The organism is Allobosea sp. (assembly GCF_036675845.1).
GTDB lineage: Bacteria > Pseudomonadota > Alphaproteobacteria > Rhizobiales > Beijerinckiaceae > Allobosea.
This window is the reverse complement of the sequence record NZ_JAKFED010000204.1, coordinates 1-46,186: the sequence shown is the minus strand read 5'-3', so window position 1 is coordinate 46,186 and position 46,186 is coordinate 1. Positions and strand designations below refer to the sequence as shown.

The 46,186-nt window shown below is 67.8% G+C and carries 48 protein-coding genes; 24 read left to right on the top strand and 24 right to left on the bottom strand.

Features of this window, described 5'->3' with window-relative positions:
* The first annotated feature begins 168 nt into the window (after positions 1 to 168).
* Positions 169 to 594, top strand: coding sequence for a LysR family transcriptional regulator (locus V6M56_RS21550; RefSeq protein ID WP_332686915.1), 426 nt, complete (start codon positions 169 to 171; stop codon positions 592 to 594).
* A complete protein-coding gene (locus tag V6M56_RS22665; protein ID WP_442881209.1) occupies positions 540 to 893 on the top strand; it encodes a LysR substrate-binding domain-containing protein in 354 nt (117 codons plus the stop codon). Before V6M56_RS21550 ends, V6M56_RS22665 begins: the two co-directional genes overlap by 55 nt.
* A 103-nt stretch (positions 894 to 996) precedes the next feature.
* Here the strand turns inward: V6M56_RS22665 and V6M56_RS21545 are convergent, their stop codons facing one another.
* The 4 genes from V6M56_RS21545 to V6M56_RS21530 all read right to left on the bottom strand — a co-directional run bounded on the left by V6M56_RS21545 (position 997) and on the right by V6M56_RS21530 (position 5,029).
* Positions 997 to 2,190: a PAS domain-containing sensor histidine kinase gene (locus V6M56_RS21545; RefSeq protein WP_332686913.1), complete on the bottom strand. Its 1,194-nt coding sequence runs from the start codon at positions 2,188 to 2,190 to the stop codon at positions 997 to 999.
* On the bottom strand, positions 2,183 to 2,971 hold the full coding sequence (locus V6M56_RS21540; protein ID WP_332686911.1) for an alpha/beta fold hydrolase: 789 nt from the start codon (positions 2,969 to 2,971) through the stop codon (positions 2,183 to 2,185). The genes V6M56_RS21545 and V6M56_RS21540 overlap by 8 nt, the downstream gene beginning before the upstream one ends.
* A 186-nt stretch (positions 2,972 to 3,157) precedes the next feature.
* Positions 3,158 to 3,799: a Vgb family protein gene (locus tag V6M56_RS21535; protein WP_332686909.1), complete on the bottom strand. Its 642-nt coding sequence runs from the start codon at positions 3,797 to 3,799 to the stop codon at positions 3,158 to 3,160.
* 9 nt (positions 3,800 to 3,808) lie between these two features.
* Positions 3,809 to 5,029, bottom strand: coding sequence for a helix-turn-helix domain-containing protein (locus V6M56_RS21530; RefSeq protein ID WP_332686907.1), 1,221 nt, complete (start codon positions 5,027 to 5,029; stop codon positions 3,809 to 3,811).
* Positions 5,030 to 5,149: 120 nt separating this feature from the next.
* Between V6M56_RS21530 and V6M56_RS21525 the strand changes: the two genes are divergently transcribed.
* From V6M56_RS21525 to V6M56_RS21495, 7 genes are all read left to right on the top strand, one after another.
* Positions 5,150 to 5,929, top strand: a complete 780-nt coding sequence (locus V6M56_RS21525; RefSeq protein ID WP_332686905.1) for a DUF899 domain-containing protein — start codon at positions 5,150 to 5,152, stop codon at positions 5,927 to 5,929.
* Entirely contained in the window at positions 5,907 to 6,200 is a 294-nt protein-coding gene (locus V6M56_RS21520; RefSeq protein WP_442881208.1) for a hypothetical protein, read from the top strand. Before V6M56_RS21525 ends, V6M56_RS21520 begins: the two co-directional genes overlap by 23 nt.
* A gap of 93 nt (positions 6,201 to 6,293) precedes the next feature.
* On the top strand, positions 6,294 to 6,710 hold the full coding sequence (locus V6M56_RS21515; RefSeq protein ID WP_332686901.1) for a GFA family protein: 417 nt from the start codon (positions 6,294 to 6,296) through the stop codon (positions 6,708 to 6,710).
* A gap of 93 nt (positions 6,711 to 6,803) precedes the next feature.
* The gene (locus V6M56_RS21510) at positions 6,804 to 7,403 is read left to right on the top strand and encodes a 2'-5' RNA ligase family protein (protein ID WP_332686899.1); all 600 of its coding nucleotides are present in this window, start codon (positions 6,804 to 6,806) and stop codon (positions 7,401 to 7,403) included.
* Positions 7,404 to 7,483: 80 nt separating this feature from the next.
* Entirely contained in the window at positions 7,484 to 7,837 is a 354-nt protein-coding gene (locus V6M56_RS21505) for an ArsC family reductase (protein WP_332686897.1), read from the top strand.
* Between the two features lie 87 nt (positions 7,838 to 7,924).
* Positions 7,925 to 9,049, top strand: a complete 1,125-nt coding sequence (gene tgt, locus V6M56_RS21500; protein WP_332686895.1) for a tRNA guanosine(34) transglycosylase Tgt — start codon at positions 7,925 to 7,927, stop codon at positions 9,047 to 9,049.
* The gene (locus V6M56_RS21495) at positions 9,046 to 9,837 is read left to right on the top strand and encodes a hypothetical protein (RefSeq protein ID WP_332686893.1); all 792 of its coding nucleotides are present in this window, start codon (positions 9,046 to 9,048) and stop codon (positions 9,835 to 9,837) included. Before tgt ends, V6M56_RS21495 begins: the two co-directional genes overlap by 4 nt.
* Here V6M56_RS21495 and V6M56_RS21490 read toward each other — a convergent pair.
* Positions 9,748 to 10,728 (bottom strand): DMT family transporter, encoded by a 981-nt coding sequence (locus V6M56_RS21490; protein ID WP_332686891.1) that lies wholly within the window; start codon positions 10,726 to 10,728, stop codon positions 9,748 to 9,750. The genes V6M56_RS21495 and V6M56_RS21490 overlap by 90 nt on opposite strands.
* Before the next feature lie 90 nt (positions 10,729 to 10,818).
* Complete coding sequence (eno, locus tag V6M56_RS21485; protein WP_332686889.1) at positions 10,819 to 12,102, bottom strand: phosphopyruvate hydratase; 1,284 nt, start codon at positions 12,100 to 12,102, stop codon at positions 10,819 to 10,821.
* A 278-nt stretch (positions 12,103 to 12,380) separates the two neighbouring features.
* Between eno and queF the strand changes: the two genes are divergently transcribed.
* Complete coding sequence (queF, locus tag V6M56_RS21480) at positions 12,381 to 12,836, top strand: preQ(1) synthase (RefSeq protein ID WP_332686887.1); 456 nt, start codon at positions 12,381 to 12,383, stop codon at positions 12,834 to 12,836.
* A 58-nt stretch (positions 12,837 to 12,894) separates the two neighbouring features.
* Here the strand turns inward: queF and V6M56_RS21475 are convergent, their stop codons facing one another.
* The 3 genes from V6M56_RS21475 to V6M56_RS21465 all read right to left on the bottom strand — a co-directional run bounded on the left by V6M56_RS21475 (position 12,895) and on the right by V6M56_RS21465 (position 15,727).
* Entirely contained in the window at positions 12,895 to 14,100 is a 1,206-nt protein-coding gene (locus V6M56_RS21475) for an MFS transporter (protein ID WP_332686885.1), read from the bottom strand.
* Entirely contained in the window at positions 14,093 to 14,965 is an 873-nt protein-coding gene (gene kdsA / locus V6M56_RS21470) for a 3-deoxy-8-phosphooctulonate synthase (protein WP_332686883.1), read from the bottom strand. The genes V6M56_RS21475 and kdsA overlap by 8 nt, the downstream gene beginning before the upstream one ends.
* A 153-nt stretch (positions 14,966 to 15,118) precedes the next feature.
* Positions 15,119 to 15,727, bottom strand: a complete 609-nt coding sequence (locus V6M56_RS21465) for a LysE family translocator (RefSeq protein WP_332686881.1) — start codon at positions 15,725 to 15,727, stop codon at positions 15,119 to 15,121.
* A gap of 109 nt (positions 15,728 to 15,836) precedes the next feature.
* On the opposite strand from V6M56_RS21465, the gene V6M56_RS21460 reads away from it, so the two are divergent.
* From V6M56_RS21460 to V6M56_RS21445, 4 genes are all read left to right on the top strand, one after another.
* Complete coding sequence (locus V6M56_RS21460; protein ID WP_332686879.1) at positions 15,837 to 16,742, top strand: transcriptional regulator GcvA; 906 nt, start codon at positions 15,837 to 15,839, stop codon at positions 16,740 to 16,742.
* A gap of 88 nt (positions 16,743 to 16,830) precedes the next feature.
* Entirely contained in the window at positions 16,831 to 17,493 is a 663-nt protein-coding gene (locus V6M56_RS21455; protein WP_332686877.1) for a tetratricopeptide repeat protein, read from the top strand.
* A 49-nt stretch (positions 17,494 to 17,542) separates the two neighbouring features.
* Positions 17,543 to 18,934 (top strand): ribosome biogenesis GTPase Der, encoded by a 1,392-nt coding sequence (gene der, locus V6M56_RS21450; RefSeq protein ID WP_442881207.1) that lies wholly within the window; start codon positions 17,543 to 17,545, stop codon positions 18,932 to 18,934.
* Complete coding sequence (locus tag V6M56_RS21445) at positions 18,934 to 19,350, top strand: NUDIX hydrolase (RefSeq protein WP_332686875.1); 417 nt, start codon at positions 18,934 to 18,936, stop codon at positions 19,348 to 19,350. The genes der and V6M56_RS21445 overlap by 1 nt, the downstream gene beginning before the upstream one ends.
* A gap of 90 nt (positions 19,351 to 19,440) precedes the next feature.
* Here V6M56_RS21445 and V6M56_RS21440 read toward each other — a convergent pair whose 3' ends face one another.
* The 10 genes from V6M56_RS21440 to rpsF form a co-directional block, all read right to left on the bottom strand.
* Positions 19,441 to 20,181, bottom strand: coding sequence for an SDR family NAD(P)-dependent oxidoreductase (locus tag V6M56_RS21440; RefSeq protein WP_332686872.1), 741 nt, complete (start codon positions 20,179 to 20,181; stop codon positions 19,441 to 19,443).
* 156 nt (positions 20,182 to 20,337) lie between these two features.
* A complete protein-coding gene (purF, locus tag V6M56_RS21435) occupies positions 20,338 to 21,810 on the bottom strand; it encodes an amidophosphoribosyltransferase (protein ID WP_332686870.1) in 1,473 nt (490 codons plus the stop codon).
* A 29-nt stretch (positions 21,811 to 21,839) separates the two neighbouring features.
* A complete protein-coding gene (locus tag V6M56_RS21430; protein WP_332686868.1) occupies positions 21,840 to 22,538 on the bottom strand; it encodes a CvpA family protein in 699 nt (232 codons plus the stop codon).
* Between the two features lie 193 nt (positions 22,539 to 22,731).
* The gene (gene radA / locus V6M56_RS21425; protein ID WP_332686866.1) at positions 22,732 to 24,153 is read right to left on the bottom strand and encodes a DNA repair protein RadA; all 1,422 of its coding nucleotides are present in this window, start codon (positions 24,151 to 24,153) and stop codon (positions 22,732 to 22,734) included.
* A gap of 169 nt (positions 24,154 to 24,322) precedes the next feature.
* Positions 24,323 to 25,453, bottom strand: coding sequence for an alanine racemase (alr, locus tag V6M56_RS21420; RefSeq protein WP_332686864.1), 1,131 nt, complete (start codon positions 25,451 to 25,453; stop codon positions 24,323 to 24,325).
* Positions 25,450 to 26,943: a replicative DNA helicase gene (locus V6M56_RS21415; RefSeq protein WP_332686862.1), complete on the bottom strand. Its 1,494-nt coding sequence runs from the start codon at positions 26,941 to 26,943 to the stop codon at positions 25,450 to 25,452. The genes alr and V6M56_RS21415 overlap by 4 nt, the downstream gene beginning before the upstream one ends.
* Before the next feature lie 169 nt (positions 26,944 to 27,112).
* Entirely contained in the window at positions 27,113 to 27,679 is a 567-nt protein-coding gene (gene rplI, locus V6M56_RS21410) for a 50S ribosomal protein L9 (RefSeq protein ID WP_332686860.1), read from the bottom strand.
* A 37-nt stretch (positions 27,680 to 27,716) separates the two neighbouring features.
* Positions 27,717 to 28,661: a DUF2232 domain-containing protein gene (locus V6M56_RS21405; RefSeq protein WP_332686858.1), complete on the bottom strand. Its 945-nt coding sequence runs from the start codon at positions 28,659 to 28,661 to the stop codon at positions 27,717 to 27,719.
* Positions 28,662 to 28,901: 240 nt separating this feature from the next.
* The gene (gene rpsR, locus V6M56_RS21400; RefSeq protein ID WP_038367644.1) at positions 28,902 to 29,147 is read right to left on the bottom strand and encodes a 30S ribosomal protein S18; all 246 of its coding nucleotides are present in this window, start codon (positions 29,145 to 29,147) and stop codon (positions 28,902 to 28,904) included.
* A 3-nt stretch (positions 29,148 to 29,150) separates the two neighbouring features.
* The gene (gene rpsF, locus V6M56_RS21395) at positions 29,151 to 29,597 is read right to left on the bottom strand and encodes a 30S ribosomal protein S6 (protein WP_332686805.1); all 447 of its coding nucleotides are present in this window, start codon (positions 29,595 to 29,597) and stop codon (positions 29,151 to 29,153) included.
* A 345-nt stretch (positions 29,598 to 29,942) separates the two neighbouring features.
* Between rpsF and fabD the strand changes: the two genes are divergently transcribed.
* The 7 genes from fabD to gmk all read left to right on the top strand — a co-directional run bounded on the left by fabD (position 29,943) and on the right by gmk (position 36,819).
* Positions 29,943 to 30,893, top strand: a complete 951-nt coding sequence (fabD, locus tag V6M56_RS21390; protein ID WP_332686803.1) for an ACP S-malonyltransferase — start codon at positions 29,943 to 29,945, stop codon at positions 30,891 to 30,893.
* 170 nt (positions 30,894 to 31,063) lie between these two features.
* A complete protein-coding gene (fabG, locus tag V6M56_RS21385; RefSeq protein WP_332686801.1) occupies positions 31,064 to 31,801 on the top strand; it encodes a 3-oxoacyl-[acyl-carrier-protein] reductase in 738 nt (245 codons plus the stop codon).
* 254 nt (positions 31,802 to 32,055) lie between these two features.
* Positions 32,056 to 32,289, top strand: coding sequence for an acyl carrier protein (locus V6M56_RS21380; RefSeq protein WP_066468900.1), 234 nt, complete (start codon positions 32,056 to 32,058; stop codon positions 32,287 to 32,289).
* Between the two features lie 53 nt (positions 32,290 to 32,342).
* Positions 32,343 to 33,608, top strand: coding sequence for a beta-ketoacyl-ACP synthase II (gene fabF / locus V6M56_RS21375; RefSeq protein WP_332686794.1), 1,266 nt, complete (start codon positions 32,343 to 32,345; stop codon positions 33,606 to 33,608).
* Between the two features lie 140 nt (positions 33,609 to 33,748).
* Positions 33,749 to 35,068: an endolytic transglycosylase MltG gene (mltG, locus tag V6M56_RS21370; protein ID WP_332686792.1), complete on the top strand. Its 1,320-nt coding sequence runs from the start codon at positions 33,749 to 33,751 to the stop codon at positions 35,066 to 35,068.
* A gap of 216 nt (positions 35,069 to 35,284) precedes the next feature.
* Positions 35,285 to 36,166 carry a YicC/YloC family endoribonuclease gene (locus tag V6M56_RS21365; protein WP_332686790.1) on the top strand — a complete coding sequence of 294 codons (882 nt, stop codon included), beginning with the start codon at positions 35,285 to 35,287 and terminating at the stop codon, positions 36,164 to 36,166.
* A 5-nt stretch (positions 36,167 to 36,171) separates the two neighbouring features.
* A complete protein-coding gene (gene gmk, locus V6M56_RS21360) occupies positions 36,172 to 36,819 on the top strand; it encodes a guanylate kinase (RefSeq protein ID WP_332686788.1) in 648 nt (215 codons plus the stop codon).
* Positions 36,820 to 36,847: 28 nt separating this feature from the next.
* On the opposite strand, the gene rsmA is transcribed toward gmk, so the two are convergent.
* Genes rsmA through lptF form a run of 5 tightly spaced genes read right to left on the bottom strand, consistent with a single transcriptional unit; the run spans position 36,848 to position 43,616 of the window.
* Positions 36,848 to 37,711, bottom strand: coding sequence for a 16S rRNA (adenine(1518)-N(6)/adenine(1519)-N(6))-dimethyltransferase RsmA (gene rsmA, locus V6M56_RS21355; protein WP_332686786.1), 864 nt, complete (start codon positions 37,709 to 37,711; stop codon positions 36,848 to 36,850).
* A complete protein-coding gene (pdxA, locus tag V6M56_RS21350) occupies positions 37,708 to 38,727 on the bottom strand; it encodes a 4-hydroxythreonine-4-phosphate dehydrogenase PdxA (RefSeq protein ID WP_332686784.1) in 1,020 nt (339 codons plus the stop codon). Before pdxA ends, rsmA begins: the two co-directional genes overlap by 4 nt.
* A gap of 45 nt (positions 38,728 to 38,772) precedes the next feature.
* A complete protein-coding gene (locus tag V6M56_RS21345; RefSeq protein ID WP_332686782.1) occupies positions 38,773 to 41,289 on the bottom strand; it encodes an LPS-assembly protein LptD in 2,517 nt (838 codons plus the stop codon).
* Between the two features lie 48 nt (positions 41,290 to 41,337).
* Positions 41,338 to 42,426 carry an LPS export ABC transporter permease LptG gene (gene lptG, locus V6M56_RS21340; RefSeq protein WP_332686780.1) on the bottom strand — a complete coding sequence of 363 codons (1,089 nt, stop codon included), beginning with the start codon at positions 42,424 to 42,426 and terminating at the stop codon, positions 41,338 to 41,340.
* Complete coding sequence (lptF, locus tag V6M56_RS21335) at positions 42,426 to 43,616, bottom strand: LPS export ABC transporter permease LptF (RefSeq protein WP_332686778.1); 1,191 nt, start codon at positions 43,614 to 43,616, stop codon at positions 42,426 to 42,428. The genes lptG and lptF overlap by 1 nt, the downstream gene beginning before the upstream one ends.
* 178 nt (positions 43,617 to 43,794) lie before the next feature.
* Between lptF and V6M56_RS21330 the strand changes: the two genes are divergently transcribed.
* Genes V6M56_RS21330 through V6M56_RS21320 form a run of 3 tightly spaced genes read left to right on the top strand, consistent with a single transcriptional unit; the run spans position 43,795 to position 46,183 of the window.
* The gene (locus V6M56_RS21330; RefSeq protein ID WP_332686776.1) at positions 43,795 to 45,288 is read left to right on the top strand and encodes a leucyl aminopeptidase; all 1,494 of its coding nucleotides are present in this window, start codon (positions 43,795 to 43,797) and stop codon (positions 45,286 to 45,288) included.
* A 47-nt stretch (positions 45,289 to 45,335) separates the two neighbouring features.
* The gene (locus V6M56_RS21325; protein ID WP_332686774.1) at positions 45,336 to 45,788 is read left to right on the top strand and encodes a DNA polymerase III subunit chi; all 453 of its coding nucleotides are present in this window, start codon (positions 45,336 to 45,338) and stop codon (positions 45,786 to 45,788) included.
* Between the two features lie 11 nt (positions 45,789 to 45,799).
* Positions 45,800 to 46,183: a hypothetical protein gene (locus V6M56_RS21320; protein ID WP_332686772.1), complete on the top strand. Its 384-nt coding sequence runs from the start codon at positions 45,800 to 45,802 to the stop codon at positions 46,181 to 46,183.
* The last annotated feature ends 3 nt before the right edge of the window (positions 46,184 to 46,186 follow it).

Sequence of the window (46,186 nt, the reverse complement as noted above, 5' to 3'; positions counted from 1 at the left end):
GAACTCATAGGCGGCGGACGACCACTCTTTCCCCCTACTGGAGTTTGCACGCGCCTACGCTTGCTTGAAACGAACGCGCTCGACCAAGGCTGCGTTCGCCTTCATTACGCCTTTGATCCTTCATCTCGCGAACGAGCCTTACCGCGTGACGGAACCTAACGGCGTGTTATGCCCGATCTGTCTCTCGATCTGCGTCACCTCAAGTATGCCATGCTCGCCGTGGAGCATGGCAGCTTTCGACGTGCAGCCGATGCACTCAATCTTTCGCAGTCTACAGTCAGTCGCCGCATCCAATTACTTGAACACCGGATAGGGATTGCACTTTTCGAGCGGACGCGATCCGGCGTGCGGCCGACTACGGCTGGCGAACGCTTCATACGCGAAGCAGCAATTGGTGCTGGTCAGCTTCGCCAGGCTGTTGATTCGATGGCAATGGCTCAACGGGGGCATTTTGGTGAGCTTCGTATCGGCCTTATGGCATCCTTGGCGACCGGCTTTTTCGCTGATCGCTTGGCTCATTCCGTGACCGGTTTTCATCGATCGAGATCAAGCTGGAGGAAGCAACGGCGCAGGCAAGTGCGGCCGCTGTTCTAAGCGGACGGTTCGATGCTGCATTCATTCCCGGACATCCCCGTCTTCCTGGATGCAGGACGGAGACGCTTTGGGATGAAAGAGTTTACGTTGCTATTCCTGACGGCCATCCCGCCGCAGCGCTACGCTCGGTCGAATGGGGCGATGTGCGTGATGAGACATTTCTGGTTACGGCTGAAGCGGCAGGCCCCGAGATCGAAGATTACCTCGTTCGCCAGCTTTCCAGTCCCGGTTTTCGCCCAATTATCTCTGTTCAGCATGTAGGCCGAGACAACCTACTCAACATGGTCGCGAGGGAATGATTCAGGCCACTCCGAACGTCGCCGAAATCATACCAGAGTTCGACGTAAGCTACTCTCGGCGTTCACCACCGCCGCCTTTTGCAGCGATACCAGCCGGAAGCGCTCATTTGCCATCGGTCTGAGTCACGGTCGGTTCCAAGGGCATCTGGAAAGTGAACCTCGTCTCCTCGGCGTCCGACTTGACGCCGAGCCGCCCACCGTGCGCTTCGGCAATCTGGCTGGCGATGTAGAGCCCAAGCCCCAGGCCCTGCATGCTTGGCCGCACGTCGCCCCGATAAAAGGGTTGAAACAGTTGATCCATCGCCAATTGCGGGATTGGCTCCCCGGCATTGGCGATCGCAAGCACGAAACGCCCGTCGTCCACCGCCGCCTCGACCACGATCGGTTGGTCTTCGGCACCGTGGGTGATGGCGTTGCCAAGCAGATTGGAGAACATCTGCGCGATGCGGGCGTGGTCGACGTCGATCGGCTGCGAGAGGCTGAAACGCATTTCGATGTGCCTATCGGGGTGGGCGGTCTGCAGCTCGTTGACGACCTGGGCGAGCGTCGGCTCGATCCGCTCGCCCGCTGTGCGCTGGATGCCGATGCCACCGCCAAGGCGACCGCGGGCGAAATCCATGAGGTTGTCGATGAGCCCGTTCATGCGCGTGACGCTCTCGCCCATAAGCCGCAGGACGCGGACCGACTTCAGGTCGTCGTGCGTCTGCGCCAAGATGGTCCTGCCGGCGGCGAGAGCCGCCAAAGGATTGCGAAGATCGTGTCCAAGCACGGCGATGAACTGCTCGCGCAGCACCGCAGTCTCCCTCTCGACAACCCGCTCCGCCATTTGCTCCGCCATGTCGGCAGAAAGAGCGGCATTGGCCTCCGCGAGACCCCGTTGAGCCTCCCGCGCGGCTTCCTGTGCGTCGACGAGGTCGCGTTCGTATCGCCGGCGCTCGGTGGCCCGAAGGATGGTCAGCCGCGTAAATAGCACGTTCCCGGCTTCATCTCGGCGCTCGGCAGCGTTGGCGAGCACGTGCAGCACCGTCCCGTCCCCTTTCACGAGGTCGAGCGCGACTTCGTCGAAAAAGCCCTGCATGCGGAGCAGGGGTGCGAAATGCGTTTCGTAGAAGATGCTGCCGGCGATGTTCAGCAAATCGCGCAGGCGCTTTCCGAGAACGTCCTCCGGAGATCGGCCGATCCACTTGCAAAGCGTCTGGTTGACCTTGGCTATGCGGCCATCCGGGCGCAGCGAGAGATAGCCGCACGGGGCATTCTCATACAGATCCTCAAGATCCTCGTTCTGATCGTCAAACAAAGGTGTTCATCGCAGAGATCACTTCCTGAGGTGCGCTCAGGTTCGGGCAATGCCCGCTGGCCTTGATGTAGACGATCTCGCTTCCGGATATCGCCTTGTGAACGTATTCGCCGACCTGCTCGGAGGCGATGATGTCGTCGCTGCATTGCAGGATTAGCGTGCGGGCAGCGATCTTGCCGAGGTCCGATCGGTTGTCGGACATGAAAGTTGCCCGCGCAAACTGCTTGGCGATCTCCGGATCCGTCCGGCAGAAGCTGTTGGTCAGCTCCTCCCCGAGCTCGGGGCGGTCCGGATTGCCCATGATGGCGGGAGCCATCGCCGCCGACCACCCCATGTGATTGTCGGCCAAAGACGCTAGCAGGCCCTCGATCTGCTCCTCGCTAAATCCGCCCACATAGCCGGTGTCGTCGATATAGCGCGGCGAAGGGCCGACCATCACCAGATCGCCGAACATCTCAGGCTGCTGAATGGACGCGAGCGCCCCGATCATGGCGCTGACGGAATGGCCGACGAAGATGGCGTCCTTCAATTCCAGCTCGCGCCCTATCTCCAATACGTCGGAGGCATAGCCATCGAGCGTGGCGTACTTCTTCGCGTCGTAGGCGGTCATATCGGAGCGACCCGCGCCGACATAGTCGAAGAGCACGGTGCGGAAGCGGCCGCGGAACGCAGCCTCGACGAAGCGCCACATGTTCTGGTCGCAGCCGAATCCGTGGGCGAATACCATCGTCCGCTCGCCGGCGCCATTGATCTGGACGTTGTTGCGCTCGAGAACTGTCATCGCACCTCGCGGTTGCTTTGTCGCCCGTTCTCCCGATCTTGGCAAATGGATGCAAGTGGATGTGATCGTTAGGCCCCCCTGGGAGCGCGGCTTGGCGCTCACATTGAACACGGAAAGCCCTCATCGAGCCCGCAGGCCTTCTCGATGCATTCCAAGGCCCGGCCCGGGCGACTCGCCTTCTGGCTGCTATCTGCGCCCGCGAGCCGGCCGGCGCACCGCTCTCAGCTTTCCGCTGCGGCCGCCGCCGCAGAAGAACCGGTCGCCGCCGTCGGATTCCAGCCCCGAGACCCCGGCGCCGGCCGGCATCTCGAGCCGCTCCAGCACTGCTCCGGTGTCAGGGTCGATCCGCCTCAGCTCGCTCTCGTCGTTCTCCCAGGTGCCGTGCCAGAGCTCGTCATGCGCCCAGGTCACGCCGGTGACGAAGCGGTTCGATTCGATGGTACGCAGGATCGCGCCGGTCTCAGGGTCGATCTGATGGATCTTGCGGTCGCGGTATTGCCCGACCCAGAGCGTGCCCTCGGCCCAGGCCAACCCCGAATTGCCGCCGCTGGGCGCCGGGATCGTCGCGAGCACGTCGCCGGTCTGCGGATCGATCTTTCGGATCTGGTCTTCGGCGATCTGGAACAGGTACCGGCCATCGAAGGCCGTTCCCGCATCGGCTGCGACGTCGAGCGAGCGCACCGTCTTGCCGCTCTCGGGATCGAGCGCGTTCAGCCGGTCGCCGGACGCAAACCAGACATGCTGGCCGTCATAGCTGACGCCGGCCACGCTCTCGACATCGGGGAAGGGGCCGTATTCGCGGATGATTTCGGCTGCTGATCGTTTCATGACGCGATCCTAGTCGCCCGGCAGCGGCGCCGGGAGTAACAAGACTGTCGGGAAACCCGGCACGGGCGGCGTCACCCAGCGTCGCGCGCGCCCGCGCCCGAACGCCCCCACCTTGCCTGCGGAAGCGAGTGAGTCGAGTGCCCGCTGCACGGTGCGCGTGCTGGCCCCGAGCGCCAGCGCAAGCGCCGAGCTCGACCACGACTCGCCATCGGCGAGGAAGGCGAGCACTGCCCCATGCCGCTCCTCGACCGGCGGAGCCAGCACCACGATCTCGGCCGCGCGGCGCGGCGCCAGCGCGAATCCGTCCGCCGTGGCGCTGATCTCGGCGAGCCCCCGCAGTTCGGCGCGCAACCGCCCGATCTCGACGCGCAGCCTGGCGCGATGCGATTCATCCGCATGCTTCGCCCGGAAGGCGCTCGCAATGAGCGCGGCTCTCGGCACATCTCCGGGCCAGGCTTCGGCCAGGGCGCGCGCGAGCGCAAACAGCACCGGCCGCCTCGCGAGCGAGACTGTGGCACCTCCCTCCCGCACGGCGTTTCGGCAGGCGTCGATGACGAGCGCGCCCGATTCCGGCAGGGCTTCGACCTCGTCGAGCAGGAGCAGCCGCTCCTCTCCGCGTGCGATCAGCCGCGCCGCGGGCGTGCTCAGCAACAACGCGGCACTTTCGACCTCGGCCAGCAAGGCGGGGATGCCGGCCCGGCGCGCGGCGCTATTGGCCCGCGCCAGCGCGCCGCGGGCCTCCTTGATCCGCAGCCGCCTTATCGCGATCCCCGCGACGACGAGCTCATGAGCAGCTCGCGACGCCGGCGGGAAGGGCGCCGGGTCGACCCCGGCGAGCGCGCGCTCGGCTTCGTCGAGGCGCCCGATCAGGACGAGGCGCCGGACCTCGAGATGCCGCGCATGTGCGGCGTTCATCCAGTCGCCGCGCCGTTCGAGCGTCGCCCTTGCCGCGTCGAGCGCCTTCGCCGGCCAGCCGAGATCGCGCGAGACCAGCGCGATCTCGGCCTCGGCGACGATGCAGCGCGCACGGGCAACAGCCTCCTTCGCGCCGAAGGCCCGGGCCGCCTTCTGCAGCAGGGTTTTGGCGCGGGCGAGATCGCCCAGCCGCGCCATCGCGATGCCGCGCAGGGCGAGCGCCGGCGGGTCCTCGCGCAGCGCCACCCGGTTCAGCGCGCCGAGCAGGTCGCCCGTCGCCAGCGCGCGGGCCGCGGCCGTGATCATCGAGTCCATTCAAATCCCGCCACACTTGTCACTCCCACCGTCTCACGCCCGGCGACTACCACCAACAGCGACGCCGCTTCGGGCACGGAACGGGCGGCTAAGGACATCAGACGACAGGAGTGAAGACCGATGACGACACATCTCACCGGCTCCCGCGACGAATGGCTCGCGGCGCGGATCGAGCTGCTCAAGGCCGAGAAGGAACTGACGCGGCTCAATGACGACCTGGCAAGGCGACGCCGGCAGCTGCCCTGGGTCCGCATCGACAAGGAGTTTCGCTTCGAAACCGACGAAGGCAGCGCATCGCTGGCGGACCTGTTCCGCGGGCGCTCGCAGCTCCTCGTCTACCACTTCATGTTCGGGCCGGACTACAAGGCGGGCTGCCCCTCCTGCTCGGCGATCGCCGACGGCTTCAATGGCATCGCCGTGCACCTGGCGAACCATGACGTCTCGCTCACGGCCGTGTCCCGGGCCCCGCTGGCGAAGCTGCAGGCCTACAGGCAGCGCATGGGCTGGACCTTCCCCTGGGCCTCGTCCTCCGACAGCTCGTTCAGCTTCGACTTCAACGTCTCGTTCACCGAGCAGCAGCAGCGCGAGGGCTCGATCGAGTACAATTTCGCGCGTGAGCCGGCGTTCGAATGGCGCTCGGGCAAGGAAGGCGACGGCGCCTCGGCGAGGGCCAGCTTCGCGGCCATGACCGGCACCGACATGCAGACCTATACGCGCGACAGGCCGGGGATGAGCGCCTTCGCCATCGAGGACGGCGTCGTCTACCACACCTACTCGACCTATTCGCGCGGCGTCGACGGGATCTGGAGCATGTATCCCTGGCTCGACCGCGCTCCCAAGGGGCGCAACGAGCCGAGCGGTCCCTGGTGGCGTCGTCATGACGAATACGGCAGGGGCTAGGCCGGCTATGGCGGATTGTCATGACAGCGGCGGTGCGGCGCCTCTCGGTGCGGCCGACTGGCTGGGCCTTGCCGCCGCGCCCACCTTTGCGACCATGGGCCTGCTCACGGCCGTGTTCGGTGGCGGTGAACCGGCCGTCCTCTGTTCGACCGCGCCGGGCGCCGCGCCGATGAGCGGCATGGTCGCGATGTACCTGCTGATGAGCGCCTTCCACGCGGGGCCCTGGCTCAGGCTGATCGCCGAACGAGGCGGCAGCGCTCGCAGGTCCTGAGGCCGGCGCTTCCTAAGCCGGCGTTTCCCGGAGTGGGCGCGGCCCGCCCCGCAGCAGCAATGACCCGACACCTCATTCCATGGGAGAAGAACGATGAGCGATGCCTACACCGGCGGATGCGCCTGCGGCGCGATCCGCTACGAGATTTCCGCCGAGCCGCTGGTGATGGGCGATTGCCAGTGTCGCCACTGCCAGCAGCGCAGCGGCACCGGGCATGGGTCCTATCTGACCTTCGGAAGCCGGCAGGCCGTGAAAGTCGAGGGCGAGGCAAAGTCCTGGGACGTCGCCGCCGACAACGGCAATGTGAAGAGCCACGCCTTCTGCCCGATCTGCGGATCGCCGGTCTACCTGACCTTCTCGGCAGCGCCGGAGCGGTTCACCATCCACGCGGCCAGTCTCGACGATCCCGGCCGATACTCCCCGCAAATCGTGACCTTTACGGTTCGGGGCCATGCCTGGGACCATCTCGATCCCGCCTCGTCGAAGTTCGAGAGGATGCCGACCGGGTGAGCGACGGCGTTTGCGCGACCGTCGCGATCTTGCATTTGTTCGCTATATGTTCTAATTTTGGTTTGGCGGGAAGGTCAACCGAGGGAGAGCCAAATGTTCATGGGCGAACCGGGCGGGTATCCGTCCACGCAGCCGGTCAACCGCTATTTCTTCGCCATCGTGCCAGAGGCCGGGCCGGCCAGGGCCATTGATGGGATCACCGCCGACCTGCGGCAATCAAACGGCTTGCGCGGGACAATCATCGATCCCAGCCGCTATCACATCTCATTGTGCGGCGTCGGCGGCCCTGGTGAAGCGCCGCACGATGTGTTGTCCAAGCTCATCGCTGTCGGCGACCAGGTCCGTTACCGCCCCTTCGATGTCGGCTTCGACCATGCGATCAGCTTCAGCCAGGGGGCACGCAAGCGGTCTCTGGTCCTCGCCCATAGCGAAACCATGCCGGCGCTGAACTGGTTTCAGGCGGGACTCAGGCGAGCGATGGCCGCCGTTGGGCTCGCACCAAAGCGCCAGCAGCCGTTCGATCCGCATCTGACGCTGCTCTACGATGAGCAGAGGCTCCTGGAGACGGGCATCCCGTTGCTACGCTGGACGGTGCGCGATTTCGTGCTGATCCGCAGCATCCATGGCGAAAGCCGCCATCGCCATCTGGCGCGCTGGGCGCTCGGCGGTGGAAGGTCCGGCGGCATCGCTTGATCGGCGTCACGGCTCGTGCGACGCGAGGCGCGCCCGCCACCCGGCGGGCGCTGCAACGAAGTGCGCGAGCGATCGGACGAATGGTCACCCTCTACGGCATCAGGAACTGCGACACGATGAAGAAGGCGTGGAGCTGGCTCGACGCAAATCACGTCGCCTATGAATTCCACGACTACCGCGCCGCCGGGATCGACCGGGCGCGGCTCGAGGCCTGGTGCCGCGAACTCGGCTGGGAGAGGGTGCTCAACAAGGCCAGCACTACCTTCCGGGCGCTGCCCGAGGCGGACAAGCAAGGATTGGATGCCGACAAGGCGGTCGCGCTGATGCTGGCGCAGCCGACCATGATCAAGCGCCCGGTGCTCGATCTCGGCGAGCGCCGGCTGCTCGGCTTCAAGCCGGAGCTCTATGCGGCCGCTTTCGCGGCGAGGGCCTGAATTCCCAGGCCGCCCGGCAGCGCCGTCACGCCTGCCCGGCGCAGGCTGCACTTCCGCCGCCGGCCCGGCTGGGCTAGTCCGGCGCACATGACAACCGATTTCAGCTTTCACCTGCTCGGCCGTGACGGGGCCGCGCGCACCGGCGAGATCCGGATGCCGCGCGGCGTCATCCGCACCCCCGCCTTCATGCCGGTCGGCACGGCGGCGACCGTCAAGGGCATGTATCCCGAGCAGGTCAGGGAACTCGGCGCCGATGTCGTGCTCGGCAATACCTATCACCTGATGCTGCGCCCGGGCGCCGAGCGGATCGCTGGGCTGGGCGGCCTGCACAGGTTCATGAACTGGCCGCACCCGATCCTGACCGATTCCGGCGGCTTCCAGGTGATGTCGCTCGCCAATCTGCGCAAGCTGACCGAGGAGGGCGTCACCTTCCGCTCGCATATCGACGGCTCGAAGCACATGCTCAGCCCCGAGCGCTCGGTCGAGATCCAGAACCTGCTCGGCTCGGACATCGTCATGCAGCTCGACGAATGCGTCGCCCTGCCTTGCGAGGACAAGGTGGCCGAGAAGGCGATGCGTCTGTCGCTGCGCTGGGCGGAGCGCTGCAAGGCGGCCTTCGGCGAGCAGCCGGGCAGGGCGCTTTTCGGGATCGTCCAGGGCGGGGCGGTGCCGTCCCTGCGCGTCGAGAGTGCCCGCGAGCTCGCCGCCATGGATCTCAAGGGCTATGCCATCGGCGGCCTTGCGGTCGGCGAGCCGCAGGATGTGATGCTGGCGATGATCGAGACGGTCGAGCCGCATCTGCCTGGCGAGAAGCCGCGCTATCTGATGGGCGTCGGCACGCCGGACGACATCCTCGAGGCGGTCAGCCGCGGCGTCGACATGTTCGACTGCGTGATGCCGACCCGGGCGGGGCGCCATGGCCAGATCTTCACCCGCTTCGGCCGGATGAACCTGAAGAACGCCAAGCATGCCGACGATACCAGGCCGATCGACCCGCAATCGAAGTGCCCTGCGGCCAACGCCTATTCGCGCGCCTATCTCCACCATCTCGTCAAGGCCGAGGAGATGCTCGGCAAGATGCTGCTGACCTGGGTCAACCTGGCCTATTACCAGGAGCTGATGGCCGGGCTGCGTTCCGCGATCGCGGCTGGCCGGCTGGCCGATTTCATCGCCGAGACCAAGCAGGGCTGGGAGCGGGGCGAACCGGCGTGATCGAGCCCTGGCTTGTCGTGCTCGGCCTCAAGATGGCGATCGCCGCCGGCATCGTCGTCGGCTGCTCGGTCATCGCCGAGCGCAGCGGCCCGTTTTTGGCGGCGATGATCGCGACCCTGCCGATCTCGGCGGGGCCCGTCTATGTCTTCCTCGCGCTCGAGCACGACGCGGCCTTCATCGCCGGGAGCGCGCTTGCCGGCATGGCGACGAACCTCGCCAATGGCGGCTTCCTGCTCGCCTATGTGCCGCTGGCGCAGCGTTTCGGCCTCGCCGTCAGCCTCGGTGCGGCGCTGCTGGCCTGGTCGGCGATCATCCTGCTCTTCCGCGCCGGCCAGCCTTCGTTCCTCCTGCTGCTGGCGCTGACGCCGCCGGCCTTCCTGTTGCTGCACCGGCTGTTCAGGCCGTATCTGGAGGCTCGTCCGGCCGTGCCGCCGAAGCGGCTCTGGTTCGCGATCCCGCTTCGCGCCGCGGCGATCGCGACCGTGGCCGGGGTCGCGAGCACCGTCAGTGCCCGTGTCGGACCGGCCTGGTCGGGGGTCATGGCCGGCGTTCCGATCGTGCTCTCCAGCCTGATCGTCATTCTCCAGCCACGCATCGGCGGGCCGGCCTCCGCGGCGGTGATCGCCAACGCCGCCATCGGGTTTCTCGGCTTCGGCTCGGCGCTCGCGGTCGTGCATCTGGCCGCGCCGCCGCTGGGCTCATGGCCGGCGCTGGCGCTCGGCCTCGCCGTCAGCATCGGCTGGAACCTCGTTCTGATGGACCTCGCCCGCCGCCGGTCGGCGCCATGAGGCGACGAAAAGCCCGGCGATGATGATCGCGATGCCGCCGATCTGAAGGCCGCTCGGGATTTCGCCCAGCGCCGGGATCGCCAGCAGCGTCCCCACCACCGGGATCATCGGCGGGAAACGGCCGATCACGGCCGGGCTCAGCACCGGGGTCGACCAGCTCCAGATCCACAGGCCGAAGATGATGTTGAGGACGCCCTGGTTGAAGGCGTGCGCCAGCAGCACACACCAGGGCGCGACATCGAAGCCGCGGAAGAAGAACAGCGCGTAGACGGGCAGATAGAGCATCGACACGACGGAGACCACGGCGGTCGCCTTCAGCGCGTCGACACGCCAGAGCTGGATCAGGAGCGGATAACCACCCCAGATCAGGCCGACGCCGAGGAAGCAGAGATCGCCGAGCAGGATGGTCGCATTGGTGTGCCTGGTGCCTGCGAACCCGAGGCAGGCCAGGCCCACCAGAACCGCGCAGACGCCGATGACGAGCGGGCGCGACAATCTGCTGCCGAACAGCACGACGCTGCCGACGATGCCGATCACCGTGACCATACCGGGGCCGATCACCGCGCCGTGCGCCGCCGGCGCCATGGTCAGGCCGGTCATCAGCAGGTAGCTCATCGGAAAGCCGCTCATCACGACAAGCGCCAGCCCGCGCCCCCAGCCGATGCCGCCGCAGGAGGCGACGCCGCCGGCCAGGAAGGTCGGCAGCAGCAGGAAGCCGGCCGTGGCGAAGCGCAGCGCCAGCATGTCATGCGAGCTCAGGCCGTTGAGCACGGCATGCCGGCTGACGACGAAGTTCGCGCCGAAGATCACCATCGCCAGCGCCATGCCGCCGAAGGCGAGCCGTCGCCGCAGGCGGATCCGGGCGTCGGAAAGCGGCACGGTTTGATGCATGCTCCGGCTTAGCGCCGGAGCATGGCTTCAGTTAGTGGGTTTGCCGCATGGGCCGCGCGCGCGGCTTGCGCTGCGGCGCACAAAGATCGCTCAGGCCAGCGCCTTCAGCGCGGCCCGGCCGGCATAGACCGCCTGGTCGCCGAGCTCTTCCTCGATGCGCAGGAGCTGGTTGTATTTCGCGGTCCGGTCGGAGCGGGAGAGCGAGCCCGTCTTGATCTGTCCGCAATTGGTCGCGACCGAAAGGTCGGCGACGGTGGCGTCCTCGGTCTCGCCCGAGCGGTGCGACATCACCGCGGTGTAGCCGGCGCGCTGTGCCATCTCGACCGCCGCCAGCGTCTCGGTCAGCGTGCCGATCTGGTTGACCTTGACCAGGATCGAGTTCGCGGTCTTCGCCTTGATGCCGCGCGACAGGCGGGTGACGTTGGTGACGAAGAGGTCGTCTCCGACGAGCTGGCACTTGCTGCCGACGAGATCGGTCAGCGCCTTCCAGCCTTCCCAGTCATCCTCCGACATGCCGTCCTCGATCGAGACGATCGGATAGCTGCCGACGAGCTTGGCGAGGTATTTCACCTGGGCCTTCGGATCGCGGGTTTTGCGTTCGCCTGCATAGACATAGGCGCCGTCCTTGAAGAACTCGGTGGCGGCGCAGTCGAGCGCCAGCGCGACGTCCTCGCCGGGCTTGTAGCCGGCCTTCTCGATCGCCTGCATGACGAAGTCGAGCGCCGCTTCGGCCGATTTGAGGTTGGGGGCGAAGCCGCCCTCGTCGCCGACATTGGTGTTGTGGCCGGCGTCGTGCAGCGCCTTCTTCAGCGTGTGGAAGATCTCCGCGCCCATGCGCAGGCCCTCGGCGAAGGAGGGCGCGCCGATCGGCATCACCATGAATTCCTGGAAGTCGATCGGGTTGTCGGCATGGGCGCCGCCGTTGACGATGTTCATCATCGGCACCGGCAGCACCCGCGCCTGGGTGCCGCCGACATAGCGGTAGAGCGCCAGGCCCGAGGCCTCGGCCGCGGCCTTGGCGACGGCGAGCGAGACGCCCAGGATGGCGTTGGCGCCGAGCTTGCTCTTGTTGGGCGTGCCGTCGAGCTCGATCATCGTCTCGTCGATCGCGACCTGGTCCTCGGCGTCCATGGCGACCAGCGCCTCGGCGATCGTCATGTTGACCGCCTCGAGCGCGTTCTGCACGCCCTTGCCAAAATAGCGGCTCTTGTCGCCGTCGCGCAGCTCGACCGCCTCATGCGCGCCGGTCGAGGCGCCCGACGGTACGGCGGCGCGGCCCATCGAGCCGTCTTCGAGCACGACATCGACCTCGACGGTCGGATTGCCGCGGGAATCGAGGATCTGGCGGCCGATGATGTCGATGATCGCGGTCATGGCGGGCTCCGGAGCAGGGGCGGGAACGGAATGATGCGGCGCTTCTAGACAAGAGGAGGGGCGACGGGAAGAGGCGGTGGCGTTTGAATGGCGTCGGCGATAAAAGCCCGCTTGAAACGCAAGTGGTGCCTGAGGATCGCTTGCAACGACGAGCCCTCATCCTGAGGAGCCGCGAAGCGGCGTCTCGAAGGGTGGATCCAGAGGGCGCTGGAGCATCCTTCGAGACGCGATCGGCGATCGCTCCTCAGGATGAGGGCCAAGTATCGATTGGAGAGAGCATGACCCTCGACGCCTCGACCCTGCAGCTCGGCCAGCCGAGCGCCCTGCCGCGCTCGCCGGAGGAGGCGCGGCTCGACCGCGTGCCGAACCCGCATGCCGGCACGAACTATCTCGCCCGCTTCACCTGCCCGGAATTCACCTCGATCTGCCCGGTCACCGGCCAGCCCGATTTCGGCATCCTGGTGATCGACTATCTGCCGGGCGACTGGCTGGTCGAGTCGAAGTCGTTGAAGCTCTATCTCGGTGCTTTCCGCAACCACGGCGCCTTCCATGAGGACTGCACCGTCAACATCGGCAAGACGCTGGTCGAGCTGCTGGAGCCGGTCTGGTTCCGCATCGGCGGCTACTGGTATCCGCGCGGCGGCATCCCGATCGACGTGTTCTTCCAGACCGGCGAGCCGCCCAAGGGCCTGTGGCTTCCGGACCAGGGCGTGGCGCCTTATCGCGGGCGGTGAGAGCTTGCCGCCGAAAAGTGCGAAGCGGTTTTCGGATCACGGCAGGCTCAAACGAAACTCAGGTCCTGCTCCCTGCCAGCGGCAGGATGCGCGGCACCAGGAAACCGAGCAGGCCGATCCCGGCCGCGAACAGCAGGATCGCGCCGCTGGTTCCGAGCAGGTGGAGGGCCGTGCCCATCAGGAGCGGGCCGAGCGCATGGCCGCAAAACAGCGCGCAGGCGAACAGTGCGACCGCCGAGCCGCGCGCGCCGGGCGCCAGTTCGGTCGCCTGCGCCTGGAAGGTGCCGTGCATCAGGAAGAAGCCGAAGCCGCTCAATGTGAAGATCGCGATCGCGCTCCACCAGGGCAGCATCGGCAGCGCGAAGAGGCCGTAGGCCAGCGCCATCAGCGTACCGCCGATCGTGGTCATCCGCGCCGGCCCGAGCCGCTCGACCAGGATCCGGGTCAGGATGCCGTAGACGATGCCGCCGAGGCCGGTGCCGGCGATGACGAGCCCGGCCTGCGAGGCGCCGGCACCGGAGCGTTCCTGCAGGATCGCCGCCACAAAGGGCGGCATGCCGAAGATCAGGGCACCCTCGACGATGACCAGGCCGTAGAGCAGCTTGGTCTGCGGGTTGGCGAAGACGGTGGCATAGTTTGCGATCGCCCCGGAAAAGCTCAGTGGCGGGCGCAGCGCGTCCGGGCGCGGCTTCAATACCAGGATCACCAGCACGCCGGCGAGGGCGGAGAGCGCGCCGGCCACGAGGAAGACGCCGCGCCAGCCGATATGGTCGGCGATCAGCCCCGAACAGGCCGCGCCCGCCATCTGGCCGACGATCATCAGCACGAGGAAGCGCCCGAGCTGTACCTGGCGTTCGGCCATCGGCGCGCGGTCGCCGATGGCCGCCATCGCGGCCGGGATCACCCCGCCGGCGACGATGCCGGCAGCCGTCCGCATCAGCGTCAGCGCGTCGAAGGACCAGGCGAAGGCGGCTGCGGCCGAGAGCAAGGCGAGGAGCAGCAGGCAGGTCGAGATCGTCCGCAGCTTGCCGAGCGAATCCGCCACCGGCCCGAGAAAGGGCTGGCCGACGGCATAGGCGAAGGAGAAGGCGGTCGCGACGGCGGCGACCTGCGGCACGCTGCGCTCGAACTCGCCGGCCAGCGTCGGCACCAGCGGATCGAGGATCCGCATGGTGAAGGTCGAGGCGAAGCCGCAGGCTCCGAGGACGAGGATCAGTGCTGTGAGCGAGCCGTCCGCGGGCCGCGGTTGCGGCGCCTCAGCCACGGGCGGGCGTCGCCTGCGCCAGGCGCTTGGCGACGCGGTCGAACTCCTGCAGTTCCGCGATCAGTGCCGGGAATTCTTGCAAGGGCACCATGTTGGGGCCGTCCGACGGGGCCTTGTCGGGGTCGGGATGGGTCTCGATGAAGACGCCGGCGACGCCGACCGCCACCGCCGCCCGCGCCAGGACCGGCACGAATTCGCGCTGCCCCCCGGTCGAGGCGCCCTTGCCGCCGGGCTGCTGCACCGAATGCGTGGCGTCGAAGATCACCGGCGCGCCGATGCCCTGCGCCATGATCGGCAGGGCGCGCATGTCCGAGACCAGCGTATTGTAGCCGAAGGAGGCGCCGCGCTCGGTCACCATCAGGTTGGGATTGCCGCTCTCGGTCACCTTGGCGGCGACATTGACCATGTCCCAGGGCGCCAGGAACTGACCCTTCTTGACGTTGACGATCCGGCCGGTCTCGGCGGCGGCGACGAGCAGGTCGGTCTGGCGGCAGAGGAAGGCAGGGATCTGCAGGATGTCGACCACCTCGGCCACGGCGGCGCACTGGCCGGCCTCGTGCACGTCGGTCAGCACGGGAAGGCCGGTGCGCTGCCTGATCTCGGCGAAGACGGGGAGCGCCGCCTCCAGGCCCATGCCGCGCTGGCCCTTGACGCTGGTGCGATTGGCCTTGTCGAAGGAGGTCTTGAAGACCAGCCCGATCTGGAGCCTGGCCGCCATCTCCTTGAGCGCCAGCGCGACTTCGAGCGCGTGCTCGCGGCTCTCCATCTGGCAGGGGCCGGCGATCAGCGAAAGCGGCAGCGAGTTGCCGAAGCGGACCGGCTGGGCGAGGTCGGCGCCGGCGGTGACGATGGCGTTGGCGCTCATGAAAACGGATCCTGTACCGGGCGGGCGGATGGCCCTCGCGCCCGGCGGGCAATTCGGTCGGGCGCCCGCGTATCACGGTGCCACCCCGTCGGCGCGCCCCGGCTCTAGGACTTGTGCGCCTCGCAGGTCAAGCCGGGAGCCGCGAAGGGCCGCTCAGGATAGCGCCAGCCAGGCAGCAACCAGCAGCATGCAGATGCCGAAGCACCAGCCCTGGATGCGCGTCGCCCGCGCGGAACGAAAGCGTCCGAGGATGACCTGGCCGCCATAGACCCAGGGGAAGTGGCACAGGATACCGACCGCGAGAAAAGCCAGCGTGAACTGGGTCACCTGGCTCCCGGATGAGCGGCCGGGGTCGAGGAACTGCGAGAACATCACGGCGATGGTCGAATGGATCTTCGGGTTCAGCGCGACCGCGAGGAAGCCGTCGCTGAAGCGCAGGCCTGTGGGAGCGGCTGTCTGCGCGCCTTCCGCCGGTGTCGCGCTGCGGATGAAGTTCCAGCCGAGATAGACGAGATAGGCGATGCCGGCCCATTTCAGCGCCAGCTCGAATCCGGGATGGCCCTGCAGCGCGCCGCCGAGGCCCAGGCCGTAGAGCAGGCAGAGCGCGATGTTCGCGGCCTCGAAGCCGGCCCAGAAGGGCAGCGTCCCGCGGATCCCGAAGCGCGCGCCGGCTGTCGCCAGCAAAGTGTTGCCCGGCCCGGGGCTGAACACCATCGGGACAGTGAAGCCGAGGAACAGCAGCCAGGTATTCCAGGCGATCATCGATTTGTCCTTGCGGGGAGGAGGCACATGGTTGCGGCCATAGAGACCGCTTCCGCGGGGCGGCAAAGCGATCTATCCTCATCCGCTCGATAAGCTGGGGTCATCGAGCATGCGCCGCCTTCCACCGCTCGGCGCGCTGCGTGCCTTCGAGGCCGGCGCCCGCCATCTCAGCTTCACGCGGGCGGCGAGCGAGCTCTGCGTAACCCAGGCCGCGATCAGTCATCAGGTACGCCAGCTCGAGGACTGGCTCGGGGTGCGCCTGTTCGCGCGGAGGGGGCATGCACTCAAGTTGACGGCCGAGGGCGCCGCCTATCTGCCGGAGCTCAGCGAGGCGCTCGACCGTATGGCCGCGGCGACGCTACGCCTGCGCCGGCGTGCGGACGGGCCGTTGCGCCTCACGGTCCTGCCGTCCTTCGCGGCACGCTGGCTGGTGCCGCGGCTCGGGCGCTTCCGTTCCCTCCATCCCGATATCGACCTGCGGCTGACCAGTTCGGCCGATCTCTGGAACTTCGCGACCGAGGGCTTCGATCTCGCAATCCGCTCCGGACTGGGACGCTGGCCGGGGCTGAGGGGCGATCTCGTTGCCCGCGAAGCGCTCAGCCCGGTTTGCAGCCCGGCCCTGGCCGCCGGGCCGCCGCCACTGCGCGAGCCTTCCGAGCTGCGGGGCCTGAGACTGCTCCACGATACGCCGCGCGACGGTTGGGCGCGCTGGCTCGCCCATGTCGGCGTCGCGGGGGTGGATACCGGAGCCGGCCTCACCTTCGACGATGCTGGGCTGGTGCTGCAGGCCGCCATCGACGGACAGGGCGTCGCGCTTGGCCGATTGACCCTCGCCGCCGACGATCTCCGCGCCGGGCGCCTCGTCCGGCCCTTCGAGGCGGAGTTGCCGAACGACTACAGCTATTGGCTGGTCTATCCGCGCCTCACGCTCGAGCGACCGGAGGCGGTGGCGTTCCGGAACTGGCTTCTGGCAGAGGCCAAAGGCGCCGGGCCGGCGGCGACGCCGCCCGCCTGAGACTTCGCCCGGACCGCCATGCCGATCCGGCTCGCAATCTTCGGGCGAAAGTGCTACCCGGCAGGGCAGCAAGCATTTCCGAGGCGTTATGTCCGATATTTTCCGCGAGATCGACGAGGAGGTCCGCCGCGAGAAGGCGGCCGCCATCTGGAACAAGTACAGCACCGTCTTCATCGCGCTTGCCGTGATCGCCGTGGCGGCTGTCGCCGGCTGGCAGTTCTGGCAGCACCAGGAGCGGCAGAAGGCCGAGGCCGTCGGCGCGAAGTTCGAATCCGCCGTCCGGGCGGCACGCGACGGCAATGCCAGCGAGGCCGAGGCGACGCTGACCGAGCTTGCCGCCAGCGCTCCGGCCGGCTACCGCCAGATCGCCCGGTTCCGCCTCGCGGCCGAGGTCGGCAAGCGCGATCCGGCGGCCGGCGCCGCGGCCTTCGACGCTCTCGCCGATGACGCCACGATCGATGCGAATTATCGCGATCTCGCCCGCTTGCGGGCCGGGCTGCTGCGTGTCGATCTCGTGCCCTATGCCGAACTGCGCCCGGCTCTGGAGCCGCTCGCGGCGCCGACGGGCAACTGGCGCCATTCGGCCCGCGAAATCCTCGGCATCGCCGCGCTCAAGGGCAATCTCTTCGAGGATGCCGGCCGCTGGTTCGACGCCATCGTGACGGACGCCCAGACGCCGCCGGCGCTGCGCCAGCGCGTCGAGCTCTACCTCGCCTTGGTGCGCGGCGGCGCCGTCGAAACCAAGAACTGAAACCGCACGCCGGTCCGTACCGGCCGGTGCCGGTGTAACTGGACGGATCATGACCGCGACCATCGCCATCGTCGGCCGGCCCAATGTCGGCAAGTCGACCCTGTTCAACCGGCTCGTCGGCAAGAAGCTGGCGCTGGTCGACGACCGGCCGGGCGTCACGCGCGACCGGCGCGAGGGCGAGGCCAGCCTCGGCCATCTGCGCTTCACGGTGATCGATACCGCGGGCCTCGAGGAGGCCGACAAGGAATCGCTCGCCGGCCGCATGCGCGCCCAGACGCAGACCGCGATCGACCAGGCCGACGTCATCCTGTTCATGATCGACGCCAGGCTCGGCCTGACGCCGATGGACCAGCCCTTCGCCGATCTGGTGCGCCGCTCCGGCAAGCCCGTCATCCTGCTCGCCAACAAGGCCGAGGGGAACAAGGGCAAGGACGGCGTCATGGAAGCCTATTCGCTCGGCCTGGGCGATCCGGTGCCGTTCTCCGCCGAACATGGCGAGGGCACCTCCGACCTGCTCGAGGCGCTGATGCCCTTCGTCCCCGACGAGCCGGAGGAAGAGGAGGAGGATGAATGGGCCGAGGCGCCCGCCGCCCTCCCGGACGACGAGGAGGCCGACGACCCGAACCGGCCGCTGCGCGTCACCATCATCGGCCGTCCCAATGCCGGCAAGTCGACCCTGGTCAACCGGATGATCGGGCAGGACCGGCTGCTGACGGGGCCTGAGGCCGGCATTACCCGCGACACCATCTCGGTCGACTGGCAATGGCGCAGCCGGCCGGTCAGGCTGTTCGACACGGCCGGGATGCGCAAGCGCGCCCGCATCGAGGAGAAGCTGGAGAAGCTCTCGGTCGCCGATGCGCTGCGCGCCATCCGCTTCGCCGAGGTCGTGGTCGTGCTCCTCGACTCGACGATCCCCTTCGAGAAGCAGGATCTGACGCTGGTCGACCTGACCGAGCGCGAAGGCCGCTGCGTCGTCATCGGTCTCAACAAATGGGATCTCGTCGCCGACAAGGCCGGCCTGCTCGCCGAGCTCAAGGAAAAGGCCAATCATTTGCTGGCGCAGGTGCGCGGCGTCGAGATCGTGCCGCTTTCGGGCCTCGCCGGCGAAGGCATCGACCGGCTGATGCAGGCGGTCTTCCGGTCCTATGACGTCTGGAACCGCCGGGTCTCGACGGCGCGGATCAATCGTTGGCTGGAGGGTGTGCTCTCGGCCCATCCGCCGCCGGCAGTGGCCGGCCGGCGCATCAAGATCCGCTACATGACGCAGGCCAAGGCGCGGCCGCCGACATTCGCACTGTTCGGCAACCAGCTCGACCATCTGCCGGTGTCCTATACGCGCTACCTCGTCAACAACCTGCGCGAGGCCTTCGAACTGCCCGGAACGCCGATCCGCCTGCACACGCGCGGCGGCGCCAACCCGTTCGACAAGCCCAAGCGCTGATGGCGAGCGCGCCCGAAACGGTCAGCGCGCTCTTTCTCAGATCAGACGGCAGGGTCCTGCTCGGCCTGCGCGCCTCGTGGAAGCGCGCCTGGGCCGATCACTGGGACGCGATCGGCGGCCGGGTCGAGGCCGGCGAGGGGCTCGACGAGGCGCTGATCCGCGAATGTCGCGAGGAGGTCGGGCTCGTGCCGACGACCTATCGGCTGATGCTCTCGGCACCGGAGCATTTCCCGGAGCGCAACGGCGCGGCGCTCCATCACATCTACGTGGTCTCGGCCTGGGACGGTGGCGAGGCGGAAAACCTCACCGACGAGCATAGCGAGATCGGCTGGTTCTCCATCGAGGAGATGGAGCGCCTGCCGAATCTCACGGTCTCGGAATTGATCGAGATCCTGCGAGAGTGTTGCCCGTCCTGATGCCTTCGCGGCGCCGCCTATCCGAGCGTCATTCCGGCGCTTCGCTTCGCTGCGGCCGGAATGACGGCGAGTAGGGAGGAGCGCTTCCCTCTAAGCCGGCATTTGCGGCGTCAGAACCTTGCCCTGCGGGAAGTCGAAGATCTTGCCGGTCTCGCGCCAGTCGGGCGAGGCGAGCCGGACCAGATGCGGCGCCAGTTCCTCCGGCGTCTTCAGCGTCTGCGGGTCCTCGCCCGGCATCGCCTCGGCCCGCATGCGGGTCCGCAGCGGCCCCGGATTGACCAGCATGACGCGCAGCGGCGTGTTCTCGGTCTCGTTGGCGTAGCTGCGCGCCATGGCCTCCAGGGCGGCCTTGGAGGCGGCGTAGGGCGCCCAATAGGCGCGGCAGTTATGCGCGGCGCCCGAGGATAGCAGGATCACCCTGCCGGCATCGGAGGCCTGCAGCGCCGGCTCGACCGATTTCAGCAGGCGCCAATTGGCGGTGACGTTGATGTCGAGGACCTTCGCCCATTCCTTGGCGCTGGCATGGGTCAGCGGCGAGAGCGGGCCGAGGATGCCGGCATTGGCCAGGACGATGTCGAGCTTGCCCCAGCGCTGCAGCAGGGCCGGCCCCAGCCGCTCGATCGCGCCGGCATCGGCGAGGTCCGCCGGCACCAGCGTGGCGCTGCCGCCGATCGCCTGGATCGCGTCGTCGAGCTCCTCGAGCGCGCCGGTGGTGCGCGCCAGCGCCACGACATGGGCACCGGCTTCGGCGAAGGCGAGCGCCGCAGCGCGGCCGATGCCGCGCGAGGCGCCGGTGACGAGCGCGACGCGCCCCTGCAAAGGCTTGGTCATGATGATAGCCGTTCCGGTTCGATCAGGCTTTCGTCATTCCGGACAAGCCGCGAAGCGGCGCAGCTCCGGAATCCATCGGAGAGTTCGAAGCCTACGATGGATTCCGGCGCTCCGCTTCGCTACGGCCGGAATGACGTGGAGGGATGAACAAGGGCGTCAACCCGCTTCCGCCAGCAGCGACAATTTCTGCTTGGCGCTCTCGCCGATCACATCGGTCAGCGAGGTCGGATAGTCGCCGGTGAAGCAGTGATCGGTGAAGGCAGGGCGGACCGGATCGCGCCCGGGATGGCCCATGGCGCGATAGAGCCCGTCGATCGAGAGGAAGGCCAGCGAATCGGCACCGACGAAGCGCCGCATCTCCTCGAGCGAATGGGTCGCGGCGAGCAGCTTCTCGCGGTCGGGCGTGTCGATGCCGTAATAGTCGGGATGGGTGATCGGCGGCGAGGAGATGCGGAAATGCACCTCGCGGGCGCCGGCCTCGCGCATCATCTTGACGATCTTCAGCGAGGTCGTGCCGCGCACGATCGAATCGTCGACGAGCACGATGCGCTTGCCGGCGACGACGCTGCGGTTGGCCGAGTGCTTCAGGCGCACGCCGAGCTCGCGCACCTTCTGCGTCGGCTCGATGAAGGTGCGCCCGACATAGTGGTTGCGGATGATGCCGAGCTCGAACGGCACGCCGCTCGCCTGGGCGTAGCCGAGGGCTGCTGGCACGCCGGAATCCGGCACCGGTATGATGACGTCGGCATCGGTCGGAGATTCGGCGGCGAGCTGGGCGCCCATGCGCTTGCGCCGCTCATAGATGCTCTGGCCCTTCACGATCGAATCCGGCCGGGCGAAGTAGATGTATTCGAAGATGCAAGGGCGCTCGGCCACCGGCGGGAAGGGCTTGTGGCTTTCGATGCCATGCTCCGAGATGACGATGACCTCGCCGTTCTCGACCTCGCGGACGAACTTGGCGCCGATGATGTCGAGCGCGCAGGTCTCGGAAGCCAGGATCGGGCAGCCGTCGAGCTCGCCGAGCACCAGCGGCCGGATGCCGAGCGGATCGCGCACGCCGATCAGCTTCTTGTTGGTCATGCCGACGAAGGCATAGGCGCCCTCGATCTGGCGGATCGCATCGACGAACCGGTCGATGAAGCGGGTCTTGCGGCTGCGCGCCACCAGATGCAGCAGCACTTCGGTGTCGGAGGTCGACTGGTAGATCGCGCCGTCGCGCACCAGGTTGCGCCGCAGCGTCAGCCCGTTGGTCAGGTTGCCGTTATGCGCGACCGCGAAGCCGCCGCCATGCAGCTCGGCGAAGAGCGGCTGGACATTGCGCAGGATGGTCTCGCCGGTGGTCGAGTAGCGCACATGGCCGATTGCCTGCTTGCCCTTGAGCTTCTCGATCACGCTGGCATCGGAGAAGGCGTCGCCGACCAGGCCGAGCTGGCGCTCGGTGTGGAAGCGCTGGCCGTCGAAGGAGACGATGCCGGTCGCTTCCTGGCCGCGATGCTGGAGCGCGTGCAGGCCGAGCGCCGTCAGCGCCGCCGCATCGGCATGGCCGAAAATGCCGAAGACGCCGCATTCCTCGCGCAGGCGGTCGGCATTCGGGTCGAACGCAGCCTCGCTATCGCGGATATGGCTCATCTTTGGCTCCATCGGGACAGGCTCTCCAGTCAGGGGCGGGGAGCGGCCGGGGCGGTCGTTCCGGTCGGGCCGTTCGAATCGATTACGCGCTGCAGCGCCTGCCGGTCGGTCGTGGCGGGCGCCTGGGTGCGCCGCTGCGGGTCGGCAGGAGGCGTGCCCGCTGGCGGGGTGCGCGGCTCTTCGGCCGGCGCCTCGGTCGGCTCGGTTCCGCTCTTCGGCTGAAGCAGCTTCTTGACGAATTCGGAGTCGATGTCCTGCGGCAGCATGGTCAAGAGGCTGCGTCCGGTCTCCTCGAGGATCGGCTTGGCCCGTGCGTCGCGCGCCCAGGACGGCTGCATCTTCTCCGGCACCAGCGCGGTGAAGAAGAGATAGCCGACGACCGCGAGCAGGAGGCCGCGGCCGGCGCCGAAGACGAAGCCGAGCGTGCGGTCGAGCGCACCGATGCGCGAATCGAGCACGAAGTCGGAGATGCGCGCCGTCACCAGCGAAACGACGATCAGCGTCGCCAGGAACAGGCCGGCGATGACCACGACGAGCGCGACCGTCTTGTTCGGAATGTGCTGCTGCGCGATCGGCAGAAGCTGCGGATGGAATACCCAGGCGACGATCGCCGCGGCGGCCCAGGAGGCGATCGCCAGGACCTCGCGCGTAAGGCCGCGCACCGCCGCGAGCAAAGCGGAAACGAGAACCACGCCGACGACGACGAGATCGAGAAGGGTCACAGGCATTTCGGGGCCGCTTCGCTGAAAAATCGGGGCCAGCTCGCCAGAGATGGGGAGGCCAGGCGGTTTTTGCTATACAAGCTCGCGTGTCGCGCGTCACCCATGCAGTCGGCTCATTTTGCACCGCGAGAGCCGGGTCCGATCGGGTTATCCAACCCGATCGGTGAATCCGTCTCTCCACTTTCAGATCGAGACCGTTTTACCGGTCAGCTTGCGGAGCACGCTGACCGGAACGGGCTCGAGGTGCGGTGGCAGCGATCTCCGCGACGAGTTCGCCGACATGGCCGAGCCGCTTCAGGCCAAGCCCGCCGCCATCGCCGGTATCGGCGCCGCCGGCAGGCAGGACCGCGCTGCCGAAGCCCAATTTGGCAGCTTCGCGCAGCCGCGCCGCTGCGACCGAGACCGGGCGGATGGCGCCGGAAAGCGCGATCTCGCCGAAATAGACCGCGCCGGCCGGCAGGACCGCTCCGGTCAGCGAGGAGACCAGCGCCGCCGCGACCGCGAGATCCGCCGCCGGCTCGCCAACACGCAGGCCGCCGGCGACGTTGAGATAGACGTCGTGCTGGCCGAGCTTCAGCCCGCCATGGGTCTCCAGTACCGCCAGCACCATGGCGAGCCGGCTCGTATCCCAGCCGACGACGGCGCGGCGGGGCGTGCCCAGCGCCGTCGGCGAGACCAGCGCCTGGATCTCGACCAGCACGGGGCGCGTGCCTTCCATGCCGGCGAGCACGGCGGCGCCCGGCGCGCTCTGGTCGCGCCCGGCCAGGAACAGGGCCGAGGGATTGCCGACCTCGGCGAGGCCGAGGCCCGTCATCTCGAAGACGCCGATCTCGTCGGTTGCCCCGAAACGGTTCTTCTGGCCGCGCAGGATGCGGAAGGCATGCGCGCCTTCGCCCTCGAAGGAGAGCACGGCGTCGACCATGTGCTCGACGACGCGCGGGCCGGCGATCTGCCCGTCCTTGGTGACGTGGCCGACCAGGATCAGGCAGGCGCCCGAGGTCTTGGCGTAGCGGATCAGTGCCTGGGCCGAGCCGCGCACCTGCGTCACCGTGCCCGGCGCGCTCTCGACCTCGCCGGACCACATCGTCTGGATCGAATCGATCACCACGAGGGCGGGGCGCTCACCCTGGCCGAGCGTCGCGATGATGTCCTCGACATTGGTCTCGGCGGCAAGATCGACAGCCGCCTCGGCGAGGCCCATGCGCTGCGCCCGCAGTCGGACCTGGCTGGTCGATTCTTCGCCGGAAACATAGACGACGCGCCGGCCGGTCAGCGCCATCGCTGCGCAGGCCTGCATCAGCAGCGTCGACTTGCCGATGCCGGGGTCGCCGCCGATCAGCAGCACCGAGCCGGGCACGAAGCCGCCGCCGGTGACGCGATCGAGCTCGCCGATGCCGGAGACGATGCGCGGCGCATCCTGCGTCTCGCCCTTCAGGCTCTCCAGCGCGAAGATGCGCCCGCGGGCCCGCCCGCCGGAGGCCCTGCCGCCGCCGGGCACCGGCGCGGCCTGCGCCTCCTCCGACAGCGACGACCAAGTGCCGCAGGCGTCGCATTTGCCCTGCCAGCGATGATAGACCGCGCCGCAGGCCTGGCAGGTATAGGTCGGGCCGCGCTTGGCCATTATTCGCCGACCCAGATTGCAGGACCTGCTCGATCATCCCGGACGAGCCGCGAAGCGGCGTCGATCCGGGATCCATGCCTGAGCTTGGCTCGGATGGGCTCCGGCATGGATCCCGGGTCTCCTTTCAGTCGCCCGGGATGACTGCGCGGCGTTGTTTGGAACATCCCGGCTACAGCCCGACATAGCGCCGGGCATGGCGCCGGCCGAGGCTGGTCAGGATCTCGTAGCCGATGGTCTTGGCGCCCGCGCCGACAGCTTCGAGGTCGAGCTCGCCGCCGATCAGGATCGCCCGCGCACCGCGCACCGCGGCGCCAGGCGGCGCGTCGGAAACGTCGACGATGATCAGGTCCATCGACACCGTGCCGACGAAGGGACAGCGCACGCCGCCGATCAGGGCCGAGCCGCCGGGCGAGGTATCAGTCCAGCTCGCATTGCGCGGATAGCCATCGGCATAGCCGAGGCCGATCGTGGCGAGCCTGCGCCGGCCCTTGGCGGTCCAGCGGCCGTTATAGCCGACCTGCGTCCCGGCCGCGACTTCGCGGACCTGGATGATGCGGGCCTCCAGCCCGACCACGGGCTGCATCGGATTCGGCCTGCCGGGGGTCGGGTTGCCGCCATAGAGCGCATAGCCCGGCCGGGTGAGCTGGTAGGACGGACAGCCCTCCAGGAAATGCCCCGACGAGTTCTTCAGCGAGGCCGGCACGCCCGGAAACGCTGCGACGATCTCGGCGAAGGCCGCGATCTGGCGCGCGTTGGCGGGATCGGCCACGTCCTCCGAAGAGGCGAAATGGCTCATCACCAGCCCGATCTCAGCAGCGGCGATCACACCCGAGCGCTCGCGGGCGAGGTCGAGCCCTTCGCCGGCCCAGAGCCCGAGCCGGTTCATCGCCGTGTCGACATGCAGCGCGGCCGGCCGGACCTTGGCCCCGCTCTGGCGGAATCCCGCCCATTCGAGCAGTTCTTCATGCGATCCCAGAACCGGCGAGAGATCGTGCTCGGCATAGGCTCCGCAGCCATCGGGCGGGAGGCCGTTCAGCACATAGACCGTTGCATCCGGCGCGGCGGAACGGGCGCGGATGCCTTCCGACAGATGCGCCACGAAGAAACTGCGGCAGCCGGCACCGGCGAGCGCCGTCACGGCCGGCTCGATGCCGATGCCATAGGCGTCGGCCTTGACCACGGCGGCGGCTTCCGTGCCGGCGAGGGCGCCGAGCGCGCGCCAGTTCGCCACCAACGCATTAAGATCGACCGTCAGGAGCGGGCCGTGGCCGGCGTTCTCCGGCGCGTCGAAGACGGTCATTCGAGGCGCTCCGGCAGGTGGCTCTGGTCGGCCCGGTCGGAGAAGCGCGTCACGTCGGCGTCGAACTGCAGGGCGACGCTGCCGGTCGGGCCGTGGCGCTGCTTGCCGATGATGAGCTCGGCCAGGCCGTGGGCCGCCTCCATCTCGATCTGCCACTTGTTGTGCTCTTCGGTGCCGGGGCGCGGCTCCTTGCCCTTCAGATAATATTCTTCGCGGTAGACGAACATCACCACGTCGGCGTCCTGCTCGATCGAGCCCGACTCGCGAAGGTCGGAAAGCTGGGGCCGCTTGTCGTCGCGGCTTTCGACCTGGCGCGAGAGCTGGGAGAGCGCCACGATCGGAACCTCGAGTTCCTTGGCCAGCGCCTTCAAGCTGGTGGTGATCTCGGTCAGCTCCTGCACCCGGTTCTGGTTGTTCTTGGCCGAGCCGGCGAGCAGCTGGAGATAGTCGATGAACAGGACGTCTAGGCCCTTCTGGCGCTTCAGCCGTCGGGCCCGCGCCATCAGCTGCGCGATCGAGATGCCGCCGGTTTGGTCGATATAGAGCGGCAGTTTCTCGATCTGCGCCGCGACGTCGCTGAGCCGGGCGAATTCGCCCTCGGTGATCCGGCCCTGCCTGATCTTGTAGGACGAGATGCTGGACTGCTCGGCGACGATACGGGTCGCGAGCTGGTCGGACGACATTTCGAGCGAGAAGAAGCCGACGATGCCGCCATCGACGGATTTGAGCGAGCCGTCCTCCTGGCGCTCGCCGCGCCAGGCCTTGGCGATGTTGAACGCGATATTGGTGGCGAGCGAGGTCTTGCCCATGGCGGGGCGCCCGGCGAGCACGATCAGGTCGGAACGCTGCAGGCCGCCCATCCGCTGGTCGAGGTCGCGCAGACCAGAGGAAATGCCCGAGAGCCCGCCGGCGCGCTGGAAGGCATTGGCCGCCATGTCGATGGCGAGGCGCATCGCGGTGTCGAATTTCTGGAAGCCGCCCTCGTAGCGGCCCTTTTCGGCGAGCTCGTAGAGCCGGCGTTCGGCCTCCTCGATCTGCTCGCGCGGCGCCATCTCGACGGGGGCGTCATAGGCGACGTTGACGAGGTCCTCGCCGACGCCGATCAACTGCCGGCGGATGGCGAGGTCGTAGATGGTGCGGCCATAGTCCTGGGCGTTGATGACGGTCGTCGCCTCCGCCGCCAGCCGTGCCAGATATTGCGAGGCGGTGATGCCGCCGAGGTCGAGCTCGCCGACATAGGTCTTCAGCGTGATCGGCGTCGCGATCTTGCCGTTGCGGATCAGCCCGGCCATCAGCTCGAAGATGCGCCGGTGCAGCTCCTCGAAGAAGTGCTCGGGCAGCAGGAAGTCGGAGACCCGGTAGAACGCGTCGTTGTTGACCAGGATCGCGCCCAGCAGCGCCTGCTCAGCCTCGATATTGTGAGGCTGGACACGGAAATTGGCCTCGCGGTTGTTGTCGAGGCGGGCGACGAGGGCGGTCGCGGTGGACATGGTCGACGAGCGCTTCGGTTCGGGTGAGTCGGGATAGTCTCAATCTACCACCCTGACGGCCTGCGCCAGCATCGCCTTTATTCAATCACCGCTCTGCACAGGCGAATGCATGAAAAGGGCGCCGTGTTGCCACGGCGCCCATTGACTCCGGCAGGAGCCGGAAAAGTGCTCAGCGATCGTCGTCGTCGCCGGATTCGGCCAGCGCCGCACCGACCTCGAGGCCGAGATCGTCGAGGTCGAAGGCCTCGCGGGCCGTGACGTTCTCGCCGCGCACCTGGCGCTCGGCTTCTTCCGCCGAACGGGCGACGTTGACGGTGACGGTGACCGAGACTTCCGGATGCAGCACGACCGGGACGGTGTGCAGGCCGAGCGTCTTGATCGGCGCGTTCAGGGTGATCTGGCCGCGATCGACCGAGAAGCCGTCGGTGCTCAGCGCCTCGGCGATGTCGCGGGTCGAGACCGAACCGTAGAGCACGCCCGATTCGCCGGACTGGCGCAGGATCACCACCGAATGGCCGTTCAGCGTCTCGGCGACCGAATCGGCCTCGTGCTTGAGCTCGAGATTGCGGGTCTCGAGCTGGGCGCGCTGGTTCTCGAAGCGCTTCTTGTTCTCTTCGGTGGCGCGCAGGGCCTTGCCGCGGGCGAGCAGGTAGTTGCGGCCATAGCCGTCGCGCACGCGCACGGTCTCGCCCATCTGGCCAAGCTTGGCGACGCGTTCGAGCAGGATCACTTCCATGGTCTTCTCTCCTAGGTGTTTCTTCGAGGGGTTGATTTCAGGCGGCAGGCGGCGTCGGCGATCTGCGCCGGCGCAAGTCGAACAGCGCGTCGGCGATGCCGAGCAGCGCGAGGAAGGGGAACACCGTGATCAGCATGATCAGCAGCGCCAGATAGACCGCGAACAGGGTCGGCATCCGCCACGGCTTGCCGCGGCTGAGATCGTGGATGGCAGCGAGCCCGGCAAGGCCGAAGGCCGCGATCAGCGCCCCGGTGATAGCGCCGCCGGCGAGGCCGACGAAACCGTCCATCAGGCTCAGCACGACGCCGGCGCCCAGCGCCGCGACCGCCTTGGCTGGCAACCGCGTGGCCGGGATGAAGGGCCAGGGACGCGGCAGGCGGCCTGAAAGCCGGACGGCCTTCGCCGCCAGCCAGAGATTGGCAACGATCATCGGGACGAAGGAGGCGCCGGCGGCGGCCGGCACCAGCGCGGCGAGGCGGGCCGCGAGATCGGCGACATCGATGCCGCTCGGCAGGCGCATCGCCGGCGCGACGCCTTCGCCGCCGCTGAGCACGAGCTCGAGCCCGCGGGTCATCACGCTGCGATAGGTCTCGTAGTCGGGAGAGATCGCCAGCGCGCCGCCGACCGTCACCAATGCGGCGATCGCCGCGATCCAGACCAGCAGCCGCCCGAGCGGGTACCATTCGCTGGTGCCGGCGCCGTCATCGCGTGCGAGCAAAGCGAGAAAGGCGATCCACCAGGCCGGCAGCGCCGCGCCGATGGCGAAGGCGAGACCGAGCGGGAGCTTCAGGGCGATCGCGACCGCGGCCGTGCCGCACGCGGCGGCGACCAGGCCGGCACGGTGGTTCCAGCCGAGCGCTGCGATGAAGACCGGCAGCGGGGCGACATAGGACAACAGCAGCGCCAGCGGCGATCCGGTGATCACCACTGTGAACAGAAGGGCTGAAACCAGCCCGGCGCCGATGCCGACGATGGGTAGCATGTCCGTCCTGCTGTCCCGCTGCTCTCGCGCGCATTCCGTTCGACCGGTCCGGTCGAACGATCAGAATTCGCGCCAACTGAGTTGGAGCATGTTCTGATCGCAAAAGTGGAAACCACTTTTGCGGAATAGGCTCTCGGCAGGGTGAGAGGGCTTTCGCCTCAACATACCCGGGGGGATTTCACCGCCGGGCGACCGAGAATTGCAAGGGACCGGCGGCCAGGGCCGCCGGTCCCGGTCCGCTCAGCGGATGACGTAGGGCAGCAGCCCGAGGAAGCGGGCGCGCTTGATCGCCTGGGCGAGCTCGCGCTGCTTCTTGGCCGAGACGGCAGTGATGCGCGAAGGCACGATCTTGCCGCGCTCGGAGATGTAGCGCGAGAGCAGGCGCACATCCTTGTAGTCGATCTTCGGAGCGCCTTCGCCCGAGAACGGGCAGGACTTGCGGCGGCGGAAGAAGGGGCGGCGGGCGCCGGCAGATGCGGTCGACATGGATCAGGCCTCCCCGGCAACGGTTTCGGTGGCTTCGTCTTCGCGGCGCGGACGCTCGCGACGCGGGCCACGGTCGAAGCGATCGCCGCCCGGACCACGGTCGAAACGGTCGCCGCGCTCGTCGCGGTCGCGCTTCTGGAGCATGACCGACTGGCCGTCCTCCAGCGCCTCGACGCGGATGGTCATGAAGCGCAGCACGTCTTCATTGATGCGCATCTGGCGCTCCATCTCGGCCACGGCGGTGGCCGGGGCGTCGATGTTCAGCAGCGAATAATGCGCCTTGCGGTTCTTCTTGATGCGGTAGCCGAGGGACTTGACGCCCCAGTACTCGACCTTGGCGACCGAGCCGCCATTCGCCTCGAGGATGCCCTTGAACTGCTCGACAAGGGTCTCGACCTGCTGCGCGCTGACATCTTGTCGCGCGAGCATCACATGCTCGTACAATGCCATGAGTGGCCTTCCTTCTTTCACCTGCTTCGTCCGGCGCGGAGCCCTCCGAGCCCTGGATAAGGCCCGACAGGATTTCATCGAAGGCGGAGACACGGGATGACGGCCCCTGGGAAGAGAAGCCGAACGGAGCTGTCCAAAAAAGGGAACCGCTCCGCCATCCGTTCAGCCTCCGGCCGAACAAGCAGAGGGCTCGTTACAGGCAGACGGCGCTTCACGCAAGCCAAAAACATCGGGAAATACGCCCGCAAGTCCCGTTTCGAGGCGTCGACGCCTTGACTTGCCCGCCCGCACGATGCGACTGCGCCCGCAATGTTAACCAAGCGTGATCTTCAGGACCCTTCCGACATGGCGACGGCTTTCATCTTCCCCGGGCAAGGTTCGCAGGCCGTCGGCATGGGCAAGGGCCTGGCCGAGGCCTTTCCGGCGGCGCGCGCCGTCTTCGACGAGGTCGATGCGGCTCTGTCGCAGAAGCTGTCGGCATTGATGTGGGATGGCCCGGGCGAGGAACTCACCCTGACGGCCAACGCCCAGCCGGCGCTAATGGCGGTGAGCCTGGCGGTGATCCGCGTGCTCGAGGCGGAGGCAGGGCTGTCGCTTGCGCGCGACGCGGCCTTCGTCGCCGGCCATTCCCTCGGTGAATACTCGGCGCTGGCCGCGGCCGGCACCTTCTCGATCTCCGATGCGGCGCGGCTCCTGCGTATCCGCGGCGACGCGATGCAGAAGGCCGTCCCCGCGGGCGAGGGCGCCATGGCGGCGCTGCTCGGCGTCGAGCTGGAACAGGCGCGCGCCATCGCCGCCGACGCCGCCCAGGGCCAGGTCTGCGAGGTCGCCAACGACAATGGCGGCGGCCAGGTCGTGCTCTCCGGCGCCAGGGCCGCAATCGAACGCGCCATCGCGCTCGCCGGCGAACGTGGCGTGCGCCGGGCCATGCTGCTGCCGGTTTCGGCTCCCTTCCATTGCGCCCTGATGCAGCCGGCGGCCGAAGCGATGCAGGCTGCGCTGGCGGAAGTCGCCATGAGCGCTCCGGTCGTTCCGGTGATGGCCAATGTCGGGGCGGCGCCGCTTGCCGATCCTGCCGCCATCCGCGCCTCGCTGGTGGCGCAGGTCACCGGGACGGTGCGCTGGCGCGAATGCGTCGAGGCGATGGCGGGCGCCGGCGTGACCCGGTTCTTCGAGGTCGGCTCCGGCAAGGTGCTAGCCGGCCTGGTCAAGCGCATCGCTGCCGGCACGGCCGCATCCTCGATCGGCGCGCCGGACGATATCACGAGCTACAAGGCCCAGAAGGATTCACTCTAGCTACAAGGCCCGGAAGGGTACGTTCTAGGGCCGGGTTCGATCAGGTTGCATCGACCTGATCGGTGAATCCGCCTCTAAACGATTGATAGAGAACGCGTTATCCGATCAGATTGCCCAGCAATCCGATCGGATCCGGCTCTAGAGCGGCGGAACGCCGAAAAGGAGGAAGAATGCTTGATCTGACCGGGAGGAAGGCGCTGGTGACCGGCGCCACCGGCGGCCTCGGCGGCGCCATCGCACGGCGGCTGCATGCGCAAGGCGCCACGGTCGCCTTGTCGGGAACGCGGGTCGAGGCGCTGGAGGCGCTGGCGAAGGAACTTGGCGAGCGGGTCGAGATCGTGCCCTGCAACCTCGCCGAGCGCGATTCGGTCGAGGCCCTCGTGCCGGCCGCCGAAGCCAAGCTTGGCGGGCTCGACATCCTCGTCAACAATGCCGGCGTGACTCGCGACAACCTGTTCATGCGGCTCAAGGACGAGGACTGGGACCTGGTGCTCGCGGTCAACCTGACGGCCGCCTTCCGACTCTCGCGCGCCGCCGTGAAGAGCATGATGCGCCGGCGCTATGGCCGCATCATCTCGATCGGCTCGGTGGTCGGCACGGCCGGCAATCCGGGGCAGGGCAATTATGCGGCCTCGAAGGCCGGCCTGATCGGCATGTCGAAGTCGCTGGCCGCCGAGGTGGCCAGCCGCAACATCACCGTCAACGTCGTCGCGCCCGGCTTCATCGAGTCGCCGATGACCGAGGTGCTGAACGAGAAGCAGCGCGAGACCATTCTCGCCGACGTGCCGATGGGCCGTCTCGGCGTCGGCGAGGACGTTGCCGCCGCGGTGGCCTATCTCGCCAGCAGCGAGGCTGCCTACATCACCGGGCAGACGCTTCATGTGAACGGCGGAATGACAATGATCTAAGCCGGTTAGCCTCGGTTCTTGGAGCGATTCGAGGCTTCGGAACCGCTCTCGCCAGCCCATTGGTAGTGTGTTAACTACCCATCCGGCAGCGCGACGATCGACACCCGGGGGGCTTGACGCCAACCTGGTTGTTGCGTTTGTGCAGCCATGAACACCCCGACCGGCGCGCCATCAGGCGCGAGCGCCGGCCGGGAAACCGGTTTCAACCACGCGTCGCTGTCAGCGGTGTGTTTTCAAGGTTCGAGGAAAGACCCATGAGCGATGTCGCCGAGCGCGTGAAGAAGATCGTGATCGAGCATCTCGGCGTCGACGCCGACAAGGTCGTCGAAGGTGCCAACTTCATCGAGGATCTCGGTGCGGACAGCCTCGACACCGTCGAGCTGGTCATGGCCTTCGAGGAGGAGTTCGGCGTCGAGATTCCCGACGATGCCGCCGAGACGATCGTGACGGTCGGCGACGCCGTCAAGTTCCTGTCGAAGTCCGCCTGAGCGGCTCAGAGTCTGACGCGCCATCCGGCGTCTTGACCGAGCGAGGAATACCGATGCGGCGCGTCGTCGTCACCGGACTTGGCATGGTGACCCCGCTTGGATGCGGGGTCGATGCGACCTGGTCCCGCCTGATCGCGGGCGAGAGCGGCGCAGGGCCGATCACGAGCTTCGACGCGTCGGATCTGCCGAGCCGTATCGCCTGCAACATCCCGCGCGGCGACGGCTCCGCCGGCACCTTCAATCCCGACGATTGGATGGAGCCGAAGGAGCAGCGCAAGGTCGACGACTTCATCGTCTTCGCCATGGCCGCCGCGACCCAGGCCTTGCGCGATTCCGGCTGGAATCCGCAATCCTATGAGGACCAGATCGCGACCGGCGTCGCGATCGGCTCCGGCATCGGCGGCCTTGGCGGCATCTACGAAGCCTCGCTGCTGCTCAAGGAGCGCGGCCCGCGCCGCCTCTCGCCCTTCTTCATCCCCGGACGACTCAGCAATCTGGCGGCGGGCTATGTCTCGATCGAGCATGGCCTGAAGGGCCCCAACCATGCTGTCGTCACCGCCTGCTCCACCGGTGCCCACGCCATCGGCGACGCCGCCCGCATGGTCGCGCTCGGCGATGCCGAGGTGATGGTCGCCGGCGGCACCGAATCGGCGATCAACCGCATCGGCATTGCCGGCTTCTGCGCCTGCCGCGCCCTTTCGACCGGCTTCAACGATACCCCCGAGAAGGCCTCGCGGCCCTATGACAAGGACCGCGACGGCTTCGTCATGGGCGAGGGCGCCGGCGTCGTCGTGCTCGAGGAACTCGAGCACGCTCTGGCCCGCGGCGCGAAGATCTATGCCGAGATCGTCGGCTACGGCATGTCCGGCGATGCCTACCACATCACCTCGCCGGCCGAGGACGGGGACGGCGCCTATCGCTGCATGCAGGCGGCGCTGAACCGCGCCGGCTTGCGCGCTTCCGATGTCGACTACATCAACGCCCACGGCACCTCGACGCAGGTCGGCGACGAGATCGAGCTGCGCGCAATCGAGCGCCTGCTGGCGAATGCGCCGCACCGACCGGCCATGTCCTCGACCAAATCGGCGACCGGCCATCTGCTCGGCGCTGCCGGCGCGATCGAGGCGATCTTCTCGATCCTGGCGATTCGCGACCAGCTCCTGCCGCCGACGATCAATCTCGACAATCCTTCGATCGAGACCGAGATCGACCTCGTGCCGCACAAGGCGAAGAAGCGGAAGGTCGATGTCGCGCTCTCCAATTCCTTCGGCTTCGGCGGCACCAATGCCTCGCTGGTGATGCGTCGCTTCGACAGCTGATCCAGCAATCAGCGCGCTTTCGCCATAATTTTCGCTAGCCTGTCGCCGCTGCCGTGCCAGAATACCGAGAGCGCGGCCGACAGGTGAAAATCCACGCCGGCAGCGCAGGTCGTGATGTCGGGAAATCGGGCGTAAGCATCATGAACCAACCGCCCCGCGTTGCGCCGAGGAGCCCCAACGAGGCGTTGAAGCCCGTAGCGCCGCCTTCGCCGCCGCCCAAGGTGCGCCGCCGCCGGCGTTCGCCCTTCATCGCCATGCTCAGCGGCCTGTTCACCGCGACGCTCGTCCTTGCCGGCCTGATCGGCGGCAGCATCGCCTTCGTCGACAGCCGCAGCCGTGCGCCCGGTCCGCTCGCCAATGACCGGGTGCTGATCATCCCCAAGGAGAGCGGCCTTGCCGAAATCGCCGAGCTGCTCCAGCGCGAAGGGCTGATCGAGCATCCCTGGGCCTTCCGCATCTCGGCCCTGCTGTCCGGCAACTGGAGCAAGCTCAAGGCCGGCGAGTATCTGTTCAAGGCGCGCATCAGCCAGAGCGACATCCTCAACATCATCGCCGAGGGCAAGGCGGTCGAGCATTCGGTCACGGTGCCGGAGGGCTTGACCAGCGAGCAGATCATCGCCCGCCTGAAGGAGAACCAGCTGCTTACCGGCGAGATCTCCCAGGTCCCGCGCGAAGGCGCGATGCTGCCCGATACCTACAAGTTCCAGCGCGGCTCGACGCGGCAGGCCATGGTCGACCGGATGACGCGCGACCAGCGCCGCATCGTCAACGACGTCTGGGCGCGCCGCCCGGCCGACCTGCCGATCAAGACGCCGGAGGAACTCGTCATCCTGGCCTCCATCGTCGAGAAGGAGACCGGCCGCGCCGACGAGCGCACCCGCGTCGCCGGCGTCTTCATCAACCGGCTCAACCGCAAGATGAAGCTGCAATCCGACCCGACGATCGTCTACGGGCTGGTCGGCGGCAAGGGCACGCTCGGACGCGGCATCATGCGGGCCGAGATTAGCCAGGCGACGCCCTACAACACCTATGTGATCGACGGCCTGCCGCCGGGTCCCATCGCCAATCCGGGCCGTGCGGCCCTGGAGGCGGTGGTCAATCATTCGCGCACCAAGGACCTCTATTTCGTCGCCGACGGCAGCGGCGGCCACGCCTTCGCCGAGACACTGGAGCAGCACAACCGCAATGTCGCGCGCTGGCGCGGGGTCGAGGCCGCTCGGCGCGAGGCCGGCAAGCCGGCGCCCGAGTCGAGCATCGACAAGGTCGAGCCGCCGCCTTCGCCCGATTCCCGCACCGAGGCGCCAGGCGCCTCTCGCCCCAGCACGCAGGCGGCGCAGGCTGGAACGGATGGCACCCGGACGCGCGCCTTCGACGCTTCGGAAGGCACCGACCGCGATCCGCTGCGCAATCGCACCTTCGACCTGAACAGCCCGAAGACCGTTCCGCCCCTGCGGCCCTGACCGGGAAGGTCCGTCCACAGCCCGCGCTTGTCGCGGCGACGAGCCCTGTCTAGAGACGGATTCAGCTTTCAGACGGAAACGCGAAGCGCTTCCGTCTGAAAGCTGAATCCGTCTCTGATCAAGGAGTTAGAGCAGGATGATCGCGAAAAACCGGTTTCCACTTTTTCGCATCCTGCTCTAGGGTCCGGCCGCATTCGCGGGCAGGAAGATTTCAGCATGGCAATCGAGAGCATGACGGGTTTCGCGCGCGAGGCCGGGACCGTCGCCACCCACGCCTTTGCCTGGGAGGTGCGCAGCGTCAACGGCCGCGGCCTCGACGTCCGTGTCCGCGTTCCGCCCGGCTTCGAGCTGTTTTCCGAGGCGGCGCGCAAGCAGATGGCCGCCGCCTTCTCGCGCGGCACGCTGCACGTCAATCTCGCCATCACCAGCGCCGCCGCGCCGGCGCGGCCGCGCATCAACCATGAGGCGCTTGCCGCCTTGCTCGATGCCGCCGGGCGCGTTGCCTTGCCGGCCGGCATCGCCCCCGCCTCTCTGGACGGGCTGCTCGCCATCCGCGGCGTGGTCGAGATCGCCGAGGAATCGGACGACGCGCTTTCCGCTCTCGAAGGGCCGGTTCTGGCCGCGCTGGAGCGCCTCGTCGCAGCGCTGAAGCAGGCCAGGCTGGCCGAAGGGCAGGCGCTGGAGACCGTGATCGCCGGGCATCTTGCCACCATCGCCTGGCTGACGGGAGAGGCCGAGCACCATCCGGCCCGCAGCGTCGAGGCGGTGCGGGCGCGGCTTTCGGCGCAACTCGCCGCCCTGCTGGAAACGAGCGCTCCGCTGGAACCGCAGCGCCTGCATCAGGAAGCCGCTCTGCTCGCCGTCCGCGCCGACATCCGCGAGGAGATCGACCGGCTGCACGCCCATGTCGCCGGGCTGCGGGAACTGCTGGCCCAGGGCGGGCCGATCGGCCGCAAGCTCGACTTCCTGGCGCAGGAGTTCGGCCGCGAGGCTTCGACGCTCTGCGCCAAGGCGGGCGATCCCGGCCTGTCGCGCATCGGCCTGGATCTGCGCACGACGGTCGACCAGCTCCGCGAGCAGGTTCAGAACGTGGAGTGATGCCGATGGCCGATCTTGTCCGACCGGCCCGGCGCGGCCTGATGCTGATCCTGTCGTCGCCTTCCGGCGCCGGCAAGTCGACCCTGACGCGCACGCTGTCGCAGAAGGAAACCAATCTCGATCTCTCGGTATCGGTGACGACCCGCGGCCGGCGCCCATCCGAGATCGAGGGCGTCCACTACCATTTCATCGGGCGCGACGCGTTCGATGCCCTGCGCCAGCGCGACGAGCTGCTCGAATTCGCGGAGGTCCATGGCAACGGCTACGGCACACCGCGCAAGCCGGTCGAGGACGCGCTCAAGGCCGGCCGCGACGTGCTCTTCGACATCGACTACCAGGGCACGCAGCAGATCCTCGAAAAGGCGCGGGAGGACGTCGTCGCGATCTTCATCCTGCCGCCCTCGATGGCGGAGTTGCGCTCGCGTCTCGTCCGGCGTGCCGAGGATGCGCCCGAGGTCATCGCGAAGCGCCTCGCCAACGCCCGCGACGAGATCGCGCGCTGGGGCGTCTACGACTATGTCATTATCAATGACGATCTCGGCGCCGCCTATGAATCGGTCCGCGCGATCCTCGTCGCCGAACGCCTGAAGCGCGTGCGCGCGACGGGCTTGGCTGCCTTCGTCGACGGGCTCCTGGCGGAGCAGACGGGCTGAGCCGGCGGGGGTCGGCCTGGAGGTCGGCTCAGAGTGTCCCGGCCAGCGCGTTCGCCAGCCGCACGAAGCCCGAGACCGGTATCTCCTCCGCCCGCGCGGTCGGCGACAGGCCGGCTGCCTCGATGATCGGCGTCGGCTCGGCCAGCACGGGCTTCAGGCTCTGGCGCAGCATCTTGCGGCGCTGGCCGAAGGCGGCGAGCGTGACGCGTTCGAGCAGCCGGCGGTCACACGGCTCCGGCTGCGGACGCGGCACCAGTTGCACGACCGAGGAGGTGATCTTCGGCGGCGGCACGAAGGCGTTTTTCGGCACGTCGAACAGGATCTTCGCCTCGCAGCGCCAGCCGGCGAGGACGGCGAGGCGGCCATAGGCGGCGCGCTGCTCCGGCGTCGCGACGATGCGCTCGGCGACCTCGCGCTGGAACATCAGGGTCAGCGAGCTCCACCAGGGCGGCCAGGGCTCGGCGCTGAGCCAGCCGACGAGCAGCGGCGTGCCGATATTATAGGGCAGGTTGGCGACGATGCGCGCTTCGCGACCACCGAGCAGGTGCGAGAGATCGACCGCGAGCGCGTCTCCATCGACCACTTCGAGCCGGCCCGGATAATGCGCCGCGATCTCGGCCAGGGCCGGCAGGCAGCGCCGGTCGCGCTCGATCGCGATCACCTGCGCCGCGCCGTTCGCCAGCAGCGCCCGCGTCAGCCCGCCCGGGCCGGGGCCGATCTCGACCACGGTCTGGCCGGCGAGCGGCCCCGCCGAGCGCGCGATCCGGCCGGTCAGGTTGAGGTCGAACAGGAAGTTCTGGCCGAGCGCCTTCTGCGCCATCAGCCCATGGCGCTCGACCACCTCGCGCAGCGGCGGCAGGCCGTCCTGTGCCGTGCCGTCCCGGGCGGTCATGCGGGCGTGCCCTTCTGCGTTTCGGCCATCCGGGCGGCGAGCCGCAGGGCGGCGCACAGGCTGTCGGGCAGTGCCACGCCCTTCCCGGCGATATCGAAGGCGGTGCCGTGGTCGGGCGAGGTCCGGATGAAGGGCAGGCCGAGCGTGACGTTGACGCCGTCGTCGAAGGCGATCGTCTTGATCGGGATCAGGGCCTGGTCGTGATACATCGCGAGCGCGACGTCGTAGCCGGCGCGCGCCCGCTCGTGGAACATCGTGTCGGCCGGGTAGGGGCCGCTGGCCTGGATGCCGAGCGCGCGCAGTCTCGCAACGGCCGGGGCGATGATGGCCGCATCCTCGGCACCGAGCGCCCCGTCTTCGCCGGCATGCGGGTTGAGCCCGCTCAGTGCCAGCCGCGGCCTGGCGACGCCGAAACGCCGCGCCAGGTCCGCGGCGACGATCTGCCCCGTCTCGACGATCAGCTCCGTGGTCAGGAGCGCCGGCACGGCGGCGAGCGGCACATGGATCGTGACGGGCACCACTGCGAGTGCCTCCGACCAGATCATCATCACCGGGTGCGGGACGCTTTCCCGGCCGCGCCCGGCGAGTTCGGCGAGGAACTCCGTATGGCCAGGATGCGAGAATCCGGCAGCATAGAGCACGCTCTTGGCGATCGGGTTGGTGATCAGAGCGGCAGCCAGCCCGGCATTGACGGCAGAAACGCCGTGTTCGATCGCCTCGATCACGCCGGCCGCGTTGGCCGGGTCGGGCTTGCCGGATTCGGCCGGGGCGGCGCTCGCGATCTCGATCACCGGCAACACCGTCTCGAAGGCGGCTTCCGCCTCCTCCCAGCCGACGCTGCGCACCGGAACCGCCAATCCCATCCGGCCGGCGAGATCCTGCAGCGCGGCGGCGTTGCCGAGATAGGCGAAGGCCGGCAGCCGGCGCTGCTGCCGCTGCATCCAGGCCATGAGGCTGAGCTCAGGTCCGATTCCCGCAGGGTCGCCCTGGGTCAGGGCCAGCAGACGATGTCGCAAGCGCGGCCTCCTCCGGGACGATGGCGAGACCGCGCCGTGGCGCCGTCAGTTGCTGGCCACGCCGTCGCCCGCACTGGCCGTGCCGAGGTTCTGCGAATAGCTGATCTCGCCCAACGTCCGCAGCTCGAGCCGGAACATCACGGTCCGCGTGTCGTCCTTCGCGCCGGCCTGGCGGTCGGCATAGGACTGCGAATAGGTCACGTCGAAGATCGTGCACTCGTCCTGGTAGCGCAGCCCCGCCGACAGCGCGGCGGTCTGCAGCGGGCCGGTCTTGGGGAAGATCGGCGCGGCGTAGACGGTCGGGTAGAGCTGGTTCAGGACAGCGGCGTCGCGATAGCGCTCGCGGTCGTACTTGTACTTGTCGAGATCGAACAGCACGCTGCCGCGGACGCTCCAGTATTGCGCGAAGCTGACCGACTGGCTGAGGCTCAGGCCCTCGCGGCGGCGCGGGATGCCGAGCTCCGGCTGCGGCTCGTAGCGGCTGTAGCCGACGGTCGTGGCGAAGATGCTGCTCGAGTAGGAGGCCGAGGCATCGATGCGCTGGGCTTCCATTGTCGACTCGTCGAAGCGCGCGCCGCCTTGCAGCAGCAGGCTCTTGAACGGCGAGAGTTGCGCCCTGGCGACATAATCCGAGCGGCGCGTATCCAACCCGGAATTGAGGCCGGTATTGACCAGGTCGCCCATGGTGAAGGAGTTGCGGCCGCCAAGATGATAGGATTGGCCGACGAGCAGGTTGGCGTAGGCGTCCTTGCCGAAGGTCCCGGAATAGCGCAGGCCGAAATTGGCGCGGCTGCCGCCCTCGACGCGGTCATAGCCCGAGAACTTGTTCCACTCGAACAGGTTCGTATCGTCGAAGACCAGGCTCTGGGCATCTTCGTTGGCGATGCGCAGGCTGTTGGTCTCGTTCGGCCGGACCACGACCTGCGCCACCGGCTCGAGAATATGGGTGCCCCACGAGGCCGTGGCGACGAAGGGATAGCGGTAGAGCAGGCCGGCCGCCGGCATCACCCGTCCGAACACCTCGTCGGAGGTATCGGCGATCGTGCGGACATTGGCGTTGGCGTAGTCCGTCGTGTTCGGGTTGATCGAGAAGATGTCGGCCCGGACCGAGGTGTAGGGCGTCCAGATCTGACCGAAGGAATCGGTGAAATTGCGCCGCCAGGCGACCTCGGCCGTGGCGCGCGCGACCGTTCCGGCGAGCCCGCGGACCAGACAGGTGTCCTTCTGATAGACCGCGCAGCCGTCGAACAGCGAGTAGGCCGGCGTCGTGATCAGATAGGTGTTCTGGTTCGGGATTTCCTTGAACGCCGCCGCCTCGCGCGTCAGATGCGTGATGTTGACGGTGAACGACAATTCGCCGCCGATCAGCGAGGGCTTGTGGAGCCGCTTGTTGTAGTCGACCACCGGCAGCACGACCGGCTGCTGCTTCTGCCAGTCGAGATAGGTCAGCGGCTGGAAATAATAGCCGCGCATGTCGAACCAGGCGCTGGCGGTCTGCCCGTTGAGGGCGACGGTCGAGGTCGATTCCTGCAGGAAGCTCCCGCTCGTGATGCTCTCGCTGCGGATGCGGTAATTCTTGTAGAAGAAGCGGTCGGTCGAGCCGGCGATGTCCCAGCTGAAGGTCCAGCGCGGATTCACGAAGACCTTGCCGCTGGTCTCGATCGAGCCGCGGAACTTGTCGTCGCCGGCGCCGAACGGAGTCGGGAGGAAGGCGGACTTGTCCTGCTGGAAGATGCCTGCGGCGCGGACATTGTACGAGCCGTTCGAGAAGCGATGGCGCCACTCGACCTCGCCGAGGAGGCCCTGGCGCGAGAGATAGGTCGGCGTCAGGGTGACGTCGTAGTTCGGCGCGAGGTTGATGAAATAGGGCAGGCCGACGCCGTAGCCCAGCGCCGAGGTGTTGATGAATCGCGGCGAGAGAAAGCCGGTCTTGCGCTTAACCGTCGCGTCCGGACCCGACATGTAGGGGATGTAGGCGATCGGGACGCCGGCGAATTCGAGCCGCGCCTCCTCGTAATAGATCATCTGCTCGGATTTCTTGTGGATGATCCGGGCAGCGCGGACTTGCCAGAAGGGCGGCTTCTCCGGGTTCTCCGCGCAGGGTTCGCAGGCGGTGTAGATGCCCTTGTCGAAGACGAAGACCTCGCCGTCGGTGCGCTCTGCCCGCGGCGCCGAGAAGCGCGTCTTGTCGGGGTTCACGACGCGCAGCGAATCGATGAAGCCGTCGCGGAAATCGTCGGTCAGGTTGAAGCGGTCGCCGGTGATGACGGTGCCGTTCGCTTCGGTGATGCGGGCATTGCCGGTGGCGACGACGCGCTTGCTGATCCGGTCGTAGACGACGCGGTCGGCTTCGATGGTGCGGCCCTGATAGAGGATCTGGACGTCGCCGACGGCCGAGACCGTGTTCCTGTCCTTGTCATAGACGAGCTCGCGCGCGTCGACGACCATGCGCTCCTGCGGCTTGGCCGCTCCCTGCGCGTAGGCGATGTTCGGCCCCGCGAAGACCGGCGCGAGCGTCGTCGCCAGCGCGGTCGCTGCGGCAAGGCGCACGATGCGTCTCACGCCGGGAACCATGAACTCAATCCAAAATTAACCATAGGCACCGTATTATCAGCCGTCTTCCTGATGGAGCAGGGCGAGGGCGCCGAGCAGGCTGCCCACGACCGCAGGCAGCCACGCGGCCACCGGGGCGTTGACGATCCCCGATGAGCCCAACTCCTCAGATAATTGCGTAGCAACATAGAGCATGAACCCAGCCGCCACGCCACCTACCACCAGTTTGGTGACACCACCAAACCTGAAAAATCTTAAGGAAACGGATGCCGCCACCAGAATCATCGCGATGAGCAGGAGAGGGCGCGCCTTCAGGGATTCGTAGCGCAGTTCGTAGCGCGTCGTGTCGAGCCCGGCCTTGCTGGTCCGCTCGATCACGGCGGGCATCGACCAGAAGCCGACGGAGTCCGGTGGAGTGAAACTTTGCCGCACCTGCTCGGGCTCCAGATTCGTCGCGACGAGGTATGTCGTGTAGCTCTGTGGCTCTTCCATGACCGAGGTGACCCTCGCATCGGACAGCTCCCAGTAGCCGTGGTGCAGGATCGCCTGGCGGGCTTCGATTCGCTCGCTGAAGCCGCCATCGGGGGCGTAGTTGAAGAAGGCGACCCGGGCCAGGCCGACCCCGTCCTCCAGCGCCGCGGCAGCCCGGATGATCGCCTGGCCGTCGAGGCTGCGCTGGCGGATCCAGATCTCCTTGCCGCTCGCCACCTGTCCGGTGCGGGCAAACAGCGAGGCTTCCAGCTTGGTGGCGCGCTGCTTCAGCTCTGCCGCCACTGGGTTGTAGATTCCGATCGAGATCAGGCCGACCAGGCCGGCGACCAGCGCCGCCGGCTGCAGGAACTGCCAGGCCGAGATGCCGACGGAACGGGCCACCACCAGTTCGAGCTTCCGGCTCAGGCTCAGCAGCGCGAACATGCCGCCGAACAGCACGGCGAAGGGGAAGATCTGCTCGGCCACCGACGGCGCCCGGTACAGCGCGAGCTGGATGATGCTCGGCGTGGTGGCCACCGGTGAATCGCCGGCGCGGCGCATCAGCTCGACGAAGTCGAGCGTCAGGATCAGGAAGAAGAACGTCCCGAACACGCTCAATATGGCGCGGAGGAAGCGCTGGGTCAGATAGCGCCCGAAGGTCTTGAACAGCAGCATCAGGTCCGCCGCAGTCGCGCCGAAAGCGCCAGGAAGGGAGCCGCCAGCCGGTCCGTCAGCTCGTCGATGACGGCGCGCGCGCGCGCGCCGTAAGCGATCACGCTGGCCGAGACAGCGATCGTGACGAGCGGCAGCACATAGAGCAGGATGGCGGCGAAGCCGGAGCGCACGCTCCCCGTCCAGGCTGCATAGGCGCCGATCCTGATCGCGCCGACCAGCAGGATCGCGAGCTGGATCGCGACGGCGCGGCCCTGGCGGGTGGTGCGCGCCTCGCCGAGGATCGCGAAGGCGACGAGCATGAAGGCGATCGGATAGAGCGGCGCCGACAGGCGGTTGTGCAGTTCGGCGCGGAAGCGGCCTTCCTGGATCTTGTAATAGGGCTCGTTCGGATCCTGCCGCAGCAGCGCCCAGGTCGTCCGCTCGCGCGGCTTGTAGATCACCTTGTCGCCATCGCCGCCGCCGGCACCGTCCGAATCGCCGGACAGCGCCGAGAGGTTGAGCGCATAGCGCTCGAACGAGATGATCGAGCTCGAATTGCGGTCGCGGCTTTCGCGCTGGATCGTGCCCTTCTCCAGCATCAGGAAGCTGTTGCCGTCGGCTTCCGCGGTCTGGCCGCGCTCGGCGATGTAGACGGCCGGCTGGTTCGGGTCGCGCCGGTCCTGCATGAAGATGCCGAGCAGGGCGTGGCCGGAGCGCTCGCGGTAATGGAAGGTGACGCCGGAATCGAGGGCGACGAATTGCCCCTCCTTGACGACATTGGCGACGAAGTCGGCCCGGATCAGGGTGATCAGGTCGCGCAGCGAGCGGAAGCCGGCGGGCATCACCGAAAGCGACATCCAGCCGACCAGCACCGCCGTTACCAGCGTCAGCACGACGAAGGGCCGGGTCAGGCGGTACGGCGCCACCCCGGTCGCGTTCATCACGATCAGTTCGGAATCGCTGTTGAGCCTGTTGAGCGTGTAGAGCGTCGCCATGAACAGCGCGACCGGCGCGATGCCGGCGAGCAGCGCCGGCAGCGAGAGCAGCGTCACGGTGAAGAAGATCATCACCGTCTGGCCCTTGCCGGTGATCAGGTCGACCTCGCGCAGCGCCTGCGTCACCCAGATGACGCTGGTCAGGCCGACGAGCAGGATGACCGTCGCCACCGCGGCAATCTTCAATATGTAGCGGTCGAGCAGTCCGAAACGCACGCGGTCGATCCTGGGCAGGCGGGGCACGGGTGAAGGCGCTCCCCTTGGACGGCTCGCCTCGAAGCTCCTATGGTATAGCTTCGATCATGGCGCAAACGGGAATCGTTTGTGGCCTTCCCGCGCCGCCACCCGCCATTTCCGTCCTTCCCCGCCCGTCTTCTCCCAATGTGAGCCTTCGATGTCGCAGCGCCTGAAGCTTGAGGTCAAAGCCCTGAACGCCATCGCCGGGGAGGACCTCGTCATCCTCCTCTCGGACAAGCTGACGCCGGCTAAGGCTGCCGACGAATGGCTCGGCGAAGGTGGCCGCAGCCTGGTCGCGCGCGCCGCCGCGACCGAGCGCTTCAAGGGCAAGGCGCTTTCGGGGCTGACCGTTCTGGCACCGGACGGGGCCGGCTATGAGCGCCTGATCCTGATCGGCACGGGGCCGGCGGCCGAGCGCGACAAGCTCGACTTCGCCCTGCTCGGCGGCGCCATCGCCGGCCGGCTCGGCCATGGCCGCAGCGCCGACATCATCGCCGCCCTGCCGGAGGGCGAGCTTGCCGCCGCCGAGGTCGCCGAGATCGGCCTCGGCCTGCGGCTGAGGACCTATGCTTTCGAGCAGTACAAGACCAAGAGCCGCGAGGCCGAGCAGGCCGAGCCGAAGACCGCGATCCTGCGGGTCCCGGACCCCTCCGCGGTCAAGAAGGCGCTGAAGGCGCGCGAGGCGATCGCGGCTGGCGTCGAACTGGCTCGCGACCTCGTGAACGAACCGCCGAACGTGCTCCACCCGGAGGAGTTCGCCGACCGCGCCGCCAGGCTGGAGAAGCTCGGCGTCGAGATCGAGATCCTCGACGAGAAGCAGCTGAAGAAGATCGGCATGCGCGCGCTTCTCGGGGTCGGCCAGGGCTCGCGCCGCGAGAGCCGTGTGGTGGTGATGCGCTGGAACGGCGTCAAGGGCGGCGCCAAGCCGGTCGCCTTCGTCGGCAAGGGCGTGACCTTCGACACCGGCGGCATCTCGATCAAGCCGGCGGGCGGCATGGAGGACATGAAGGGCGACATGGCCGGCGCCGCCTGCGTCACGGGGCTGATGCATGCGCTCGCCGCGCGCAAGGCCAAGGTCAACGCGGTCGGCGTCATCGGCCTGGTCGAGAACATGCCGGACGGCAATGCCCAGCGCCCTGGCGACATCGTCACCTCGCTCTCCGGCCAGACCATCGAGATCATCAACACCGACGCCGAGGGGCGTCTCGTGCTCGCCGACGTGCTCTGGTACACGCAGGAGCGCTTCAAGCCCGGCTTCATGGTCAACCTGGCGACGCTGACCGGCGCGATCCTGGTCGCGCTGGCGCAAGAGCATGCCGGCCTGTTCTCGAACAGCGACGAGTTGGCCGAACGGCTCGCGGCTGCCGGCAAGGCGACCGGCGAGACGGTCTGGCGCATGCCGCTCGGCCCGGCCTACGACAAGATGATCGATTCCAAATTCGCCGACATGAAGAACGCGGCCGGGCGCCATGGCGGCTCGATCACGGCGGCGCAGTTTTTGCAGCGCCATGTCAACGACACGCCCTGGGCCCATCTCGACATCGCCGGCACCGGCATGGGCTCGCTGACGAGCGAGATCAACCGTTCCTGGGCCTCCGGCTGGGGCGTGCGCCTGCTCGACCGGCTGGTGGCGGATCATTACGAAGGATGATTCGAATTCTCGGCCGACGCCCGTAAGCCGCTGGAAAGCCCGGCATCATGGCGGAGATCTGGTTCTACCATCTGCAGTCCCGCCCGCTCGAGCAGGTGTTGCCGACGCTGCTCGAGCGCTCGCTGGCGCGCGGCTGGAAGGCGGTGGTCGAGTGCTCCAGCCGCGAGCGGCTTGCGGCGCTCGACGACCGGCTCTGGACCTATGCCGACGACGCCTTCCTGCCGCACGGAGCCGCGACCGAGCCCGACGCCGCCGGCAATCCGATCGTGCTCACCGCCGCCTCCGACAATCCCAATGCGGCGCAGGTTCGCTTCTGCGTCGATGGCGTCCGCATTCCCGACGCATTGGATGCCTATGAGCGCGTCATCCTGATATTCGACGGGGACGATCCGGAGGCGCTGGCCTCCGCCCGCGAGGACTGGAAGAAGCTGCGCGCGCGCGGTCTGGCCGCCACCTATTGGCAGCAGGACGAGACCGGCCGCTGGGAGAAGAAAGCGTGAGAATTCCCGTAATGCTCGCTTTGGCCCTCGGCCTCGGCGGCTGCGCCGTCGACATGGGCGGCTTTTCCTTCGTTTCCGACGGAAACAAGTCGACCACCTCCAGCGCCTCGGCCCGGGTCTCGACCCAGGAGGCGATGCTGGGGCCGGACGGCGAATGCGCGGCAGGTGTCTCGCTCGATCCTTCGACCCGCCCCTTGCCGGGCGAGATCGCCGTCGGCATCACCGAATGCGAACTGATCAAGCTCAAGGGCAAGCGCCCGACCGACGTGCTGATCGGCGGCGACGGCAAGGGCCGGCGCGAGGCCCAGGTGCTCTATTCCGAGCCGGGCGGCCGCGAGATCTACATGTTCACCGACAACCGCCTGAGCCGGATCGTCAAGCCGGGGCAGGGGTGAACC

Excerpts from the sequence above, each read along its gene's own strand:
- V6M56_RS21550 (WP_332686915.1), top strand. The coding sequence starts at position 169 with ATGCCCGATCTGTCTCTCGATCTGCGTCACCTCAAGTATGCCATGCTC.
- V6M56_RS21540 (WP_332686911.1), bottom strand. The coding sequence starts at position 2,971 with ATGACAGTTCTCGAGCGCAACAACGTCCAGATCAATGGCGCCGGCGAG.
- V6M56_RS21535 (WP_332686909.1), bottom strand. The coding sequence starts at position 3,799 with ATGAAACGATCAGCAGCCGAAATCATCCGCGAATACGGCCCCTTCCCC.
- V6M56_RS21530 (WP_332686907.1), bottom strand. The coding sequence starts at position 5,029 with ATGGACTCGATGATCACGGCCGCGGCCCGCGCGCTGGCGACGGGCGAC.
- V6M56_RS21525 (WP_332686905.1), top strand. The coding sequence starts at position 5,150 with ATGACGACACATCTCACCGGCTCCCGCGACGAATGGCTCGCGGCGCGG.
- V6M56_RS21520 (WP_442881208.1), top strand. The coding sequence starts at position 5,907 with ATGACGAATACGGCAGGGGCTAGGCCGGCTATGGCGGATTGTCATGAC.
- V6M56_RS21515 (WP_332686901.1), top strand. The coding sequence starts at position 6,294 with ATGAGCGATGCCTACACCGGCGGATGCGCCTGCGGCGCGATCCGCTAC.
- V6M56_RS21510 (WP_332686899.1), top strand. The coding sequence starts at position 6,804 with ATGTTCATGGGCGAACCGGGCGGGTATCCGTCCACGCAGCCGGTCAAC.
- V6M56_RS21505 (WP_332686897.1), top strand. The coding sequence starts at position 7,484 with ATGGTCACCCTCTACGGCATCAGGAACTGCGACACGATGAAGAAGGCG.
- tgt (WP_332686895.1), top strand. The coding sequence starts at position 7,925 with ATGACAACCGATTTCAGCTTTCACCTGCTCGGCCGTGACGGGGCCGCG.
- V6M56_RS21490 (WP_332686891.1), bottom strand. The coding sequence starts at position 10,728 with ATGCATCAAACCGTGCCGCTTTCCGACGCCCGGATCCGCCTGCGGCGA.
- eno (WP_332686889.1), bottom strand. The coding sequence starts at position 12,102 with ATGACCGCGATCATCGACATCATCGGCCGCCAGATCCTCGATTCCCGC.
- queF (WP_332686887.1), top strand. The coding sequence starts at position 12,381 with ATGACCCTCGACGCCTCGACCCTGCAGCTCGGCCAGCCGAGCGCCCTG.
- kdsA (WP_332686883.1), bottom strand. The coding sequence starts at position 14,965 with ATGAGCGCCAACGCCATCGTCACCGCCGGCGCCGACCTCGCCCAGCCG.
- V6M56_RS21465 (WP_332686881.1), bottom strand. The coding sequence starts at position 15,727 with ATGATCGCCTGGAATACCTGGCTGCTGTTCCTCGGCTTCACTGTCCCG.
- V6M56_RS21460 (WP_332686879.1), top strand. The coding sequence starts at position 15,837 with ATGCGCCGCCTTCCACCGCTCGGCGCGCTGCGTGCCTTCGAGGCCGGC.
- V6M56_RS21455 (WP_332686877.1), top strand. The coding sequence starts at position 16,831 with ATGTCCGATATTTTCCGCGAGATCGACGAGGAGGTCCGCCGCGAGAAG.
- der (WP_442881207.1), top strand. The coding sequence starts at position 17,543 with ATGACCGCGACCATCGCCATCGTCGGCCGGCCCAATGTCGGCAAGTCG.
- V6M56_RS21445 (WP_332686875.1), top strand. The coding sequence starts at position 18,934 with ATGGCGAGCGCGCCCGAAACGGTCAGCGCGCTCTTTCTCAGATCAGAC.
- V6M56_RS21440 (WP_332686872.1), bottom strand. The coding sequence starts at position 20,181 with ATGACCAAGCCTTTGCAGGGGCGCGTCGCGCTCGTCACCGGCGCCTCG.
- purF (WP_332686870.1), bottom strand. The coding sequence starts at position 21,810 with ATGAGCCATATCCGCGATAGCGAGGCTGCGTTCGACCCGAATGCCGAC.
- V6M56_RS21430 (WP_332686868.1), bottom strand. The coding sequence starts at position 22,538 with ATGCCTGTGACCCTTCTCGATCTCGTCGTCGTCGGCGTGGTTCTCGTT.
- radA (WP_332686866.1), bottom strand. The coding sequence starts at position 24,153 with ATGGCCAAGCGCGGCCCGACCTATACCTGCCAGGCCTGCGGCGCGGTC.
- alr (WP_332686864.1), bottom strand. The coding sequence starts at position 25,453 with ATGACCGTCTTCGACGCGCCGGAGAACGCCGGCCACGGCCCGCTCCTG.
- V6M56_RS21415 (WP_332686862.1), bottom strand. The coding sequence starts at position 26,943 with ATGTCCACCGCGACCGCCCTCGTCGCCCGCCTCGACAACAACCGCGAG.
- rplI (WP_332686860.1), bottom strand. The coding sequence starts at position 27,679 with ATGGAAGTGATCCTGCTCGAACGCGTCGCCAAGCTTGGCCAGATGGGC.
- V6M56_RS21405 (WP_332686858.1), bottom strand. The coding sequence starts at position 28,661 with ATGCTACCCATCGTCGGCATCGGCGCCGGGCTGGTTTCAGCCCTTCTG.
- rpsR (WP_038367644.1), bottom strand. The coding sequence starts at position 29,147 with ATGTCGACCGCATCTGCCGGCGCCCGCCGCCCCTTCTTCCGCCGCCGC.
- rpsF (WP_332686805.1), bottom strand. The coding sequence starts at position 29,597 with ATGGCATTGTACGAGCATGTGATGCTCGCGCGACAAGATGTCAGCGCG.
- fabD (WP_332686803.1), top strand. The coding sequence starts at position 29,943 with ATGGCGACGGCTTTCATCTTCCCCGGGCAAGGTTCGCAGGCCGTCGGC.
- fabG (WP_332686801.1), top strand. The coding sequence starts at position 31,064 with ATGCTTGATCTGACCGGGAGGAAGGCGCTGGTGACCGGCGCCACCGGC.
- V6M56_RS21380 (WP_066468900.1), top strand. The coding sequence starts at position 32,056 with ATGAGCGATGTCGCCGAGCGCGTGAAGAAGATCGTGATCGAGCATCTC.
- fabF (WP_332686794.1), top strand. The coding sequence starts at position 32,343 with ATGCGGCGCGTCGTCGTCACCGGACTTGGCATGGTGACCCCGCTTGGA.
- mltG (WP_332686792.1), top strand. The coding sequence starts at position 33,749 with ATGAACCAACCGCCCCGCGTTGCGCCGAGGAGCCCCAACGAGGCGTTG.
- V6M56_RS21365 (WP_332686790.1), top strand. The coding sequence starts at position 35,285 with ATGGCAATCGAGAGCATGACGGGTTTCGCGCGCGAGGCCGGGACCGTC.
- gmk (WP_332686788.1), top strand. The coding sequence starts at position 36,172 with ATGGCCGATCTTGTCCGACCGGCCCGGCGCGGCCTGATGCTGATCCTG.
- rsmA (WP_332686786.1), bottom strand. The coding sequence starts at position 37,711 with ATGACCGCCCGGGACGGCACGGCACAGGACGGCCTGCCGCCGCTGCGC.
- lptG (WP_332686780.1), bottom strand. The coding sequence starts at position 42,426 with ATGCTGCTGTTCAAGACCTTCGGGCGCTATCTGACCCAGCGCTTCCTC.
- V6M56_RS21330 (WP_332686776.1), top strand. The coding sequence starts at position 43,795 with ATGTCGCAGCGCCTGAAGCTTGAGGTCAAAGCCCTGAACGCCATCGCC.
- V6M56_RS21325 (WP_332686774.1), top strand. The coding sequence starts at position 45,336 with ATGGCGGAGATCTGGTTCTACCATCTGCAGTCCCGCCCGCTCGAGCAG.
- V6M56_RS21320 (WP_332686772.1), top strand. The coding sequence starts at position 45,800 with ATGCTCGCTTTGGCCCTCGGCCTCGGCGGCTGCGCCGTCGACATGGGC.